This is a genomic window from Kribbella sp. NPDC026596 (assembly GCF_040638415.1).
Classification (GTDB): domain Bacteria; phylum Actinomycetota; class Actinomycetes; order Propionibacteriales; family Kribbellaceae; genus Kribbella.
Genome location: NZ_JBEZYF010000001.1, coordinates 167805 through 223878, shown reverse-complemented (window position 1 = coordinate 223878; position 56074 = coordinate 167805). Strand labels below are relative to the sequence as shown.

Genomic DNA, 56074 nt, shown 5'->3' with positions numbered 1-56074 from the left:
TGAAGCTGGCCCTCGAACCCGAGCCCTTCTGCTTCCTGGAGACGACCGAGGAGACCGTGCGGTACTTCGAGGAGCGGATCTACTCCCGGGCCGGCATCGCCGAGTTCGCGAAGCTGGCCTCGGTACCGGTGTCGGCCGCGGTGGGGCTGGTCCGGCGGCATCTCGGCGTGGTCTTCGACATCGGGCACCAGTCCGTGGAGTTCGAAGACATTCCGGCCGCGCTGGAGTCGCTGGTCGCGGCCGGCATCCCGATCTTCAAACTGCAGGAGGCCGCGGCGCTGTGGGTGCCCGAGGTCAGCGCGGACACAGTACGGGCGCTCGAGCAGTTCACCGACACGATCTACCTGAGTCAGACCACCGAGCGCCGCGACGGGCAGCTCACCCGTTTCCTCACCCTCGGCGACGCGATCGAGGCCTGGACCGAGTCGCCGGGTGGCCGGCGTGAGTGGCGGACGCACTTCCACGTACCGGTGTTCCTCGACGAGATCGGTGGTTTCCGGACCACCCGGTCGAGTATCGAGGCCGCGCTCGACCTGCATCGGCGTACGCCGCTCTCGGACCACCTGGAGATCGAGACCTACACCTGGGACGTGCTCCCGGAACACCTGAAGACCGGCGACATCGACGAGTACGTCAGCCGCGAGATCGACTGGGTCCGCAACACCCTCGGGGTGCGCGACCCGGTCTTCACACACTGAGAACGAGGGGTCAGCGGATGTCTGGACGAGTGGCCGGCAAGAGCATCATCATCACCGGCGCGGGCAGCGGCATGGGCCGGGTCTTCGCCCTGGGCCTGGCCGGCGAGGATGCGACCGTGGGAGTCCTCGACCGCAGCAAGGAGGCCGCGGAAGCGGTCGCCGCCGAACTGTCCGCGGCCGGGCTGCCGGGTATTCCGCTCACGGCCGACGTGAGCCAGCGGGACCAGGTAAGCGCGGCCTTCGACGCCTTCGTCGAACGGACCGGACGGCTGGACGTCCTGTTCAACAACGCCGGTTTCAACGAGCCGATGCACCTGCTCGATGTGACCGAGAGCAACTGGCACGCCATCATGGACGTCAACGCGCTCGGCACGCTGATCGGCATCCAGGAGGGGGCCCGCAGGATGATGCCCCTCGGGGAGGGCAAGATCGTCAACACGTCCTCCATCGCGGGCCGGCAGGGATTTCCCTCGTTCGCGCCGTACTGCGCGAGCAAGTTCGCGGTGAACGCGTTGACCCAGGCGGCCGCGCGGGCACTGGCCGAGCACAACATCACCTGCAACGCCTTCGCCCCGGGCGTGGTGGACACCCCGCTGTGGACGAGGCTGGACGAGGATCTGATGAACATCGGCGACGCGGACCGACCCGGTCAGGCGATGGCCGATTTCGCCGCGGACATCCTGCGCGGGCGGGTCGCCACCGGCGAAGACATCCTCGGCACCGCGCTGTACCTGGCCTCGGCCGACTCGGACTACCTGACCGGCCAGGTGATCATGATCGACGGAGGCATGGTGTTGGTGTGAGCCCTTCCGATCAAGGCCCCGTTGCCCGTTCCCACCCCGCCATGACCCCAGGAGTCGCCGTGACATCACCTATCGCACCGCAAAGCCCGGAGGATGCGACGGCCGTCAACCTCGGGCTCCAGCTGCGGACGGCCCGGAGGAAGTCCGGGATGACACTGCGCGAACTGGCCCGGAAGCTCGGCGTCTCCCCGTCCTTCCTGTCCCAGATCGAGAATGGCAAGTCGCAGCCGTCGGTGGCGACGCTGTACTCGATGGCGCAGACCCTCGGGGTGTCCATCGACCACCTCTTCGAGAGCGAGGATGCTCCGGACGAACCGGCTGAGGCTCCAGCGGACAAGCCGGTAGCCGACGAGGAACCCGGGACCGTCCGGCGCTCGGATCTGGGGTCTCTGGAACGGGTCTGGCAGGACACCGGAAGCACCGGCCGGCTGTCGGTCACGTCACCAGGCAACCGCACCCGCCTGGTGATGGACACCGGGGTCGTCTGGGAGCAACTGGCCACGAACACGGCCCACCAGCTGGACTTCATCGAGATCGTCTATCCCCCCGGCTCCAGCTCGACCAACGACGAACGCATGCTCCGCCACGACGGCTTCGAGTACGGCTACCTCCTCGAAGGCGAACTAGAGGTCACCTTCGGCTTCGAAACCTTCCTGCTCCACGCCGGCGAGGCCCTAGGCCTGAACTCCTCCGTCCCCCACCTCTTCCGCAACCTGACCACCGCCCCAGCCCGAGGCATCTGGTTCGTCCACCATGACCACAACTAACCAGCGTCATCTCATCGTGACGACGACTTTTCCTTGGGTGCGGCCGGTTTGGACGTAGGCCAGGGCGTCTTTGGTTGACTCGTAGGGGAAGACCTTGTCGACGACTGGGCGGATGGTGCCGGCGTCGACGAGTGTGGTGATTTTCCGCAGTTCGTTGCCGCTTGCCTTCATGAAGAGGAACGAATAGGTCACCTGCCGGCGGCGTGCCTGCTTCTTGATGCGGTAGCTCAGCAGGGTCATGGCGAGCCTCACGAACCACGACGCTCCGATCTCTTGCGCGAAGTCAGGATCGGGTGGACCTGCGATGCCGATGACGGTTCCGCCAGGTCGCAGTACTCGCAGAGACTTCTCGAGGGTCTCTCCGCCCAGCGGGTCGAGTACGACGTCGTAGTCGTGCAGGATCGTGGCGAAGTCTTCCTTCTTGTAGTCGACGACCACATCGGCTCCGAGGCCCTTCACCAACTCGACGTTGGCGGTGCTCGTCGTTGTGGCCACGGTCGCGCCGAGATGTTTGGCCAGCTGAATTGCCACCGTCCCCACGCCGCCCGAACCTGCGTGGATGAGTACCTTCTGGCCCGGGCGCACGTTCGCTCGTTCGACGAGCGCCTGCCAGGCGGTCAGCGCGACCATCGGAAGGGAAGCGGCCTGTTCCATGGTGAGTGATTGCGGCTTGGCCGCGAGGTCGTCTTCGCTAACTGCGATGAACTCCGCGAAGGTGCCGATCCGATCCTTGTCGGGTCTCGCATAGACCTCGTCGCCGGGCGTGAATCGGTGCACCTGAGGGCCGACCCGGACGACGACTCCGGCCAGGTCGTTGCCGAGGATCAACGGTAGGCGGTACGGCAGGATGCGCTTGAACTCACCGTCCTTGATCTTGCCGTCGATCGGGTTCACGCCGGCTGCATGGATCTGAACCAGTACGTCGTTGTCTCGCAGCTCCGGAACCGGCACTTCGGCGGCCCGGAGGCCGTCCGTGCTCTTGTACCGGTCGATGATGAAGGCCTTCACGATGTCTCCGGTTGCGGTCGCGGGCTCACAGGAACCGCAGGGCGCGCTGGACGAAGTCGTCGTGGAACTGGAACACCCCGCCGTGACCAGCGTCGGGGTAGATGACGAGCTGGCTGTTCGGCAGTCGCCGGTCGAGGTCGACTGTGTTCGAGGTGGGGACCATCTTGTCGTTGTCGCCGTTCGCGACGAGGACCGGCTGGTGGATGGTCGCGAGGTTCGCGGGCTTGTCCAGGCCCCAGCGGTGGATGGCCTTGAGCTGAGCGCGGAACGCGCGCACGGTGATGGCCTTGTCGCGGTCGTTGGTGCGCTCTTCCAGTCGGGCGAGGAACTCCTTGCCGGCGCGTATCCCGTTTGGGGTCCTGGTGAAGAACAGGAACTGTTTGGGGTCCTGACGGGTGAGCAGTCCGCGCGCGGTGTCGAGGTAGGAGATGCGGGTCACCTTGTCGATACCGACGCCGCCGGCCGGACCGGTTCCCGCGATGATCATTCTGCGCACGAGGTGCGGCTCTTCCTGGGCGATCACCTGCGCGATCATCCCGCCCATCGAGAACCCGAACAGGTCGACCTGATCGAAGCCGAGGGCGCGGATGAAGGTCACCGCATCCCTCGCCATCTCCTCGATGGTCCTCGGCGTGGACCCGCTGGACGCGCCGACACCACGGTTGTCGAACGTGACGACCCGATGCTCGGCAGCGATGCCGTCCACGACGCGGGGATCCCAGTTGTCGAGTACGGCGGCCAGGTGGGTGAGGAAGACCACCGGTACGCCGGTCGTCGGGCCGAGCTCCCGGTAGGCGAACCGGACTCCGTCCGCGGAGAGGGTCCGCGTGGGGGCGTCCCGCCAGGACGTCGTCAGGCTCCTGTGCACGGCTGGTGACTCGCTCATTGCTGCTCCTTCTGTGGTTGCTCAGCTGTCGATCTGTGGTTGCTCAGCTGTCGGTGTTTTAGATTATGATCATAATTCTATGGACTCTGCAAGCCTCTGCGGCAAGATTGGCGTATGGATGTAATATAATTACTGGGAGTGGCGAGGCGACTGGAGGAGCGGATGGCGCGGTACGGCAAGGAACACAAGGAGGCCACCCGGCAGCGGATCACCGAGACCGCCGGCCGCCGACTCAAGCGGGACGGGATCGACGGCTCGGGCGTCGCGACACTCATGGCGGACGCGGGCCTGACCAATGGCGCCTTCTACGCCCACTTCGACTCCAAGGACGATCTGGTGGCCACCGTTGTCGCCGACCAGCTCCGCGGACAGCGCGAGTGGCTCAGTTCCCTCGCGACGGATCGCGCCGGGGTCGAACGGATCGTCCGCGAGTACCTGTCCCCCGCACACCGCGACAACCCCGGGGAAGGGTGTCCGTCCGCCGCTCTCCTCGACGAGATCGGACGTTGCCCGGACGCGACGAAGCAGGCCTACACCGACGGCGTGCTGGCGTTCATCGACGACATCGCCGCCCAACTCGCGCCCCACGATCCGGAATCGGCGCGTATGACGGTGCTGAGCGCGTACGCCCTGATGGTCGGAACGATGCAACTCGCCCGCGCCCTGGCCGATCCCAAGCTCTCCGATCAGCTTCTCGAGCAGGGCATCCAGAACGCCCTCACCGTGCTCAACACATAGCAGCGGTCCGGGGCCGCTGCTGGTTTGAACGGGCCCGGACCTAAAGCCACTGAGCCCCCGAGAGCCCTGCCGCTTCTGCGCCTCCAGTACCCGATTTCGGTTGGTCGACTCGTCGTCGGCGGGGAGAGATGCTGCGAGGATGGCTGGGTGGACGTCTTGCGCAGGAACAGGGTCAGCGTCGTCGGGAATCCGGATGGCCGGACCGTCGTGCTCGCGCATGGATTCGGGTGTGACCAGAACATGTGGCGGTTGACTGTTCCTGCGTTGGTTCGGGATCACCGGGTCGTGCTGTTCGACTATGTCGGATCCGGTCGGTCCGATCTGTCGGCGTTCGACGAGGTGCGCTACTCCTCGCTCGGTGGGTACGCGGACGATGTGGTCGAGGTTTGTGCCGCGCTGGACCTGAGTGAGGCAGTGTTCGTCGGACACTCGGTCAGCGCGATGATCGGCGTACTGGCCGCGCGGAAGGCGCCGGAGCGCATCGGTGCGCTGGTGATGGTCGCGCCCTCCCCCTGCTACCTCGACGACGCCGGCTACCACGGCGGGTTCAGCGCTGAGGACATCGAGGAACTGCTGAGCTCACTGGAGTCGAACTACCTCGGGTGGTCGGCCGCGATGGCGCCGGCGATCATGGGTACTCCTGATCGACCCGAGCTCGGCGACGAGCTCACCAACAGCTTCTGCGCCACGGATCCCGCTATGGCTCGGGTCTTCGCGCGTACGACGTTCTTGACCGACTCCCGCCCGGATCTGGCCTCGGTCCGGGTGCCGACGTTGGTGCTGGAGTCGACCGAGGATGTGATCGCACCGCGTGAGGTCGGCGCTTACGTGCACGCCGCCGTCGAGGGATCGACGCTCGTCACCTTGGACGCGACCGGTCACTGCCCGCACCTCTCGGCGCCTGACGCCACCAACAAGGCGATCGTGGAATTCCTCGCGGGCCTGAAATGACCGACAGCACCGAGGAGGCGTACGAGACCGCCCCCTGTGGACTGCTGTCGACGTCGATCGACGGCACGATCGTCAAGGTCAACAGCACGTTGCTCGACTGGCTCGGTTCGACCCGTGATGCGGTGGTGGGGCGACTTCGGTTCGTCGACCTGTTGACCGTCGGCGGGAAGCTCTACCACGAGACCCACTTCGCTCCCCTGTTGCGCATGAAGGGCGAGGTCGACGGCGTCGCTCTCGAGCTCAAACGGGCCGGCGGCGACCGGATGCCCATCCTGGTGTCGTCCGTCGTGAAGTACGACGACAACGAGCGGCCGGCGCTGATCCGTACGACGATCTTCGACGCGCACATCCGGCGAGCGTACGAACAGGAACTGCTGCGGGAGCGCCAGGCAGCCGACCTCGCGCGACGCCAGTCGGAGACGGATCGAGCCAGGCTGCAGGACGCCCTGGCCGTCCTGCAACAGTCCTTGCTTCCGGCAACCATACCGGCGGTGCCGGGGGTGGAGACCGCGGCGTACTACCACACGGCCTCGCCCGACGAGCTCGGCGGCGACTTCTACGACGTGTTCGCCATCGACAGCGAGCGCTGGGGCTTCTTCCTCGGCGACGTCTGCGGCAAGGGTCCCGCGGCCGCCGCCGTGACCTCGGTGGCTCGCTACACCCTGCGGGCAGCCGCGATGCATGACCCGACCGCGGCGCTCGACACGCTGAACGGCGTACTGCACGAGCGGTACGCGGGCGGCGACGATCGCTACTGCACGGCCGTGTTCGGGACGCTGCGGAGTGACCTCGAGACGGGCCAGGTCGCGGTTGAGTTCGCGTCGGGCGGTCATCCGCCACCATTGCTGATTCGTGCCGACGGCAGCTGCGAGTACCTCGTCAGTCCTGACGGCACGCTGATCGGCATCCTGCCGTCGTCACGGTTCCCACAGACTCGCATCACGCTCGATCCGGGCGACATGCTGCTGCTCTACACCGACGGACTGACCGAAGCCCGGGTCAACGGCAAGCGAGATCTGTTCGGCCCCGCGGCCCTGCAAACTCTCGCCACCCAGTACGCCGGAATGTCACCGGATGCACTCGTCACAGCACTCTCCGACGTACTCGCGGGCTTCGGGCCTCGGCTCGCGGACGACACCGCGTTGCTCGCTCTCGGCGTACCCGCTCGCCGAAGCTGACGGTTTGCCCGCCGGTTGCGCGAACATCTGGGTCGGCGAGGCATCATATGGCCATGGATCAGGTCAGGCCGGCTCCCGATGCGCCGAGCTCAGTGGTAACGCCGCCGGTCGCGGCCGACCACCAGCAAGCGGTCGACGCGGATGTCTTCGCGCGCCTCGCGCTCGAGCTGCACGATGCGGGCGGGATGGACGAGACGGTCGAGGCAGTCGTGCTGTTCGCGCTGCAGGCGGAGGCCTGCTCGTACGCCGGAGTCGTGCTGACGTTGCGTGGCAGCCGGGAGATCGGGGCCGTCACCGACCCGCTGGTCGCGGAGATCTACCAACTGCAGTTCGACAGCGGTGAGGGACCGATCCTGATCGCGCTCAGCGAAGGGATCACCGTACATATCCCGGACGTCGTAGCCGAGACGCGCTGGCCTCAGTGGGCGGCGCGCCTGACGCACTACGGCGTCGGCTCGGTCCTGCACGTACCGATGTGGGCCGATGCGCAGCTCATCGGCGTCCTGTCGCTGTACAACACCGAAGCGAACGCGTTCACCGTCGATGATGAAGCGATCGCCCATATCCTGGCCCGGCATGCCTCGATCGCAGTCGCCTCGACTCGCAACGACGAGACTATGGCCGCGGCGGTCGACGCGCGGAAGCTGGTCGGACAGGCAATGGGCATTCTGATGGAACGCTTCGACCTCGACGACACCCGCGCCTTCGAGATCCTCAAGCGCTACTCGCAGGAGCACAACGTCAAGCTGCGCGACGTCGCCCAGGAGCTGATCGACACCCGGAAGCTGCGAGGCAGCGGCAATGGGTGACGATCAGCTGACGGTCGAGGTGGTGGACCGCGGCCCGGACATCCTGATCAGCGTCTCCGGAGAGATGGACTTCGGTACGAACGCCGACTTCCTGCGAGTCGTGCAGCCGTTGGCAGAGTCCGGACGCCCACTGGTCGTGGACCTGGCAGACCTGGCCTTCTGCGACTCGAGCGGCCTCGGCGCCCTCGTCCGCGTTCACAACATGACCGAGGCGGCCGGTGGCACCCTCTACCTGGCCCATCTGCGCCCCCAGCTCAAGTCCACCATCACCCTCACCATGCTCCACCGCCTCTTCCACATCCAAGACGACCTCCCCGACCCAGGCGCGGCCCCGAACTGACCCAGTTCATCAACGGCCCCCGCGTGGCGGTGACGCGGTGTTGGCAGCTTTGGCCGTTTGAATCTTGACAGAGTTAAGTAAAGGGCCCAATATCCTATCGGATCCTGGTTTCGGAGACCGGGGCGCTCGGCTGTCGGCATCATCAGAGAGGTCACCGCTCATGATCAGATCCCTTCGAAAGAAGGCGATGCAAGGCGTCATCACCGCTGTCACAGTCGGTGCGCTGCTCCCAGCCGCGACGTCGTCGGCCGCTCCAGGCGCGAGTGGGCCGCCGCAGGGGCCGCACCGAGACACCACGAAGTCGAGCGTCACCAGTGCGGCGACCATCAGCACTCCGGCGACCGTCACCTCGGGTACGAGTCTCGGACCGGCGGGTGCGGCGGCGCAGAAGCCCTACATGGGCTGGAGCAGCTACAGCATGCAGGTGTACAAGACCGGCAGCTGGATCACGGCGGACCAGATCATCGCCCAGTCGGACGCGATGCACAAAAAGCTCCAGCCGTTCGGATACAAGTACATCAACATCGACGCCGGCTGGAACGGCGGCATCGACGGGTACGGCCGGCCCGTGCCGAGCAAGACGCTGTTCCCGAACGGCCTGCAGGCCGTGATCGACCACATCCACGCCAACGGCCAGAAGGTCGGGCTCTACAGCATCCCGGGGATCTCCCAGGCGTTGCTGGACGCGAACCTTCCCGTGTACGGGCACCCCGGCTGCACCACCGGCGACCTGGCGGTGCAACCCCACCAGCAGGGCGACTACTGGGGCTTCGGCTACCGCATCGACATGACGAAGCCGTGCGCCCAGGCGTACATCGACTCGATCGCCGACGTGTTCGCCTCGTGGGGTGTCGACTTCCTGAAGTTCGACAGCGTGACGCCGGGCTCGGGTCACAACGATCTGTCCCTCGACGCCCGCGACGAGGTCAAGGGCTGGTCGCAGGCGCTCGCCACCCACAAGATCTGGCTCGAGCTGTCCTGGGCGCTCGATATCAACTACGCCGACTACTGGAGGTCGGTCGCGAACGGCTGGCGTCTGGACTGGGACGTCGAGTGCTACTGCCAGGGTGAGGCGCTGACGGCCTGGCCGAACATCGCGCGGCTCTTTCCGAAGGTGGCCGACTGGTGGCGCCACGGCGGACCGGGCGGCTGGAACGACCTCGACTCGCTCGACGTCGGCAACGGCACCATGGACGGTCTGACCAAGGACGAGCGCCGTACGGCGGCAACCCTGTGGGCAGTGTCCGCGGCTCCGTTCTACATCGGCAACGACATGACCAACCTGGACTCGTACGGCCTCGAACTGCTCACCAACCCCGAGGTGATCGCGGTCAACCAGGCCGGCCGTCCCGCGCAACCGGTGTCGACCAAGACCAACCGCCAGGTGTGGTACTCCCTCAACGCGGACAGCTCCTACACCGTTGCCCTGTTCAACCTCGGGACCACCGAGGCCAACATGACCGCGAACTGGGCGGACCTCGGACTCACCGGCTCCGCGAAGGTGCGCGACCTGTGGGCGAAGAAGGACCTCGGCACGTTCGCGTCCAGCTACACGGCGGCGACCGTACCTCCGCATGGCGTTCGGCTGTTCAAGGTCACGCCGCAGAAGGGCTCGACGATCCGCGTCAACGACGACGATCTGCGGGTTTCGTACCAGGGCGACTGGCAGCGCAACGGCAACCGTGAGGTCCCGGCGGTCTCGGAGCCGCTGACGGTGACCGTGACGGACACCGGCACTCCCCCGGCATCCAGCCCGGCGACTTCCGGCGTACGCACGGTTGAGCTGAACAACGATGACCCGGGGATCGTCTACACCGGTTCGTGGAGCCGCAGCACGGGCCGTGGACTCGGTGACTATCAGGACGACGTGCAGTACACCGAGACCAACGACGACGCCTTCAGCTACAGCTTCGTCGGCACCGGCGTCGACTACGTGACGGAGAAGGATCCGTCGCAGGGCCAGGTCGACATCTACATCGACGGCGCCCTCAAGCAGACCGTCGACACCCATGCCGACGGACGCTCCGCGCAGCAGACGGTGTTCAGCATCTCGGACCTGCCGAACGGCAGCCACACGATCCGCGGCGTCAAGAAGTCGGGTCAGTTCATGCTGGTCGACAAGCTGGTCGTCCGGCAGGAGAGCCTGCTGAACCCGGGTACGGCGTCCTTCGACAAGCAGCCGTCCGCCCAGGCCGATGTCACCACCCAGATCGGTCGCGACCCGGGCGAGCTGGCCGGGATCGCGAACGCCGGCACCGACCTGGTCAAGGGCACCGACTACACCGTCGACGGCCGGACCGTGACGATCAAGAAGGCGTACCTCGCGACCCAGCCGACCGGCACCACGAAGCTCGACTTCCGCTTCCGTGGTGACTACCGCGACGACGTCCACGCCACGACAGCCAACGGCGCGGCCTTCGAGTTCGCCTTCAAGGGCACCGGCGTCAGCTGGTCCACGGCACTGGCTCCGGACCAGGGCGAAGCCGACGTCTACCTCGACGGCAAGCTCGCGGGCCAGGTCAATCTCTCCAACCCCGCGCGTGTCACGACCCGCGAGGTCTTCACCCGCGCCGGCCTGAAAGATGCGGCCCACACGCTGCGCATCGTGAAGGTATCCGGCGACGTACTGCGCACCGACGTGGTCCAGTACACCGCGACCCCCTGACAGCCGCGGGCTGGGGGTCCGAGGGCTTTCGGATCCCCAGCCCAGCGGTGTTCTCAGTAGCGGGCGATCCCTTCCAGGGGTGCTGCTTGCCGTACCCCGGGCCACTCCCGCGCCTCGGGCTGGAAGACATCAGGAAGTTACGGATTCGAACTCGTCCCGGCGGCGCCCGGGTGGATGATTGGTCTATGGGTGGGCCGCGAGAATCGGACACGCTCGCCGCTGCGAAGCGCCGGACGTCGGCTGATCGCGCGGGCGCCGACGTGTTCGGACGCCTGGCGACGGAGTTGCATGACGCCGAGGGCGTGGAGAACACGGTCGAGGCCGTCGTGCAGTTCGCGCTGTCCGCGCTGCAGTGCAGCTATGCGGGGATCGCGCTGATCGGCAGCACCCGGCGGCCGGAGGTCGTGGCCCTCACCCATCCCCAGGTCGCGTCCTTCTACCAACTGCAGATCGACGCCGGCGAAGGCCCGGTGATCACCGCGATCCAAGAGGGCAGCGTGGTCGTGGTCACCGATGTAGCCGGTGACACGCGGTGGTCGTCCGCGTGGCGCACCCGGCTCCGGGATGCGGGGATCCGCAGCGTGGTCCACGTGCCCCTGCTGGCCGGCGGACGCGTCGCGGCAGTTCTCAGTCTGTTCAGCCAGCTCCCGGACGCATTCGACGCCGATGATCTGGCGGTGGCGCACATCCTGGCCGAGCATGCGTCGGTCGCGATCGCGACCGCGCGCCAGGAAGCCGCGCTGCTCCAGGCGATCGACGCGCGCAAGCTGATCGGACAGGCGATGGGCATCGTGATGGAGCGCTACGACCTGGACGCCGACCGGGCGTTCGAGGTCTTGAAGCGCTACTCCCAACAGTCCAACCGAAAGCTGCGCGACGTCGCCCAGGAACTGATCGACACCCGACGGCTTCCCGGGTGATGCCACCCGGCGCGGAGCAGTGTTCGGTTGTGATGACGGTGATGGCCAGGGGGCCGCGCCGATCAGGGTCGGTGAACCCTGATCGGTAAGGTGGAAGAAGGTCCTCGAGATGGCAACACCTGACAAGGGCGAGCTGCTGGCCCGGTTGGCACGGGCGATCGCCGATTCCACCGGTGCTTCGCTGGAGTCTCGCCTGTGCCGGGCGTACCTGGAGATCCTGGGAGGTGACGGGGTGTCCCTGACCTTGGCCGACGGACTTCCCGACCGGGTGATGCTGCACAGCACCGACGCCGCGGCCACTCGGCTGGACGAGCTGCACGAGGTTCTCGGCGAGGGTCCCAGCACGCAGGCCTACCGTTCGAGCACCATCACCACGCTCGATCTGCATGCCTCGGCCAGCGCCTGGTCGACCTTTGCCGCCGCCGCCCGCGCCTCGGTCGGCGAGCTCATCATCCACGCCGTGCCGATCAGCCCGGCCGGCCACGTCCTCGGCGTCCTGACAGCGCACCGGACGACGACGGTCGGCCTTCCGGACGCGGACATCGCGCAGTTCCTCGCCGACGCGATCGGTACGGCGCTGCTGCACAACCCGGACAGCTACCTCGAGGACCTCGGCAGCTGGGGCTGGTCCGAACGGGCCACCATTCACCAGGCCACCGGGATGGTGGTCATGCAACTGAAGCTCAGCACCACCGACGCCGCCGCGCTGTTACGGGCCCATGCGTTCGCTCATGCCAGCAGCCTCGGTGACGTCGCGCGGCTGGTGGTGAACCGCGAGTTGCGGTTCGCCGACCCTGATACCTCGACCTGGTCGTCGCCTCCGCGGCCGCCTCGCAACTCCGACACCGACACGGATGGGGGGACCTCTTCACAATGATTGCCGCGAATGCATCCCAGGCCTTTGCCAACGCCGCCGCCGCGATGGTCGGGCCTCACGACGTGGTCGGAACGTTGGCCGTCCTGCTCAACGACTGCAGATCCCTCACGGGAGCTACAGCGCTCGGCATCCTCGTGCGCACCGCCCGCGGGCCGCTCGAGCTCCTCGCCGCGACCTCGCACTCCGCCGCGGAACTCGAGCTGTTCCAGATCCAGGAGTCCACTGGGCCCTGCCTGGACACCTTGGCTACCGGGCAGGCGATCTACGTGTCGAGCACGCCCGAGATGATCCGGCGCTGGAGCGAGGTCGGCCAGGCGATCACAGCGGCCGGTTACACCCAGGTCCATGCCAGCCCGATGCACTGGCACGGCGAAACGATCGGCACCCTCAACGCCTTCCACCGTGACAATGATCCGCTCGACGACACAACGCTGGGCTTGTCCCAGGCGTTCGCCAACATGGCGACCGCGGCGATCGTCCAGACCACCGACTTGTCCGGACCGGAACTCGTGGCTCGGATCAGCGAGGCGCTCCAGGATCGCATCGTCATCGAACAGGCCAAGGGCGTCCTCGCCGAGAGATACGACCTCGACATGGCCGAGGCCTACCAGACGCTGATCGCATGGCCGCCGGCAAAGCCCGGCGATACCCTCACCAGAATCGCGACCCAAATCGTCGAGCTGGCCGAGCACGGCCGCCTGTAACCCGGCACGCGGCGGTCGCGATCACATCCGCGCGCCGGGAAGCCGACATGACCACTGCGGTCGATGCCCGCAAACTGCCCGGCTGACCTCAGGGCTTGGGCTTCTTCGGCCCCTTCGGCTTTTCCGGTTTGCCCTGCGAGGGGTGATCGCCGGAGGCCGGCTTGGTTTTGGCCGGACTCGATCGAGGTGGCGGTTGCGGGTGGTTGGTGATGGTCGTCTTCTGGGTGACCGTCGGGACCGTCGCGGTCGGCGCCGGCCTGGTGCGTGGAGTGACTGAGGGAGTCTCGGTCGGAGACAAATCGCTGGTCGCCGGGAGGTCTACACCTCGGGTGTCCAGGATGAGGCCGCCGGCGGCCGACAGGGCGAGCGCGAGCGCCGCCCCCACCCCGGCGAAAACGGTTCTCGAGGGCGTCCGGGGTCCGGGAAGGGCTGTGATCTCGGCCGTGTCGGCTTCGGGGTCGATGCCTTTCGGCGGCTTGGCGCCGGCGGCGAGCTGGGCCGCGGTCGGGCGGCGGGCCGGGTCCTTGGCGAGCATCCAGAACACCAGCGCTTCGAGGTCACCGGCCAGCTCCGGACGGAGCTCGCTCGGCGGGACCGGTGCACGCTCCACGTGCTGGAACAGAATCGCAGCGGGCTCATCGGCAACGAACGGGAGCTGTCCGGTCACCAACTGATACAGCACGCAACCCAGCGCGTAGATATCGGATGCCGGCCCGGCCGGCTGACCCAGCGCACGCTCCGGCGACAGAAAGTGACTCGTGCCGACAATGTGACCGGCCGAGGTCATCGTCGTCGTGGATTCGTCAAGGAAACGCACGATGCCGAAATCGGCGACCTTCACCGTCCCGTCCTCGGCCAGCAACAGGTTCCCCGGCTTGACGTCGCGATGCACGATCCCCTGCCGATGAGCCGCCGCCAGCCCGGCCGCTGCCTGCCGTACGACGTACTCGGCCCGCTCCGCCGGAAACGGCCCCGTCCGCTTCAGCTCGTCGCCCACCGTGCGACCGCTCACGAGCTCCATCGCAAGGTACGAGCAATCCTCGTGGGCACCGAAGTCGTACGCGACGACGACGTGTGGATCGCGGATCCGTGCCGCCGCCCGCGCCTCCCGCAGGAAACGCTCCGAGACCGCGAGTGTCTCGGGAACGGGCAGCATCAGCTTGACGGCCACCTCCCGCCCCAGAACCTCGTCCGTCGCGCGGTAGACCTCACCCATCCCACCGCGCCCGATCGCCGCGGCGACGCGGTACCGGCCCGCGATCAACTCCCCTGCTCGTGCCATTCGAAACCGGTACCCGCGACCACGCCGATCAGTCGCGGGAGGTCTCGATCAGGCGGCGGGCCACCTCGCGGAGCTTGATGTTGCCGTCCTGGGAGACGCGGGTGAGGAAGGCGAACGCGCGTTCGTCGGTCAGGTGGTAGCGCTCCATCACGATGCCGACCGCCGTACCGATCATCGTGCGGGTGCCGACCGCCTCGCGCAGGTTGTGGATCTCGCGGGCATAGTCGATCGCCATCGCGGCCTGATGGCGGAAGAGTTCGCCGATTGCACCGAGATCACGGAAGGCGCCGAGCTTGCGGGCGTACAGGTTGAGGGCACCCCGGGACTTCGGAGCGGTGAAGAGCGCAAGGCCTGCCTGCGCCTGGATACCGGCAGCCACCGCGCTGGCGGCGTACTTGGGAAATCGTTCATCGTGGGCAAGATCAGGTGACGCGATATGAACGGAATCAGCCGCCGCCTCGTAGCAAGGTCCTTCACGCAACTCGTACTGCGCGGCGTCGACGCCCCACAGCACGTCATCGGTGGGCGAGACTGTCTCCAGCCGGCCGTCGGAGTGCAGGACGGTGATACTCGCGTAGTCGGTTTCCGGCAGGGACTCGACCGCCGCCGCCGTGATGCGACTGAGCGTGTGATCGAGGTCGCCGGGAGTCAGCGTCCGCGCGAGCCGCTGAGCCAGGTCGAGGAGCCGGTCATCATTCACGGCATCCCCAGTACCCCTAAACCCCGAACGCTAGCCGCGGGAGCGCCGGCGAGCCGGGCCAACTGCTTGAACGTCTTCGAACTGGTCCGCACCCCTGTTCCCCACCCGGAAACCACGTGATTCTGCGTGAGATGCTGGCGCCATGAGCAAGCGGCGGGTGACGTCGGCGGATATCGCGAAGGCGTCCGGGGTGTCGCGGTCCGCGGTGTCGCTGGTGCTCAACGGGCGTGGCGACGGGATGGTCGACCCGGAGAAGCAGAAGCGGATCCGGGCCATCGCGCACGAGCTGGGCTACGTGCCGAACGCTTCCGCGGTGAACCTACGCCGCCAGCGGACCGCAACGCTCGGACTGGTCACCGACGCCATCGCGAGCGCACCCTTCGCCGGTCCCCTGTTGTCGGCGGCCAGTGATGTGGCGCTCGAGGCCGGCTACATGATCCTCACCATCGATACCTGGCAACATCCGTCGTACGTCGATGGCGCGCTCGCGACCCTGCGTGCCCGGGACGTGGACGGTCTGATCTACGCAGACGCCGGACTGCGGCAGCTGGACCAGATCGACGTACCACCGGACGTTCCGCTCGTGCTGGCCAACGCGTTCGTTGCCGACGGCTCCTTGCCGGCGTTCATTCCCGACGACGAAGGCGGCGGACGTGCGGCCGTCGAGCTGGTGATCGCGACCGGGCATCGTCGGATCGCCTTTATTACTGGGAACAGCGACGCACCGGCCACCGTGCAGCGCGTGCGCGGGTTCACCGCCGGGATGAAGGCCGCGGGCCTGTCGATCAACGGCACCATCGTCCCGGCGAGCTACAGCGTCAGCTCCAACCATGCGGCCGCGCTCGAACTGCTGCAGAGCCCCGACCGGCCGACCGCGATCCTCGCCGCCAACGATCGTGGCGCGACCGGGGTCATCCTGGCCGCGGCATCGCTCGGGCTGTCAGTGCCGAACGACCTGTCGGTGGTCGGGTACGACGACGAGCAGTTCCTCGCTGCCGAGGTCCCGCCCGGGCTCACCACCATCGCGCTGCCCCACCGCGAGATGGGGCAACGTGCCGTCGCGGAGCTGCTCGCCCGGATCGCCGGCAAGGGGTACGGCGAACCCCGCACGGAGCGCCTCCCCTGCGTCCCCGTGCTCCGCGGCACCGTCGCCACACCACCGCCCGGCTGACCCGGCTCGCCGAGCCCGCCCGGGTTCCGGATCGGACCTTGACACTGTGGACCTAACACCTGTTAGGTAGCGCACGGTCATCGATCGAATGAGGGACTCATGACGGATTGGTCTGCACTGACTCGATCGCCTGGTCGCCGCCGGAGCCGATCCATCAACGCGGAGAACCCGACCGGCGCACCCGGACAGGCAGCCATGACGGCCTCGGCGCTCGGCCCTTCCCGCAAAGGCCGGCCGGCGATCTCGCTGGAGTCGGGCGAGACGGCAACGCTGGCCGATATCACCGGTCCTGGCACGATCCGCCACCTCTGGATGACTGTGCCGGACAAGACCGCGGCCGGTCCTTGGGTACTGCGGGATCTCGTGCTGCGGATGTGGTGGGACGACGACGAGCAGCCGGCCGTCGAAGTACCGCTCGGCGACTTCTTCTGCAACGGGTTCGGCCAGCGCGCGCTCGTCACATCGGAGCCGATCGTGGTCGCGCCGACCGGCGGGCTGAACAGCTACTTCCCGATGCCGTTCCACCGCCACGCCCGGATCGAGCTGACCAACGAGCACCCGGGCACCGTCGGCGGGATCTATTACCAGATCGACTACACGGTCGACGACGAACTGGTCGACGACACTGCGCTGTTCCACGCGCACTGGAGACGCAGCAACGCGTCCACCGCTCCCGCTGAAGACCACGTCATCCTCGACGGGATCGTTGGCAGCGGCAACTATGTCGGCACGTACATCGGGCTGACCGCGCTCGAACGGTTCTGGTGGGGCGAGGGCGAGGTGAAGTTCTACCTCGACGACGACGAGGAGTACCCGAGTCAGTGCAGCACCGGACTCGAGGACTACGCCGGTGGCGCGTGGGCCTTCCAGGATGCGCTGCGGACCAATCCCCCACCCGTGCCGCTCACCTTCAGCGCGCCGTACTGCGGGTATCCGTTCTACTCGGCCGAGGACACCACGGGCCACTCGCCGTTCGTCACCAGCACGCTGCAGTCGCACGGCATGTACCGGTGGCACCTGCCCGATCCGGTGATCTTCCACCAGCGACTGCGGATCACGTTGCAGCAGATCGGTGCCTGGGATCACGGGCACTTCGAACGCAGCGACGACATCTCCAGCGTCGCCTACTGGTACCAGCTGCCGGGTGGTGCGAACGACCTGCCATCGCTTCCGTCCCGCGAGCACCGCCGTCCACGTTAGAAGGGCTTCCATGACCGACTATCAGGAATCCAACCGCGGTCAGTTCCACTTCAGCCCGCGGTCCGGGTGGATGAACGATCCCAACGGGCTGCTCCACTACCGCGGCACCTACCACTTCTACTTCCAGCACGCCCCGAACAGCCTGGTCTGGGACACGATGCACTGGGGTCACGCCACCAGCACCGACCTGGTCCACTGGCAGCAACAACCCAACGCTCTCGATCCCACTGTCCACGTGGGCGACCTGTGGTCCGGCGGCGGCGTGGTCGACGTACGGAACACGTCCGGACTGAAGGACGGAGACCACGATCCGATCTTCGTCTTCACCGGCACGCAGGGCGTCCGGACGTTCTACAGTCTCGACGGTGGCATGACGTTTACGGCGTACGACGAGGGCCGGGTGATCGCCCAGCCGAGCGGTCACGAGAGCCGGGACCCGAAGGTCGTCTGGCACGAGCCGACCCAGACCTGGGCGATGGTGGTGTGGTCGGACAACGACGGGAACGGGGCGGACTTCTTCGTGTCGCCCGACCTGCGGACGTGGGAACGGACCGGACGGTACGTCGCGGACTGGTTCTTCGAGTGCCCGGACTTCACGCCGATGGAGTTGGACGGCACGGTGCATTGGGTGCTCCGGGACGGACGGGGCACGTACGTCGTCGGCGACTTCGACGGGCGGGAGTTCCGGACGGACTGGACCGAGGCGCACACGGTCACCGTGAATCCGGGTGGTGCGGCCGGTCACTACTATGCGGCGCAGTCGTTCGACAACCTGCCGGACGGACGCGTGGTGACAATGGCGTGGCAGGGGCTCAACCACGGCTCGACCTGGACCGGCAACGCGAGCTTCCCGGTACAGCAGCGGTTGGTCGCGACGCCGGACGGGCCTCGGCTGTTCAGCATGCCGGTCGACGAGCTCGCCTCACTGCGTCGATCGACGAAGACCTGGGGCCCGGAACAGCTCACCGCGGAGTCACCCCTCCTGATCGACGACGCCTCCACCAGTTACGAGCTCGAGGCAACCATTGATCTCACCGCGACCCCGGCCGGTTCCTTCACCTTCCGGCTGCGCACGGGGTCCGACGGATCGGCCGCCCGTGAGGTCACCTACGACATCGGAGCCGGCATGCTGGACGGCGTACCGCTGGCTGCCGACGGCACCCTCACCATCCGCCTCCTGGTCGACCGCGGGCAGCTGGCGATCTTCGCGGCCGACGGCGCCTACTACGCGTGCTACAACGTCGACTTCGACACCGCCTCCACCGGCGACGGCCTTCAACTCACCACCATGGCTCCCCTCCGGTTGGAGTCCCTCACGCTGCACCAGCTGGCGTCCATCTGGCCTCTATAGATGCACGTTCGGACCCAGAAGTTGCGGCCGGCCGTGGATTGTTCGGCGATCGTTGCGCCCCGGCGAGATTTCGGGATTCCCCAACAAATAAAGGGATTCTGAGGCTAGCGCGACAAGGATCACCGTGCCACTCTGCGGACATGAGCATGAAGATCTGGGCGGCTGTAACCGTCGCGGTAGCGCTGGTGCTGGGGGCGGTGACGGCGCCGGTCGCGAGCGCCTTACCGGAGAAGACGAGTTTCGTTGATCCGAACCTGAAGGTCACGAGCGTCACGCTCGGGCGTACGTCGGTCGTCGTGTCCGGACTGAACACCGTGGCTGTGCCGGTCACTGTGGTCGGCGGGTACACCACGACCGGGTCGTACAAGATCTACCTCAACGTCTTCCTCGATCGCACCGGTGGCACCGGACCGGCGAGATACATGGTCGCGGCGCTCCTGACGCTGGCCTCCGGGACCAACCAAAGTGGCACCTGGACGGGCGTCCTGTACGTACCGTCGACGGCGAACGGGACCTTCAAGGTCAACGGCGTCATGCAGGGCCAGATCATCGACGGCTCCGACGGCGGCATGACGACCCCGACCCCGTTCGCCGGTCCGACGATCACCGTCACCGGCGTGCACCTGCCGAAGATCGGCGTCTCGATCATCCCGAAGGTGGTGCCGTTCGGTTCGGCGTACAAGGCCCGGGTCGCGATCACCGACGCCACCACCGGCAAGCCGTACGGCAGCCGGATCAACGTCCAGATCACCTTCGACAACCTCTGTGTCGAGTACGACGGGGACCGCTACCTCACCAATACCGCAGGCGTCGTCGAGCGGAGCTTCCCGGCCGGCGCCGCGGACGCGGTGAACTGTGTCCGGTTGCGCGGCCGGGCGTTCGACACCGCGGGGCTCCATTGGTGGGTCGCCCGGCCGGGGATCGTCGCCGCGGCTCCGTCCAAGACAAGCGTCAAGGTCGGTACGGTCGTCCCCGTCAACGGCTCGGTCGCCGGTGCACCCGCGCGCTGCCCGGTGATCCTGCAGCGCCTGTACGGCGCGACGGTTTGGCGCGGGGTGAGCCAGGCCGTGGTCCGGCAGAGCGGGCGATTCACGGTCCTCGCGCAACCGCCGTACGTCGGCAACGTGATCTACCGCGTGTACTTCCCGAGGTGCTGGCAATATCAGGCCGGCTACAGCAAACCGTTCACCATCCGCGGTCTGTGACCCACGGCCGCCCTCAGCCGAAGCTGAGGGCGGCCCGGAGGGTGTCAGCCGACGGAGGGGCCCAGACCGAGCGATTGCGGGGTGCTGGAGTCGGGTGACGGTTGGTGCAGGCCTTCGTCCAAGGCGCCGTACTCGGTCATCAGGGCAGCGCTGCCGCCCCACGGCGTCTGTTCCTCGGCGATCAGGGTGTTCGTGGTGAGCAGCAGACCGGCCACCGAGGCGCCGTTCTGGAGGGCCGAGCGAGCGACCCGGAGCGGATCGATGATGCCCATCTCGAGCATGTTGCCGTAGCGGCCTTCGAGCGCGTCGAAGCCGTCGTCGACACCGAGCTGGGAGGTCCGCTCCAGCACCTCCGCGCCGTTGTAGCCCGCGTTCGCCGCGATCAGGTACGCCGGCTCACGCAGCGCCCGCCGGACGATCTCGACCCCGGTCTGGTAGTCGCCCTTGACGTCGAGATCGTCGAGAGCCGACGCGGCATGCAGGAGTGCCATACCGCCACCGGCCACGATGCCCTCGGCCATCGCGGCCCGAGTCGCCGACAACGCGTCCTCGACCCGGTGTTGCAGTTCCTTGAGCTCGGCCGGGGTCGGCGCACCGACCCGGATGACCGCGACCTTGCCGGACAAGGCGCCGATCCGCTCGGTGAGGACGTCCTCGTCGACACCGAAGGTGGCACGCTCCAGCTCGGCCCGCAGCTGAGTGATCCGGAACGCGACGTCCTGCTCGTGACCGGTCCCGGCGACGATCGCCGTCCGGTCCGCCGTGACCCGGACCTGGTCCGCACGGCCGAGCTGGGCCAGCGTCATCGTCTCGAGCGTGAAACCGGAGTGCCGGCTGTAGACCGCGCCGCCGGTGATCGCCGCGATGTCCTCCAGCTTGTGCAGCCGCCGGTCACCGAAGCCCGGTGCCTTGACGGCGACACACTGGAACAGCCCGTTCACGTGGTTGTGCACCAGCATGCTGAGCGCGGTCCCCTCGAGGTTCTCCGCGATGATCACCAGCGGCCGCGGTTCGCGCATGATCTTGTCCAGCAGCGGCATGACCTCCTGGACCTTGGTGATCTTCTCGCTGCACAACAGGATGTAGGGATCGTCGAGGACCGCCTGCAGGCTGCCCGGGTCGGTCACCATATACGGCGACAGGTAGCCGTTGTCGAACTCGAATCCCTCCAGGAAGTCGACGCTCATCCCGTGCGCGGACGACTCCTCGACCGTCACGATCCCGCCGTCCCCGACGGTGTGCAGGGCCTTCGCGATCACCGCTCCGACCAGGTCGTCGTCGTTCGCCGAGATCGCCGCCACCCGGGCGAAGTCGAGCTCGGTGGCGACCGGGTGCGCGACCTCGCGGAGCCGCTCGACCAGCTTCGCGACGGCGACGTCGATCCCGCGCTTGACCAGCACCGGGTTGCCGCCGGTCCCGATCGCCTGCATGCCTTCGCGCACGATCGCGTGCGCGATCACGGTCGCCGTGGTGGTGCCGTCGCCGACGATGTCGTTGGTCTTGATCGCGGCTTCCTTGACCAGCTGGGCACCCATGTTCTCGAACTGGTCCTTGAGGAAGATCTCCCGGGCGATGGTGACGCCGTCGTTGGTGACCACCGGCGAGCCGGTGATCTTCTCCAGGATGACGTTGCGCCCCTTCGGGCCCAGAGTCGACTTCACCGCCTCGGCCAGCTGGTCGACACCGGACAGCATCAGCATCCGCGCCTGCTCACCGAATCGCAGTTCCTTGGCCATGAGTGCCCTCCCGGTCGTCTAGTACCTGTCAAGAAACCTACGGAACGAGGATCGCGCGGCCCCGGACCCGGCCGGCGTCGAGATCGGCGACCGCCTCGGCGGCCGCGTCGAGCGGATACGTGCGGGTGTGCAGGGTGACCTTGCCGGCCTGGGCGAGCGCCATCAGCTCGGTCAGTTCGTTGAACGTGCCGACGATGTTGCCGACGATGTTGCGTTCGGTGGAGATGATGTCGAGGGTCGGGATCTGGACCTGGCCGCCGTACCCGATGACGAAGTACGAACCGGCCGGCGCCGTCATCGCGAAGCCGTCCTGCTCGGCACCTTGCTCCGCGACGAAATCGAGTACGACGTTCGCCCCGGCGCCACCGGTGAGCTCGAGCACGGTGGCGACTTGCTTGCCATCAGCAACCACTGTCTGATCGGCACCGAGCTGCTCGGCCAGCTTCAGCGCCTCGGGGTTGCGGTCGACCACGATGATCCGGGTCGCGGTCAGTGCGGCGAGGCACTGGACCCCGATGTGGCCGAGCCCGCCCGCGCCGATCACCACACACGTCGTACCGGGCGGCAGCAGCGGAATCGCCTTGCGGACCGCGTGGTACGCCGTGATCCCGGCGTCGGCGAGTGCAGCGACATCCTCTGGCCGGGTCGTCGGGTCGAGCTTCACGCAGGCGCGTGCGGACGTGAGGAGGTACTCCGCCATCCCGCCGTCACTGTCGAGACCGGGGAACGTGCTGTTCGCGCAATGCATGTCGTTGCCGGCCCGGCAGGCCTGGCAGAGTCCGCAGGTCGGGGTCGGGTGCAGGATGACGGTGTCGCCGACCTGGACATTGGTCACGGCCGAGCCGACCTCGTGCACCCAGCCGGCGTTCTCGTGGCCGATCGTGTAGGGCAGGGTCGGGTGCATGGCCTCGGCCCACTGACCCTCGATGATGTGCAGATCGGTGCGGCACACGCCGGCGCCGCCGATCTTGACGATCACGTCCAGCGGACCCTTGACGACCGGTTCCGGTACGTCCTCGACCACTGGCTGCTGGTGGTACCCGTGCAGTCGAACCGCCTTCATCCCGATCCCTCCTCGCCGGCCCCGGTCTCGGCGTACCGGTGCCGCAGCATTCCCCTACAGATACCGGTGTTGGCCTCGATCCCGGTCCGGGTGAGGCGTGCCTTGCCCAGATACTTAGGCGCCCCGGCACCGGTGATCGCGTCACCGGTGCCGGGGTCCAGGAGCAGCGGCGCCGCCAGGTCTGCGCGCAGGCCGAGCTCGGCCCGCCGCCGGCGCAACCGCTCCAGCTCGTCCGACGGTGGTACGTCGCCCAGCGTCAGGCCGGCCAGCTCCGCGGGATCCATGCCCGAGGCAATCAACGGCCGGCACACCTGATCGGTGCCGGCCAGGACCGCCTTGGACACGAAGGTCCGGCGCAGCTCGTCCAGCTCGTCCTCGGCCTCACCCGCGAACGAGGCCACGAACCCGGCCCGGGCCGCGACGCCGGCGTTGATCTGGTCGGCGGCGAAGTGGTCCACCAGGGCGACATCGACGGCGCGTACGGCGGGCAGCGCGGAGACCACGTCGTACGCGTCGGCGACCATCAGGAAGGCGAAATTGGGTGCGCAGAAGTACGTCGGCAGGCGCAGCCGGACGACCACGTCACCCGCCGCCGACACCACACAGGTGGACACGAACCCCAGCGTCGTAATCGGCTCGTCCAGCTCCGGGTCCCGGACCGCGTCCAGGGCGGCGAGCACCACCCTGGACCGTTCCGTCACCACAGCTGTCATTACTGCGTGACCAGCTTGGCGTCGTCCTGCGCGGCGGGTTCTGCCTCCTTGAGCTGGTATTCGTCGGGCACCTTCAGGTCGTACAGCTTGGCCGCGTTCAGCCCGAGGATCTTCTTCTTGCCCTCGACCCCGAGCCGCGGGTAGTCGGAGAACTCGTCACCCTCGGGGAACTCCCAGTCGACGAACCCCTCGACCTGCCACTTCGGTTCCCAGATGCCATAGTCGCTGCCGAAGGTCATCTTGTCCTCGCCGACCCAGAACAGCAGCTCCCCCATCACCTTGGCGAAGAACCGCGGCCGGGCGTGCATCAGGCCGCCGATGACGACGGACAGACCGGCGTACACGTTGGGCTCCTGCGTCGCCATGAAGCAGAAGTCCTCGATCCGCGGCAGCCCGACGTGCTCGACGATGAAGTTGAGTTCGGGGAAGTCCGTCGCGGCGTGGTCGACATCGGAGACGTCGAACGCGTCCTTGTCCAGCGGCCAGATCGTGGGGCCCTTGTGGACGTGGATGTTCTTGATCCCGAGCTCCTGGGCCTTCGCCAGGTAGGTGTACGCCGCGGGGTCGGTGAGCTTGTAGCCACGCGACCCGGAGTTCCACTCGGCGGTGTAGAGCTTGACGCCGCGCGAGCCGTACCGGTCGACGTTGCGCTTCAGGTCCTCCAGCCCGGGGTCGCCGTCCCGCGGGTCGAACCGGGTGTTGTGGACGAACATGCCGGGGTGCTTCTCACCCAGTGCGGCGTTCCGCTCGGTGGTGTTGAAGCCCTCCTTGTACCACTCCTTCAGATAGGTCGGCTGGAACACTGCGACGTCCACGTAGCCGTCCTCGAAGACGTCCTTCATCAGGTCGTCCTCGGAGTACTTCATGAACTTCTCGATCGTCCAGTGGGTCTCTTTGGGCGCGAGACTCTGGTAGGCGTGGAAACACTCGATCCAGCCCTTCGCGTACTGCTCCGCACCCGGCACCCAGTTGTCGGGTGCCGCGTCCCAGAAGTGCATGTGGCTGTCGACCACGTAGTACTTCTCGCCGTTCTTCTCGTACACGTCCGGACCCCCTTACTTGGTAGCAGTCAGGTCGAAGCCGAGGTACTCGGCCGCGTCCTCGGGATTGGCGACCAGGATCGTCCGGTCGTCGGTGTGGATCATCCGGCCGTAGTGCGTCGACATGTTCTCCTCGAACTCGGCCTGGTCGAAGTAGCCGGGCTCCTCACCGAGAGCCTCGGAGATCTGGTCGTACACGACGTCCATCCGGCCGGTCGCGTCGACCCGGATCATCGACGGCAGCGGCGTCACGGTCACGTTGTCCTTGTGACTCATCACCTCGGCGACGACCGCGCCGACCTGGTTGTTCATCAGCGTGAAGCCGGCCCGGTTGGACGCGGTGCTGTCGGACTTGAAGGGGCTCTCGTGGACTGCCTTGAGCGTGGTCACAGTGCCAACTCCTTCGGTTCTTCGAGGCCCAGCGAGGTGACGATGCCGCTGAACCGGCTCTTAGCTCGGTCGAGGCCGTCCTCGAACCGTGGCGGTTTCGCATCCGGCAGGGACCACAGCGGCTGCATCGTGCGGGCCGCGGTCAGGGCGAGCGAGGTCCATTCCGAGGCCCAGTCCTGCATGATCGGCTTGTTGTGGTCGGCGAACTCGCGGTCGTTGGTGAGCAGCTCGAACATCGCCGTCGTGTAGCGCAGGTCGCGCTCGGCGAAGTCGTACTCGGCGGCGCCGATCACGGTCGGGGTGACGAAGTCGCCATTGCGCGGAGCGGCCTGCTGGACCAGCTGGCTGCGGAACAGTTCACCGACGAGCGGCTCGAACACGATGTTCGCGGCGAAGATCGCCTCGCACCAGTCGTCGATCGCGGTCAGCCGCTCGGCGACGTCGCGCACGCCCTGCCAGGTCGGGTCGGACTTCCACGTCTCCAGGTGGGCGCCGCCGTCGAAGCCGTCGATCTCCTCGGACAGGGTCAGGTTGTACAGCGCGAGGTCCTGGGCGGCGCGGATCCGGTGCATGCTGTTCACCGAGATCGCGTTGTTGTGCATGTTCGTCGGTGCACGGCGGTTCGCGTTCGCGTACAGGTAGAGGCCGAGGCCGTGGTCGACGTGCATCCAGGCGCCGATGTGCTGCTCGACGAAGCGGACCCAGTTGGTGTTCCACTGCTCGAAGGCCTTCGACTGCCGGGCGGCCTCGATGTTCTGGTTGACCTGACGGACGACGTTGGAGTTGTAGCGGTAGAGCGTGAGCTCCCACTCCTCGTTCGGGTCCCGGAACTCGTGCCAGCCGGTGGCCGGCCAGTCCTTGACGAGCATGCCGCCGGTGCCCGGTCCGCGCTCGGGCGAGGGCGTGTCCGAGCCCCACGCCTTCAGCACGGTCCAGTCCAGCGGATACCCGCCGCGCCCGTCGGCGAACCCGTAGAGCCAGCCCTGGGTGAGGTAGTGCCGCGGATCCGGCTGGACCTCGACGGTGACGTCTTCGTAGTGGCTCTGCTTGCGCTTCTGCGGCTGGTAGTAGTTGTACCGCCGCGACGTCGAGTCCGGGAACTCGCGGGCGCCGGCTTCGGCGTCGGTGAAGACCGGCTTCGGCACGCTGCGTTCGAACTTGCCCCCGGTCGTGGAGTCTTGTGTGGTGGTCATCGGCTCTCTGCCTCCAGCACCTTCGAGTCGCCGGCGTCGCCGGTCGTGGTGAACTTGTCGTAGTAGATGTGCTTCGTCACGACGCCCAGTCCTTCGAGCATCGGGATCGCGGCCTCGACCATCGGTGGTGGGCCACAGACGTAGGCGTCGGCTCCGGTCAGGTTCGGCTCGTTGCGGCGCACGACATCGGTGATCAGGCCGACCTCGCCGTCCCATTCGTCCTCGGACAGGGCCGGCACGAACCGGAATCGCGGCAGTGTCTGTTCGAGCCCGCGAAGCTCGTCTTCGAAACACAGGTCCCGCTGCGTGCGGGCACCGTAGTAGAACGTCGTCGGCCGGTCGATACCCCGCTCGGCCATCGACCGCAGCAGCGACAGGATCGGCGCCATGCCGGCCCCGCCGCCGAGGAAGACCAACCGGGCGTCCGGGTTGTCCCGGAGGGTGAACACCCCGAACGGTCCGGTCAGGTTCAACTGGTGGCCGACTTCCAGCCGCTGATCCAGGTGCTCCGAGAACAGGCCGCCCGGGTAGACCCTGATGACGAATTCCAGCCGGCCGGTCTCCCGGCTGGTGGTGTTCGCCATCGAGAACGAGCGGCTGGCCTCGGCTCCCGGTACCGCGATGTCGACGTACTGCCCGGGAAAGAACTTCAGCTCGCCAGGCTCGGAGAGCTCAAGCACCAGGTGGCGCAGGTCGTGGGTGACCGCCGTGATCGCGACGACCTCGGCGGTACGTTCCTGGATCGGCAGGCCGGAACGGATCATCTCCTCGTCGTAGTTGAGCAGCTCGATCGTGAGGTCCTCGTACGCGTGCGCACGGCAGAGCAGGGTGTAACCCTCGTCCAGCTCGTAGTCCGGCAGCGCGAAGGTCGAGTAGCGGTCCAGCTCGATGTCCTCACCGTCGAGGACGAACGACTTGCAGGACGCGCACTGTCCCTCCTTGCAGCCGTGCATGAGCATCACGCCCTGCTCGGCCGCGGCCCGCAGGATCGTCTGGTCCTCGTCGACCTCGATCTCGATGCCTACGGGCTCGAACCTCACAACATGCTTCTCAGCCATGACAGGACGCGATCAGGCGTCCACGGGGGCGCGGCCGGCAGGCCCGCCCTTGACGTAGCGGGCGGCGAACGCGGTCCGCTCGTCGTCGGTCATCTCGTTCAGCAACACGTTCGGGCTCGCCAGCGGCGGGCACTTACGCAGGTGGTCCAGCGTCCACATCTTGTCCGGGTTCAGATCCAGATGCGGCTGCGCGACCATCGTCTTGCCGTCGTCACGGACGAAGCCCATGTCCGAGACCACGTCGGCCCAGTTCCAGCCGTGGTAGAGGGTCTCCCACTCGCGGTGACCGATCAGCTTGCCCATGTTCGGCGTCTGCCGGCCCTGGTACGTCGGCCGGAAGGCCGTCTCGTCGGTCCACTTGCACATCTCGTGGCAGTACGTGCGCCACTGGCCGTCGACCTTGGCCATCACCATGTCCTCGCGGACCAGGCACGGGACCATGCAGGTCCAGCAGCGGTGCGGGTACTCGTAGTCGACGTCCTCGAAGACGATCGGCTTGTGCCCGTTCGGGGTTGCGAGCCGGTTGTAGTTCTCCCACCACTTGCCGTACTTGTCGTACCAGCCCGGGTACTTGTACTCGAACCACTCGAAGTCCTTGTCCGTCATCGGGTCGATCCGCCAGTAGTTGGCGAGCCAGCCGGTGGCGAAGAACTGGGCGACCTCGTGCACGTAGCCCTTGTTCCAGATCTGGTTCCAGGACTCCTCGATGAGGTCGTGCGGGATCTCCAGACCGTACTTCTCCAGCGGCACCAGGTAGCTGCGGTAGTAGTCGTCGTAGATCCAGCGACGCCACATCTCGGCGTAGCTCTCGCGGTCCTTGCGGCGGTCCTTGGTGCCGTACTCGATGAAGGTACCGATCGCGGCGTCGACGACCCGGTGGTTGTTCCACCACGCGTAGCGCAGGTCGCGGGCGAGCAGCTGGTGGTTGCCCTCGTCGGCGAGTGCCATCAGCAGGGTCGCGTACCCGTTGCTGATGTGCCGGGACTCGTCGGACTGCACCGAGTGGAACACCGTCGGTAGCAGGTAGTCGCCGTTCGCGGCCGCCTCGGCCGGCATCGCGACGAACAGGGTGTTGGTGAACGCCGTCTCGGCGACGATGGTCAGGTAGATACTGGCCGCCGTGATCGCGTCACCGGTGATGAACCCCTCGGCGAACTGCCGGCCGATGGTGCCGCAGTAGTCGCTCTGGAAGTTCCGTAGGCTGGAGTTGAAGCCCGCCGGGTCGATGTAGTTGTTCATGTAGAGGCGCTTGAGGTTCTGCTGGATCGTCGAGTGCCGTACCTCGTCGATCATCTGGATCGCCTGGCCGTTGTGGAGCTCGGGGTTCGGGACGGTCCGGAACAGCAGCGGCATCGCGCGGGCGGCCGAAATCTCCGGCAGCGGGATGATGCTCAGGAAGAGCTTCTGCCATTCCAGCCAGCGCTCCTGCACCTGGCGGAACATGTTTCCGCGGATCGCGCCGTCCGAGGCGCCGTACACCCGGTGGTCCTTCTCCTCCTGCATCGGGAAGTACGAGCGCAGAACCTGCTTCAGCGGGTCTTTCTTCTGCGCTTTCTGGAACGTGTAGTCGGTTCCGTACTGAGAGACCGGCTCGTGGTACGCCGGCTCCCAGGACAGCTCCTGGATCTTCTGGTGGGCCTTCGCCACACTCTGGCGACTCATGGCACTCCTCCCGCTCGACTGGCCGACTGTTCTTGCAGTACATCGCTGCTGCGATGTGACTGAGGTCTCAAATTGAGATGGCGGTCACGGCTCGCCGAACATCGCCTCCCGGAGCTCCGCGAGGCGGTCCTGTTTCTGCTGGACGAGGCGCTGGTCGCCTTGTGGATCGGGCTGAATACCCAGGCAGCGCAGGAGTTCCGCGGCCGGTTCGCCCGGGTGCCCGGTGGCCCCGAGGACGGGATGAAGTCCCACGTCGGCCAGATGTTCGAAGACGACATTCACGATGGTCCACGGGTTGTACGACTCCTGGCCCAAGACATCGTTGTCCATCGGAACCTCCACAGGTCACCACTTCAATCACACGCCCGTCAGCGGCCGCCGGTCGTCTCAATCTGAGACATCGCTTGCGTCTGGCTGTATTAGGCTCGAAGTGCGATGACCGGGTGGGGCCGCGCGAATCCCTGCCGTGCCGTGCCTGCCTGGCCTCAGGAGGCTCCGTGGACGAACTCGCTGCGACGGACGACAGCGTGCGGGCCGCCACGGCCCGGCTGAACTTCCTCACCCTCGATCCCGTGCGCCCGCAGGACGTCCGGCCGCCGATCCTTGCGTCCTGGGTGCGATCGCGGCGATGGAACCTGCCGGCCGACCGGATCACGCTGCCCTACGTCGCGGACCCGGATCTCGACCTGCCGTTGACTCGCAGCGCCCGTCCGGTGCTGCAGCAGTTGCACCAGAATCTGGACGGCCAGCCGATCAGCATCATCCTCACCGACCGGACGGGGATGGTACTCGAACGTTTGACCGCGGACGCCGAGCTGAGCCGGCACCTCGACAAGGTGTTCCTGGCGCCTGGCTTCAGCTACGCCGAGCAGTTCGCCGGGACGAACGGGATCGGGACCGCACTCGAAGGCGGCGGTCCGATGCACGTCTTCGGTCATGAGCACTACGCCGAGGATCTCGAGGACCTCGCGTGCGCCGGCGTACCGATCAAGCACCCGGTCACCGGCAAGACCGTCGGGGCCATCGACCTGACCTGCTGGCGCAAGGACGCCGGCTCGCTACTGATCGCGCTCGCGAAGATCACGGCCGACAACATTCGAGAGGCGATGCTGACCGACAGCTCCACGCGGGAGCTGGCGCTGTTGCGCGCGTACAAGCAGAGTGTCCGGCGGCTCGGCGACATGGTGCTCGCCGTCGACGACGACGTCCTGCTGATGAATGCCAACGCCCGGCAGTCGCTGGATGCCGCCGACCAGCGCGCGGTGCTCGGCCACGCCGCCGAGCTGCTGGAGCGCGGCGATTCCGAGGCGGTGGTGGTGGAGCTGCCCACCGGCGGCTGGGCCAGGATCACCTGCCGGCCGGTCATCGTCGGCCGGCACGACGAGGCAGCCGGGATCATCCAGGTCAGTGCGCTGAGTGCCCGATTGGACGGGCCGACGCCGGGCTCCGTGCACCGCCCGCCGTCCCGGCCGGTGCTGCCGGGGCTGGTCGGCCGGAGTGCCCCCTGGCTCGGCAGCAGCCGCGAGGTCGACAACGCGTGCCGGGCCGGGCAATGGGTCGTCCTCACCGGCGAGCGCGGCGTGGGCAAGGTCGCTCTCGCGCGCGCCGCACACCACCAGAACAACCCCGGCGGCCTGTTCCATGTGGTCGACGTCGCCATCTCGGGCGCCGGCTTCAGCGCGGAGCTGGAGGCCGAGCTGGCCGACGACTCCCTGCATGCGCTGGTCATCCGGCACGCCGAGCGACTCGATGCCGCCGGCGTGGACGCAGCCATCGGGTCCTTGTACGCCCTGCAGGAACGCCGGCCATCGGCGACGCCCTGGATCGCACTCACGGTCACCGGTGACGACGAGGAGGCCGCGGACCTCGCGGACCTGCTGGCGTTGTTCCCACTCACCGTCGAGGTGCCACCGCTGCGGCACCACATCGAGGACGTCCGGGACCTGGTGCCGCACTTCCTCAACCAGATGAGCCACGGTGAGCTGACCTGCTCGCCGGAGTCGATGCAGCAGCTGATGCGCTCGTCGTGGCCGGGGAACACCGCAGAGCTGTGTCACATCCTGAAGCAGGTCGTCCTGCGGCGACGTCGTACCGGCGTGATCACGCCGGCCGACCTGCCGGCTCGCGTCCAGTCGACGAGCCGGCGCAGCCTCAGTCAGCTCGAGGCGCTCGAACGCGACGCGATCGTCCGCAGCCTGATCACCAACGACGGCCACAAGGGCCGGGCGGCGAAATCGCTCGGGATGTCCCGGGCCACGATCTACCGCAAGATCCACGACTACGGCATCCAGCCGCCGTAAGAGTTGACCGCAGCTGCACAAGGAGCAGCTGCTGGCGACAACTTTGCTCACTTTCCTCTTGCCGTGCGTGGCCCGGTCAGGGTTCGATAAGGTCATGACGGAAATACGCGCGGCCGGCGCGACGGATGAGCAGAAGATGTCGTACCGGCCGTTGCTGTGGTTGGCGGTCGCGCTGTTCTCGACCGGAATCGACGGGTATGTCCTGGCGGGGCTACTGCCTGCGATCGCCGCGGACCTGCGCGTCAGCGCGGCGGCCGCCGGACAGTTGATGTCCGTGTTCGCGCTGACCGCGGCGCTCGCGGGGCCGGTGCTCGGAACGGTGACCTCGCGCTGGGAGCGCCGTACGACGATCGCCCTGTCGCTCGCCGTCTTCATCGCCGGGAACCTGATCGTCGGACTCGCGACGCTCTACTCGGTCGCGATCGCCGGCCGGGTCGTGGCGGCGCTGGGCGCCTGCCTGCTCAACGCCGCCGTCACCGGGTACGCGATCGCGCTCACGCCGGAGCGGCATCGCGGCAAGGCGTTGTCGTTCGTGCTCGGCGGGTGGATGGCCGCGACCGCGCTCGGGGTGCCCATCGGCCTGGTGATCGGGCAGTCCAGCTGGCGGTTCCCGATGATCATGGTCGCCGTGGTCGGGACCGTCGCCCTGGTGGGCATCCTGCTCAAGCTCCCGAAGCTGCATCTTCCTGGTGGAACCCTCGTCGACCGGCTGCGCCCGCTGCGTCAACCGCGGCTGCTCGCCGGCCTGCTGGTCACGACCGGCATCCTGTGCAGCAGCTACGCCTGCTTCACCTACGCCACCCTGATCCTCGGCCCGCACTTCCACGCCGAGTGGATGATGATCACGATCATGTTCGGGTACGGCGTCGCGAGCATGCTGGGGAACGCGGTCACGGGCCGCCTCACCGACCGCTTCTCCGCGATCCGCGTGCTGACGGTCGTCATCTCCGGACTGCTGCTGAACGCGATCGTCGGCATGGTCGCACTGTCACTCTTCCCGCTCACCCTCGCCGCGGTCTGCGGGCTGCTGTGGTTCTTCACCGCGGGCGTCGGCAACGGCGGCGCGGCCGTCCCGCAACAAGCCCGCCTCGCCTCGATGGCTCCGGACTCCGCGACGATCGTGATCGCCCTGAACGGCAGCGCGATCTCACTGGGCTCCGCGCTGGGTAGTGGTCTCGGTGGTGCCGCACTGGCCGCCGGCTCCGCGGCCGACAGCCTGCTCGGCGTCTCGGCCGTCATCCTCGCCATCACCGTCACCCTCCACCTGATCGTCTCCCGCTCCTCCACCGCCGCAAAAGTCGCCGCCGAGTGACGAACACGTGCGCCGCGGGGACCGTTGAGGAGCAGGAGTTCTCGTACCGGCCGCTGGTCTGGCTGGCGGTGGCGACGTTCTCGATGGGAATCGACGGGTACGTCCTGACCGGGTTGCTGCGGGCCGTCGCCGCGGACCTGCACGTGAGCGCGGCGGCCGCGGGCCAGTTGATGTCCGCCTTCGCGCTGACCGCGGCCTTCGCCGGGCCGGTGCTCGGGACGCTGACTTCGCGGTGGGAGCGCCGTACGACGATCGCCGCGGCGCTCGCCGTCTTCGCGCTCGGCAACCTGATCGTGGGGCTCGCCACGAACTACCCGATCGCGTTCGGCGGCCGGGTGGTGGCGGCGCTCGGCGGCTGCCTCCTGTACGCCGCCGTCAGTGGGTACGTGATCGCGGTGACTCCGGTCCGGCATCGTGGTAAGGCGTTGTCGTTCGTGCTCGGCGGGTTGCTGACCGCGACCGCACTCGGCGTACCGGTCGGCCTGCTGATCGGGCAGTCCAGCTGGCGCCTCCCGATGATCCTGGTCGCCGTGATGGGCACGATGGCCCTGGCCGGCATCCTGCGCGGCCTCCCCCGCCGGCATCTCCCGGCGAGCCGGCTTGCCGATCAGCTACGCCCGCTCGGGCGGCCCCGGCTGCTCGGCGCGCTGCTCGTCACCACCGGCATCCTCTGCGGCAGCTTCACCTGCTTCACGTACGCCGTCCTGATCCTCGGCCCGTCCTTCCCGGCCGGATGGATGATCATCGCGATGCTGTTCGGGTACGGCGTCGCGAGCGCGGTGGGCAATGCGATCACCGGCCGGCTGGCCGACCGCTTCTCGGCACCGCGGGTGCTCACCGTCGTCCTGAGTGTTCTGCTGCTGAACTCGATCCTCGGCATGGCCGGCCTGATGATCGCCTCGGCCACCGTCGTCGCGGTGACCGCCCTGATCTGGTTCTTCGCCCAGGGCGTCGGCAACGGCGGCGCCGCCGTACCGCAGCAGGTCCGCCTCGGCGGTCTCGCCCCGGAGTCCGCCGCGATCGTGATGGCCCTCAACGGCAGCGCGATCTCGCTCGGTTCGGCGCTCGGTAGTGGACTCGGCGGGGTCGCGCTGGCTGCCGGGACCGCACCGAGCGGCCTGCTCGGCGTCGCAGCCGTCGTCCTCGCCGTCACACTGGGCCTGCATCTGGTCGTCGTCAGATCCGGAGCGTCGTCCTGACGGAGCGCCTCACTCCCACCCGCGACGGCCGGCTTGGAGGCCGGCTTGGAAGCGGCTGGTGGCGCCGAGTTGCTCCTGGACCTGGGCGATCCGGCGGCGCAAGGTCCGGCCGCTGACGCCCAACTGGCGGGCGATCGCCTCGTCCTTCATGCCGCTGGCCAGCAGGTTGATCAGCGTCGCGTCGGGATGGGCGGTGGCCGGCTCGGCCAGTCGGAGCGGCGTGGCCTGGCCCCACAGCTGGTCGAACAAAGCCTGCAGCGCATTGGTCAGCGCGGAGTCTGTGACCACCACGGCACGCGCCTGACCCGGCGTCGACGGTCCGTCACCGGCCAGCGGGAGTATCGCGGTCCGGCCGTCGACGATCAGCAACTTCACCGGGACCTGCGGGAGCACGCGAGCCTGTTCGCCACGCTGGGCCATCGACCCCAGCCGCTCGACCCAGCCGGGATGGTCCAGCACCTCGGCCGCGTAGATCGCCCGGAACCGGACACCGCGATCCAGCAGGGCCAGCTCGGCGCCGGACACCTGGTGGCTGCCGTCGGCGACGTACGGCGGGGTGTCGGTGCCGACCGCCTGTTCGGTTGCCCCACGCAACATGTCGTCGATCCGCGCCTCGATCGCGTCCCGGCCGACCGCGATCTCGATCAAGCGGCTCGGCTCGGCCTGCAACTGGCCGGCACTGAACTCCCGGGCCAGCTGGTCGGTCATCGCGGCGACACCGTCCAGCGCCGCCCGCCGTTCGCGCACCAGCATGCCGAGCCCGGAGCGCGGGTCGACCGGCGCCGGCGCAGCCTCCGAGCCGCTGCGCACCAGTCCGACCGCGATCAGCCGCCCGACCGCGGCCTCGACCGTTGCCTCCGGCTCCTCCACCGCCTCGCTCAGCTGTGCCACCGGAACCCCCGGATCACGCAACAACTGCCGGTACACCTGCGAGTCCAGAGCAGACAGCCCCACCGCTTCCCAATCAGCCACGGATCGAGGGTAGTTGGCCGCAATCGGCGTTTGGCCGGATCCGGCGCCGCGCAGGCTCGGTCAGGGCTTAGCGTGTCCCGAGGAAACGTCGTTGTCCGAGGAGTGAACTGTGCGTTTACATGCTGGTCGTTCAGCGATTGCCTTGGTGGGCACCGTGGTCACCGCCATCCTGGTTGGCTCGGGCGCCGCGACCGCTCAACCCACTGAGCCGGCGTTCTCACCGCAGTCGATCGTCTGGCCCACGCAGACCGACGGCTACCTGCTCGGCGGCGTCGCCTGCGGTACGACGGCCTGTCCGGCCGAGGTCAAGGCCACCCACGACGGCGGCAAGACCTGGACCACCGCCGGCCGGACGCACAACGGGCTGGCCAAGAGCGGCGAGCCCGGGCTGACCAGCCTGCAGTTCGCGAACCAGAAGTTCGGCTGGGCCTACGACCCGTTCCTCGAGGTCACCCGGGACGGCGGCCGGACCTGGACCCAGGTTCCGGTGCCCGGCGGTGACGCCAAGATCCTCAACCTGCTGGCCGCCCCGGACGGTACCTACGTCGTCACGTCCGGCTGTGCGATCGGGACCGGCATCTGCGACGACCGCCCGCTGAAGGTCTGGCGCGCACCGGCCGGCAAGTCGACCGGCTGGAAGCAGCTCGACCTCGCCGTGGCGGCCGACGACCACGTCAGCATCGATGCCGAAGGGTCGACCGTCGACTTCCTGGCCGCACCGTTCATCGGTTCAGGTCGGCTTTCCACACTGCTCAACGGCACGATCCGGTCGACCAGCCCGGTGACCTGCGCCGACCCCGAGGACGCCACCATCACCGACCTCGCCACGAACGGCCCGGGCCGGGTCTTCGCCCTCTGCATGGCGAACTACGGCCGCGGCCACTCCGACAAAACGCTCCTCGTCTCCGGGGACGGCGGCAAGACCTTCCGGTACGACGCCATCCCCGGCGGACTCGGCCTGGCCAGCCAACTGGCGGTCGCCCCCGACGGTGCGGTCATGCTGACCACCGTCACCGCGAGCCTGGTCTACAACCGCCCGACGCTGTCGAAGTCGTGGCGCGTCGATCAGAACTGGCTGGAGAACAGCGAGCACATCCACGACCTGGTCTTCCAGTCCGGCACGACCGCGTGGCTCGTCGAGCGCGATGCGGCGTACACCCCGGATACGCAGCTCTGGGTGACCCACGATGCCGGCCAGAGCTGGCGGCAGACCACCGTCGTCCCGGCGTGACGCCGATCCACTCTCGAATCATCGGAGTACACCTGTGATCTCACTGCGCCGGTTGGCGATCCCGCTGGCCCTCGTCCTGGTCGGTGCCACCACCACGGTGGCGGCCGCGGACGTCCAGGAGTCCCCGAAGGTCGTGGCCAGCTGCGACCAGAAGGTCGAGCCGGGACACTTCACGTGCTTCGCGCAACGACGTGCCGATCTCGGCTTCCGGACCCGGGTCGCTGGTGCGCCCGCCGGGTACGGTCCGGCGGACCTCCAGTCGGCGTACAAGTTGCCTTCGGCATCGGCCGGTCAGGGTCAGCGTGTCTACATCGTCGACGCGTACGACGACCCGACCGCCGAGGCGGACCTGGCCGAGTACCGCAAGCAGTTCGGGCTGCCGGCCTGTACGACGGAGAACGGCTGCTTCCAGAAGCTCAACCAGGACGGCCTGTCCAGCCCGCTGCCAGCCCCCTCGCGCTCGTGGTCGGGCGAGATCTCGCTGGACCTCGACGCGGTGTCGGCGGTCTGCCCGCACTGCGGCATCACGCTGATCGAGGCGAACTCCGCCAGCGACGACCTGCTGAAGGCGGTCGAGACCGCCAACCGGCTCGGCGCCAAGTTCGTCTCGCTGAGCTGGGGTGGACCGGAGTCCGCCGACCTCGCAAAACTCGACAGCACCTACTTCAACCAGCGCGGTGTCGTCTACGCGGCCTCGACCGGCGACAGCGACTACGACGCCGGGGTCTCCTATCCCGCGAGCTCCGAAGCCACCACCGCGGTCGGCGGTACGACGCTGACCAAGGACGACTCGGCGCGCGGCTGGACCGAGACGGTCTGGAACAGCTTTCCGGGCAACGGCACCGGTTCGGGGTGCTCCAGCATGATGACCAAGCCGAGCTGGCAGTCGGTCGTCCCGGCCGCGGTCTGCCCGCAGCGCGCGGTCGCGGACGTGTCCGCGGTGGCCGACCCCGCGACCGGTATCGCCGTCTACCAGACCACCGGCGGCGACGGCTGGGCAGTGTACGGCGGAACCAGCGCGGCGGCTCCGATCGTCGCCGCGATCTACGCACTTGCCGGTGACCCGGACCCCGCCTCCCGTCCGGCGAGCTATCCGTACGGCGTCACCGGCAACCTCAACGATGTTGTCCAAGGCAACAACGGCGCCTGCACCCCCGCACCACTGTGTACGGCGCAGACCGGCTGGGACGGCCCGACCGGCCTCGGTACGCCGAACGGCACGCGCGATCTCACCTCGCCGACCACGGGCAACCACATCACGGTCACCGCGCCGGCGCAGCAATTCAGTGCGGTCGGTGATGTCGTCCTGCTCCGGGCCCGCGCGACGGACTCCGGACATCGCTCGCTCCGGTTCAGCGCGACCGGCCTGCCGACGGGTCTGCGGCTCGACGCGTCGAGCGACAGCATCTACGGCCGGCCGACTCAGCCAGGCACTTACTCGGTCACGGTGACCGCGACCGACTCGACCAAGGCTCGGGGCAACACCGTGATCAGCTGGGTCGTCAGCACCCGCCAGGGTGCGCGCGGCGTGGTCAACGGTGACTTCGAGGCCGGCGACGGTGGCTGGGCGCAGACCACCGACGTGATCCGTGCGGACGGTCAGTACAGCCACGACGGCCTCGGCTATGCCTGGCTCGGCGGCACCGGCACTGCGCACACCGACTCACTGAGCCAGCGCGTCACCGTCCCGTCGTTCGGCAAGCCCGCACTGCGGTTCGCGGTGCGAGTCGCCGGCGAGGACGTCAGCACCCCTGACGACCTCACGTTGACTGTCGACGGTCACGTGGTCCGCACCTACACGGCTGCCCAGAGCGGTCCGTCGTACCGCGATCAGGTTGTCGACCTCACGCCGTACCGGGGCCGGACCGTCACCCTGGCCTGGACGAGCACCGAGGATGACGGAACCCCGACGACCTTCCTGCTGGACGACATCAGCGTCTCGCGCTGAGTTGCTACCAGGCATCGCGACCGAAGGACCACAGCAACGACAGCAGGCCGGCGGCCGGCAGGAGCGCGAGCCAGCCGCCGGCTGCCACGCTCGGCGGACAACAGGCATTCGAGAGCGGTCGCGGCAGCGCCGATCACGACGGGCCTGACCACGGCAGATGTCACCATCAGCACCTCACGCTATGCGACGTCAGAGCGGCCCCTCAACGTCCGTAGGCCCGATGCGGTTCATAAGATCTTGCCGTGACTGAGAAGCTCCGCATGCTGCTGGTGGCAACGCCGTCGTTTCGGGAGATGGTGTTCTCGGCCGCGAGTATCGCGCGGCTCGAGGCACTCGGGGATCTCGCCGTCCTCGATGATCCGACGGACCCCGGCGCGCTGATGGCCGGCCTGCCGGGTTCCGACGTACTCATTACGTCGTGGGGCGCAACGCCGCTCACGGCCGAGGTGCTGGATCACGCGGATCGGCTGCGGCTGATCGCGCACAGCGCCTCATCGGTGAAGCATTTCGTCACTGACGAGGTGCTCCGTCGCGGCGTCCGGATCACACAGGCCGGTCAGGCGATGGCGCGTCCGGTGGCCGAGGTTTCGTTGGCGTTCACGCTGAACATGCTGCATCGGATCCACCGGTACGACCACGCGTTGCATCGCGGGGCGACCTGGCAGGAATCCATCGACGCGCCTGCCCAGCACGGCGTCACCGGCTCCCGGATCGGTGTGGTCGGCGCCTCCCGGACGGGCGTCGAGTACATCGCGATGATCGTTGCCCTCGGCGCCGAGGTCGTCGTCCACGACCCTTATCTGAGCGACGAGCGCGCGGCCGAGCTCGGCGTACGGCGGGTGGACCTGGACGACTTGCTCCGGACCAGCCGGGTGGTGGCTCTGCACGCGCCGACCCTGCCCGAGACACGGGAGATGATCGGCGCCCGCGAGCTGGCCCTGATGTCCGCCGGCACGGCCGTGGTCAACACCGCGCGCTCGTGGTTGGTCGACTCCGACGCGTTGCTCGCCGAGCTCCGTACCGGCCGGATCGACGCCGCGCTGGACGTCTTCGATGACGAACCACTGCCGACCGACAGTCCGCTTCGAGGCCTGCCCAACGTCCTGCTCACGCCGCACCGCGCCGCCGGCACGGTCGAGTGCTACCTCGAGATGGGCGACATCGTCGCCGCCGAGATCGAGCGCCACGCCGCCGGGTCCGCCTTGCAATACGAGCTCACCGAGACCGCCCTCACCCGCATGGCTTGACTCCTGTGTTCGGTCAGGACGGCCAGCCCGTGTACGACTCGGCGAGGAAGGCGGCGCCGTGTTCGGAGTCCACGACCGCGGATAGCTCGGCCAGTTGGCGGCGTACGTCGAAGTCCGAGGCACCCGGGAGCGTGTGGAGCAACGTGGTCAGCCAGGTGGAGAAGTACTGCGCCTTCCAGACCCGGGACAGCGCGCGCTCGGTGTAGGTGTCGAGTGCGGAGTCGTCCTTCTTGAGTACGGCGCGCTCCAGCAGCTCGGCGAGGACCCGGACGTCGGCGAGCGCCAGGTTGAGGCCCTTCGCGCCGGTGGGTGGCACGGTGTGGGCGGCGTCGCCGGCCAGGAACAGGTTGCCGTGGCGGATGGGTTCGCAGACGTAGGAACGGAAGGGGAGGACGGACTTGCTGAAGATGCGGCCCTCCTGCAGTGCGAAGCCGTCCGCGCCGGCTAGCCGGGACTGCAGCTCGGACCAGATCCGGTCCTCCGACCAGTCGTCGACGGACTCCTCCGGCGAGCACTGGAAGTACATCCGCTGCACGGACTCGGTGCGCTGGCTGATCAGCGCGAAGCCACGATCGGAGCGCGTGTAGATCAGTACGTCGTTACTCGGCGGCGCCTCGCACAGGATGCCGAACCAGGCGTACGGATACTGCCCGAAGTACTCCCGCCGACCGGCCACCGCGGACCGGGTCATGCTGTGCGAACCGTCGGCACCCACCAGGACGTCACACCGGATCTCGTGCTCGACTCCGTCCGCGTCACTGAACAACATCCCCGGCCGGTCCGTAGTGATGTCGACAATCTGCGTGTCGACAACGCTGTACCGGACATCGCCACCGTCGCGTGCGCGGGCGGCGGCGAGGTCGAGGAAGACGTCGGTCTGCGGATACAGCCAGGTCGACGCGCCGACCAGTCCCTGGAAGTCGATGCGATGACTGACTCCGCCGAAGCGCAGGTCGATCCCCTGGTGCTCATGTCCGTCGCGCAGGACGCGATCCGAGACACCCGAATCCACCAGCAGCCGGACACTGTCGCGCTCGAGGATGCCGGCACGAGGCGTCTGCTCGATCTCGTCATGACTGCGGATCTCGATCACCACCGACTCGATGCCGGCGACGTGCAGCAGATGCGAGAGCATCAGGCCGGCGGGACCACCACCCACGATGCCGACCTGCGTACGGCCGAGCCGGCGCGTCACCCCTCCTCCTCCTTCAGTACGGCGTCCGCCACTGCGAAGGCGTGGTTGGCGGCCGGGACCCCGCAGTAGATCGCGGTCTGCAGGATCACCTCGGCGATCTCCTCGCGCGTCAGACCGTTGCGGAGCGCCGCGCGCACGTGGAGCTCGAGCTCGGACCAATGGCCGTGAGCGATCAGCGCGGTCAGCGTGATCATGCTGCGCGCCCGCCGATCCAGTCCGGGGCGGGTCCAGATCTCGCCCCACGCATACCGCGTGATGAAGTCCTGGAAGTCCTTGCTGAAGTCGCTCCCGGCTCGATCGACATGCGCGTCGCCCAGCACCTCCCGCCGCACCGCCATGCCCTCGTCGTAGCTCATGACTTCCTCCACCGGGCGAGTGCGAGATCGATCAGGGCGTCAGTCGCACCGAGGTACGACGCGGGGTCGCTGGAGGTACCGCGCTCACTCACCAGATCAGCTGCCACCGACTCCACGCGACGACGCATCACTTCTGCATTCACTTCGAGACCCCCGACCAGATCGGCGGCCTGGCTCGACGCCGTGATCGTGAGTTCGAGCAACCGACGCAGAGCCGGCCACTCCGCATGCCAAGCACCCGGCGACCGTTCGTCCTGGCTATCGGCAGCACACAGATGCAATTGCGCGCCCAGCTGCGGCGCCTGCAAGGCGGCACTCCGAACCAGCACACTCAGCACAGGATTCTCCTTGTGCGGCATCGTCGACGACCCACCCGCCGAGGTGTCCCGCACTTCACCGACCTCAGGACGCCCGAGCAGCAGCACATCCCCCGCGAGATGCCCGAGCGCATCACACGTCTCGACGAGCGCATCACCCAACCGCGTGACCGGCGTACGACGCGTGTGCCAACTCAGCTCCGGCGCAACAAGATCCAGCTCCGCGGCCAACGCGCGTACGGCCGCGATCGGGTCCGGCAGCAGTTCGCCGACGAGAGCCAACGTCCCGGCAGCGCCTCCGCATTGGACCGGCAAGGTGACTGCCTGCAGGGCATCTCGGGCGTCGAGCACTCCGGTGAGCCACTGCGCGGCCTTGAGTCCGAAGGTCACCGGCACGGCGTACTGCGTCAGCGTCCGCCCGGCCATCACCGACGCACGGTGCTCAGAAGCCAACCCAGCAAGGGAATCCGCCACCCGATCAAGATCTCCGACAACGCGCGTCACAGCTTCGCGCGCTAGCAGCATGAGAGCCGTGTCGAGCACGTCCTGACTGGTCAGACCGCGGTGCACCCCCTCGGCCTGCAACGACTTCACCAACGGCAGCACAGGATTCCCAGCCGCCTCGACCTCGGCTGCCGGCGGCTCGACCGCCTTCAGCTCATCCGGAAGCCCAAGCACCCGCAGCCAGGCGGCCTCGACCCGAACGAGCGCCTCCACCAGCGCGTCATCGTCCACCACGCCCGCGGCGCGGTGTGAGCCTGGCTCGAGCAACGACGCCATCACGAATACCTCAGAAACACCGTCTCACGCGGCCCCTGCAGGTGGACGTCGAAGCGCAGACTCCCGTCCTCCTCGCGTACGGCGATCAGCGTCGACCGCTCGTCCGCAGCCAATCCGTCCAGCAGCACATCACTCGACCCCGGAAGATAGATCCGCGTGAACAGCCGGTTCAGCAGCCCGCGAGCGAAGAACGTGACCGCGAAGAACGCCGCCGCACCCGGCTGCACGGGACCCGGCTCGACCGTACTGAACCAGTAGTGACCCGTCGGGTCGGTGTTACTCCGCCCCCACCCCGTGAACCGAGCACCGTCCCGGCGCATCGACCCCTCGATCTCGGGCACCACTCCGGCAGCGTCCGCCTGGCGGATCTCGAGCAGCGCGTCCGGCATGCCGTTGCCGTCCCCGTCGTACACATAACCGTGCAACCACACCGAGCCCGGTGTCCCCCGGCGTACCAGCTCTCGATCGCCCGGGTACGGCAGGGCGTAGTGGAAGAAAGGCCCGACCGTCTGGCCGGGGGTCGCGGCGAGGTCAGTCATCCGCGCGCTCCATGAGGGTGGCGTGGCCGCCGGTCAGGACGATGTCCCAGCGGTAGCCGAGCAACCGTTCGTGCTCGGACAGGCTGTGGTCGTACGTCGCGACCAGCCGCTCGCGGACCCGGGGATCGGTGATGGACTGGTAGATCGGGTCGAGGGCGAACAGCGGGTCACCCGGGAAGTACATCTGGGTGATCAGGCGCTGCGTGAAGTCGGTGCCGAACAGCGAGAAGTGGATGTGCGCCGGGCGCCACGCGTTGCGATGGTTCCGCCACGGGTACGGTCCGGGCTTGATGGTGGTGAACGAGTACCAGCCGTCGTCATCGGTGAGGCACCGGCCCACTCCGGTGAAGTTCGGGTCCACCGGGGCCGGATGCTGGTCGCCCTTGTGCACGTACCGGCCCGCCGCGTTCGCCTGCCAGATCTCCACGAGTTGCCGCCGGACCGCGCGCCCCTCGCCGTCGACGAGCCGGCCGCGCACCAGGATGCGCTCGCCGATCGGCTCGCCGTCGCGCTGGATGGTCAGATCGGACTCCAGTACGCCGACGTCGGACTGCCCGAACACCGGCGCGACCAGCTCCGCCCCCTCCGGATCGGCGTGCCGGAGCTCCTTGGTCGGATGCCGCAGCAACGTGCTCCGGTACGGCGGGAAGTCGAGCCGCGGCTGTACATCGTCGGACCGAGCGTCCGCGTGGATCTTCTCGATCTCCTCGCTGATGACCCGCTGGCTGGCGAGCTCTGCTGTCACCCGCTCAGGCTAGGAGCCGGACCACCCGGCGGAGACCGCCAACTTCCACCCAACGGAAGCCCATCCGCAACCGCGACGGCACCGAAGTACACGTGTCAGCACCGTCGTCAGGAAGAGAACACGCCATGTCCAGGACCGCCAGCGCTACGGTGTACTTGATCGACCCTGTGTTGATGCCACCTGCGAACTGACCGTGAACGAGCACACCCCACTGCCCTGGCCGGGCGGGTCGCACCAGCGACCCGGCGAGGTCACGGACGGCGACCTGCTGGCCCTGACCGCCAGCGGTGACGTCGCCGCCTTCAGTGCGCTCTACGACCGGGTCACCCCCTGGGTATTCGGCCTGGTCCGGCGGATCCTGCGCAACCCCGCCCAGTCCGAGGAGGTGACCCAGGAAGTGATGATCGACGTCTGGCGCACGGCGACCAGGTTCGACGCCGACCGCGGCTCCGCGCACTCCTGGATCCTCACCATCGCCCATCGGCGGGCGGTCGACCGGGTCCGCTCCGAACAGGCCGCGGCCGATCGCACCGAGCTCGCCGGGATCCGCTCCGCGGAGGTCGACTTCGACGAGGTCTCCGACACCGTGACCACGCGACTCGAGGCCGAGCAGGTCCGGCGGTGCCTCGGCTCGCTGACCGAGCTCCAGCGCGAGTCGATCGAGCTGGCGTATTACAACGGTTACACCTACCCCGAGGTCGCCCAGCGCCTCGGGGCGAAACTGCCGACCATCAAGGCGAGAATGCGCGACGGCCTGATCCGTCTCCGCGACTGCCTAGGAACCACCCACGGGGGGCGGACGCCATGACAGAACCAGACGTGCACACGCTCACCGGCCCCTACGTCCTCGACGCCCTGCCGATCGACGAGCGGGACCGGTACGAGGCGCATCTCGCCGAGTGCACCTTCTGCACCACCGAAGTCGCCGAACTGCGTGGAGCCGCGGTCAAGCTCGCCACTCAGGTCGCGGCCCCGCCGCCGCCCGCGCTCAAGGCGAACGTGCTCGCCGCGATCGACCACGTCCGCCAGCTGCCGCCACTGGTCCCCGGCGAGACCGCTGTCGGACCGCCGGACCGCCGCCGCTACACCCGGCGATCCGTCCTGGCACTGGCCGCCGCCGCACTCGCGGTAGCGGGCACCGGTGGCATCGCGATCGACCAGTACCGCGACAAGACCGCCGCGGTCCAGGCCAACGAGCGGGTGGCCGCCGTACTCGCGCAGCCCGACGCACAGACCGTCCACGGGCCGGTCAACGGCGGCGGTCAGGCCACCGTCGTCTCGTCAGCGAGCGCGGACTCGGCAGTCGTCGTACTGCGGGATCTCCCGAAGCTCCCGAACGACCGCACGTGGCAGCTGTGGATGATCGACCCGGACAAGACCGCCCACTCCGTCGGCCTGGCCTCCGGCGACCTCACCCAGGTAGTCAACGGCTCCGTCACCGGCGCGATCGCCTTCGGCCTCACCATCGAACCCGACGGCGGCTCCCCCAAACCAACCCTCCCCACCGCAGCAACACTCCCCATGACCTGACCGCGAGTACTGTCGCCCGCATGGAAGAGGCGGCGCCCGAGGTCCAGACCAAAGTCAGGGAAAGCTTCGACCGGCAAGGACTGATGCACCACCTCGGCGCCCGCATCTCGCACATCGGGCCGGGCCGGGTCCACATCGTCCTGCCGAGCCGTCCCGAGGTCACCCAGCAGCACGGCTACTTCCACGCCGGTGCGACCAGTGCGATCGCCGACAGCGCCGGCGGCTACGCGGCCTTCACGGTCTTCCGCCCGGACAGTTCGGTACTCACGGTCGAGTACAAGATCAACCTGCTCGCGCCGGCCGAGGGCGATCACCTGGAAGCGGTCGGGACGGTCCTGAAGTCCGGCCGCACCCTGACCGTCTGCAACCTCGACGTCTACGCGATCCGCGGCACCGACCGGACCCACGTCGCCACCGGCCAGCAAACCCTGATCCAAATCAAAGCCCGCCCCGAACGCTGAGCCACCGACAGACCAAGGAGAGACATGCGGGCGATCGTCATTCAGGGCACGCTCCAGCTTGTCGAGACCGAGCTTGCCACTCCGGTTCCGGGGCCGGGCGAGGTTCGGCTGCGGATGGTGTACGGCGGGATCTGCGGTTCGGACCTGCACTACTACCACGACGGTGCCAATGGCTCGTACGTCGTGCGCGAGCCGCTGGTCCCCGGGCACGAGCTCTCGGGCACGGTCGACCTCGACCCGTCCGGCGAGCTCGCCCCCGGTACGCCGGTGACGATCCATCCGGCCACCTTCGGTACCCCGGAGCCGGGGATCGAGGATCGCCCGCACCTCTGGCCGGACGGCGCCTACCTCGGCAGTGCGTCCACCTGGCCGCATACCCAGGGCGGGATGAGCGAGTTCGTCGTCGTGGGCAGGCATATGGTCCGCGCCCTGCCCGCGACGCTGCCGTTGCGCCGCGCGGCCCTGGCTGAGCCGCTGGCCGTCGCCCTCCACGCCCTCCATATCGCCGGCGGTGTCGAAGGCCGGCGGGTACTCGTCTCCGGCTCGGGCGCGATCGGCCTGCTTACGGCCGCGGCCGCACTGGCCGCGGGCGCGACTGAAGTGGTGTCGACCGACGTCCTCCCGGGTCCGCTGCGGCGAGCCCGGGAGCTCGGGGTGCACGGCACCATCCAGGTCGATACCGAGGAGATCCCCTCGGCGTACTTCGACGTCGTCCTGGAGTGCACCGCGGTCCCGGTGGCGATCAGCGCCGCGCTCGAGGCCGCTCGCCGGGGCGGGATCGTGGTCCTCGTCGGTATCCCGGCCAACGAGCCGCGCGGCGTGAACCTCTCCCCCTTGGTCAACCGCGAGCTCCAGCTCCGCGGCACGCTCCGCTTCAACAACGAGATCGACCAGGCGGTCCGGCTCCTGGACGCCGACTCGCGACTCGAGCAGGTCATCACCCACGAGTTCCCGGCCGCACAAGCCGTCGAGGCCTTCGCCATCGCCACCGACTCCAACACCTCCGGCAAGGTCCTCATCTCCCTCTGGCCCTAGAAGACCGTCGTACACTCAGCGCATGCCGGGCCTGCGGCACACCATCACCATCGCGGCCCCGCCCGAGCGGGTGTGGGCCGTGATCGTCGATGTCGAGCGCTGGCCCGAGCGGATCCCGACTGTCGAAGCCGTGGAGCGTCTCGACGCCGGACCGCTGGCCGTCGGCTCCCGGACCCGGTTGCAGCAGCCTCGGCTGCCCACAGCGGTGTGGACGGTCACCGAGCTGGTCGACGGGTCGTCGTACACCTGGGAGTCGAGGTCGTCCGGCGTTACCGTCACCGCCACGCACGTCGTCGAGCCGCATCCCGACGGGAGCCGGCTCGCCCTCGCCCTGAGAGTGTCCGGTTGGCTGTCCGGGATCGGCTGGCTGATGTCGCGGTCGCTGACCAAGCAGTACGTCGAGACGGAGGCCACCTCGATCAAGAGGGCCGCCGAGACCACCTAGAAAAGCACTCATCGCAGCGATGAGTTCGGGGGTCGGCGCTGGTCTGTACAGGTGAAAGCAATCTCCTGGAGGACCTGTGCGGACGACGAACGAACAACGATGGGTTTTGGGGCTGGCCTCGCTGGGGTCGGTCATGGTGGCACTGGATGTGCTGGTGGTCGCGGCGGCGCTGACCACCATCCGGGCCGATCTCGGCGCCTCGGCCGAGCAGCTCGAGTGGACGGTGAACGCGTACGCCCTGAGTTTCGCGATGCTGATGATGACCGCCGCGGCGATCGGTGATCGCTGGGGGCGGCGGCGTACGTACGCCGGTGGCCTGGCGCTGTTCACCGTGGCGTCGGTTATCTGCGCGCTGGCCACCTCGCTGCCGTGGCTGATCGCCGCGCGCGCCTTGCAGGGCGTCGGTGCGGCGGTGGTGATGCCGCTGGCGATGGGGCTGCTGGGTGCGGCGTTCCCTCCGGAGCGGCGCGGGTGGGCGACCGGCGCCTTCAGCGCGGTGACCGGCCTGGCGGTCCTGGGTGGACCGATGATCGGCGGTGCGGTGACCGAAGGGCTGTCCTGGCAGTGGATCTTCTGGATCAACGTGCCGATCGGCGCGGCGGCGATCGTCCTGGTACTGCGGAAGATCCCGGAGAGCACCGGCCCAGTACGCCGGCTCGACCTGGTTGGTGCGGTTCTGATCAGTCTCGCCGTACTCGGTCTGGTCTGGGGAGTCGTGCAAGGTGAGACCGCCGGATGGTCGAGCGCCGAAGTCCTCGGTTCGTTCGCAGCAGGCGTCGTCCTGCTTGCCGCGTTCGGAGTCCGGGAGAGCCGATCGGCCGAGCCGATGATCCCGCTTGCCTACTTCCGCAACCGGACGTTCACGGCGGCCAACTCGGCCGGCTTCTTCCTCAGCGCCGCGCTCTTCAGCGCCGTCTTCTTCCTGTCCCAGTACATGCAGGTGGTCTTCGGATCTGCTCCGCTGAAGGCCGGTCTGCAGCTGTTGCCGTGGACGGCCACGCTCTTCGTCGTCGCTCCGATCTCCGGCCGGTTGATCGACCGGGTCGGCGAACGCCCGCTGGTGGTAATCGGGATGGTGCTCCAGACAGCCGGCATGTTCTGGGTCAGTCGAGGCACCAGCCAGTACGGCGACCTTGTACTGCCGCTCGTGATCACGGGCTGCGGGATCTCGCTGGCGATGCCGGCCGCGCAGAGTGCCGGCGTCGGAGCGCTGCCCCGGGACGCCGTGGGGATCGCGTCCGGTGTGTACAGCATGACCCGTCAACTGGGCGGCGTCGCCGGGGTCGCCGTACTGGGATCGGTGTTCGCCTCCGCCGGTGGGTACGCCGGTCACGGTTTCACGAGAGCCCTCGCGGGGTGCGGCGTACTGTCGTTGCTCGGGGCACTGTCGGGCCTCGGCATCGCCGCCCGGCGCCGTACCGACGAGCCGGTCGTCACCGAGGTGGTGGAGGGAGTGCGATGAACCTCGAGGAAGAGTTCGCGCTGCATCGGGGCGGGCTCGTCGCGCACTGCTACCGGATGCTCGGGTCGCTGCATGACGCCGAGGATGCGGTGCAGGAGACGTACCTGCGGGCCTGGCGTGGACACGCGGACTTCGAGCACCGGTCGACCGTCCGGACCTGGCTCTACCGGATCGCGACCAACGTGTGCCTCAACCTCCTGCAGCACAGCAGCCGCCGGGTGGTCCCGTCGGCGCTCGGTGCCCCCGGCAACGATCCGGACGAGCTCCATCCGCAGGCGCTCGAGGTGCCTTGGCTGGAGCCCTTCCCGGACCAGTTGCTCGGCGCCGATCCGGCCACGGTGGTGGGTGATCGGCAGAGCCTTCGTCTCGCGATGGTTGCCGCGATGCAACACCTTCCGCCGCGACAGCGCGCCGTACTGATCTTGCGCGAGGTGCTGACCTGGCCGGCGGCTGAGGTCGCGACGATGCTCGACACCACGACCGCCGCCGTGAACAGCTCGCTGCAGCGGGCCCGGGCCGAGTTGGCCCGGCTCCGGCCGATCGAAGAGGACCTGAGCGAGCCGGACGAACCGCTCCGTCGCGCCGTGCTCGATCAGTTCTCGGCGGCCATGGAGAGCAAGGATCTGGTCACGTTGGAGGGCTTGTTCACCGAGGACACCCGGTGGGAGATGCCGCCGATCCCGACGTGGTTCAGCGGGCGTCGCGACGTACTGCGGCTCCTGGACTCCAAGCTGCGGCCGGGTCCGGACCGGCGGATGCTGGTCGAGACCTCAGCGAACGGACAGCCCGCCTTCGCGCTCTACATCCGCGGCAACGACACCTCGTATCACGCGCATTCCGTCAAGGTCCTGACCCTGACCAAGGCCGGTATCGCGGCCGTTCTCGCCTTCCACCAGCCCGCGCTGTTCCCCGCGTTCGGGCTGCCCCTCATTCAATCCCGCTGAGACGGAGATCGTCATGTCACTCGCAACCACACTCCGGGCGCTGCACGTGCCTGGCGCACCCCTTGTCCTGCCGAACGCCTGGGACGCGGCCTCGGCCCGGATGGTCGAACAGGCCGGCTACCCCGCCGTCGCGACCAGCAGCTTCGCAACGTCCACGATCCTCGGGTACGACGACGGCGAGCAGGCACCGGTCGACGACGTACTGACCGCGACGGCCCGGATCGTCCGCGCGGTGTCCGTTCCCGTCACCATCGACTTCGAACGCGGGTACGGGCTCCCGCCGGCCGAACTCGTCGAGCGCTTCACCGCGACCGGAGCCGTCGGCCTCAACCTCGAGGACTCGGACCCGGCCACCGGCGCGATGATCGATCCGGCCGAACAGGCCGACTTCCTGGCCGCGGTCCGCGCCGCGGCCGGGACCGAACTCGTGATCAACGCCCGCACCGACGCGTTCATCCGCAACGCGGGCTCGCCCGAGGACCAACTTCGTACGTCGATCGACCGCGCCGAGCGCTATCTCGCCGCAGGTGCCGACTGCGTCTACCCGATCGCGGTCGGCGACCTCGACGTCGTCGGCATCCTGGTCAAGGAGATCCCCGGCCCGGTCAACGTCGCCTACGGCCAGGGCGCACACTCACTCGCCGACTACACAGCCCGCGGCGTCGCCCGGATCACCTTCGGCCCGATGTTCCAGCGCCACCTGTACAGCAAGCTGGCGAACTCCCTCCTGCCGGCCCTCCAGGCGGACGAGAATCCGTTCACCCGCTAGGCGACCGGATCACTGCATGAGATCGGGGACCTCATGGGCCAGGATGCGGCCACGGTCCGCGGTGGTGCGGAGCTTCGCCGCCGGTACGACGGGATCCGCGGGGCGACGGTGATGCCAGTCGGTGACAGCCTGGTAGGCGGCCGCGACGGCGAGGAGGCGGTCCTCACCGAACGGCTTGCCACCGAGGATGGTGCCGATCGGCAGGCCGGCGGCCGTGAAGCCGATCGGTAGTGCGAGCTCGGGCAAGCCCAGCGCGTCGAACGGAGTCGGTGAGGTCTGAACGACGACGTCGCACTGACCGAAGAGATCCTCGAGGACTCGTTCGAGCAGCAACATCTTGGCGCGCTGACCGATCAGGTACTCGTTGGCGCCGAGCAAGGCGCCCTGCAGCCAGCCCGTCAGCGAGACACCGAAGCCGCGCAGGTCCGACCGCAGCATCGGGAGGAACGGCTCGCTCCGCTCTGGCAGCCGCACGTTGTTGAAGGCCGCGTTCGTGAGCAGGTCCCACTCGTCCGGCATGGTCACATCAACGACCGAGAGACCGTCGATTCCCGCGAGTACGCCGAGGGCCGTCGTGCGCGCCACCGCGGTCGCCGAAGTACCGCTGGTGAAGCCGGGGATGACACCGATCCGGGTCCGCCAGCGGGCCTGGACACCCCGGCCGCGCACGACCGGCGTCGCCGCGGCCACCAGGTCCGGCACCGGCGGAAGCCCTTGTGTTCTGGGGTCTTCCGGGTCCGCGCCGGCCATCGCGGTCAGCATGATCGCGGCGTCCATCGCGTCGCGTGCCAGCGGACCGGGATGATCGCGGGTGTAGCTCAGCGGCACGATGCCGTGCAACGAGACCCGGCCCATCGTCGGCTTCAGCCCGGTCAGGTTCTGGGCGTTCGACGGCGCGGTGATCGAACCGCCGGTCTGCGTTCCCACCGCCGACAGCGCCATCCGGGACGCCACCGCGGTCGCGGACCCGGACGACGAACCGCCGGGATCCGTGCTCGGATCGGCCGGAGTCCAGGCGTTCACCGTCGTGATCCGTCCGTCCGGCGTCGTCGCGCGAGTAGTTGCCAACGGCCCCATCTGGGTCTTGCCCAGGACGATGCCACCGGCAGCGGTCAACCGCCGGACGGCGGTCGCGTCGTACGGCGGGACGAAGTCCGCGAACAGATACGAGTTCGCCGTCGTGGTTACGCCGCGCGTGTAGTAGTTGTCCTTGATCGCCAGCGGAATGCCGTGCAGCGCACCGCCGCGAGTGCGGCCGAGCGCCCGCGCCCGAGCGAGCGCCTCGTCCGCGAGCACCAGGTTGAACGCTTGGTACGTCGAATCGAACCGCTGGATCCGGTCCAGACATGCTTCCAGCAACTGTTCTGGCGTCAGCCGGCCCGTGCGGATCAGCGTGGCCGCCTCGGCGACGGTCAGCTCGCTCACGTCAACCGGCCGGACCGGGACATCGACAAGCGTCGCAGCACCGGTGGTCGTCGGTGCCGCGTGCGCGATCGACGGGAGCGCGAGAGTGCCGACGGTTGTTGCGGCAGCCAAGGCGCCCGCGCGGTAGAGGAACGATCGCCGGTCGACCTGGTCGTCCTGCGGCGTGCTCATCGCGCGTCCTCCCGAACGACATCGATCGACGGGTACAGCTTCGGCGGTGCGACCTGCTGGGCGAGTGCGGCGTCGGCAGCGAACGCGTAGGCGCTCAACGGCAGAACTGTCGTCCGCATGAACCCACGGAGACTCGCGAGCACCGAATCCAGGCCCGGACTCCCGGTGTCCGGATCCGGCGCGCTGCCCGTGGGCAGCTGATCGAGATCGATACCGATCGAGGCAAGACGCGCGCGGATCATCACATCCAGTTCGGCGTCCGTCGGCTGACTGAGACCCATGAGTCCCTCCCGGTCGTGGCGGCAACCTGTCAGCCTTTTTATGTCACCTTCAACTACTCCGAACATTTCACCGATGTCACGACGAGGTTGCGGTCCGCGGGGTTCCCTGGCCCGGCGCAGGAACTGGTGGGCTTGAACAGGTTATTGCTTGTCTAGGCACCCCAGCAGGGGTCTAGGCCCCCGAGATTAGGCGTCAGACCGAACCGTAGAGGTAGCCGATCTCTGGACGCCAGCGCTGCCCAGCGTGCCGGGCGAGAGCGGCGACCAGGTCGGCGTGTTGTTGCTCGGTCAGCGGGCCGAGGACACACAGCGGGACGCTGCCGTCCGTGCGACCGCCGGGGCGGGAGCGGACCGGAGTCGCGGACGTGCGCGGCGAGCGTCGTACCGTCGACTCGTTCCATCACCAGGAACAGGTAGTCCCGGTCGACGCCGCGGTCGTGCAGGGCCACGACGTTCGGATGGTTGATCTGTGCGGCGGCGACGGCCTCGCGTTCGAAGCGTTGCTGCAGATCGGGTGGTACGGCGTCGTCCGGCGCGAGGAACTTGACGGCGACCTCCCGGCGGAGCTCGCGGTCCCGGCAGGTCCAGACTTCGCCCATCCCACCGCGTCCGAGCCGCTCGATCAACTCGTACCGCCCGGCGATCAGCTCACCACTTCTCGCACATCACCCCAGCACGACGTGACAGACCGAGCGGCTCACACTACTGGCCGTCAGGGGCTCTAGCGCCAGATGACGGCTTCGATTTCGCGGCGGCGTTCGGAGAAACGGCCGTTGTCGGAGGTGTTCGTCAGGAGGGTGCGGAGGTCGGCTTCGAAGGCGGGGAGGTCTGAGCCGAAGAGGTGTGGGGTCGAGCTGGAGAGGGAGAAGACGGAGGCGGTGACGTCGTCGACCGTACGTTCCTCGACTTCGTTGCCGCCGACGACGATGCGGGTCGGGCCGCGGTAGCCGACGGCGCGCATGACTTCCTCTTCACCTGGGCGCGTGCCGGTCGGCAGCGTGCCCTGACCAGCGCGGCGGACCGGACCGAGATACCGGGCGACGAGCTTGTCGATGTGGTCCCAGGGCGGGCGTGGATATGGGAGAGCGTCCGTGCCTTCGACACCGCGATGCGTGGTGGCGCCGACGTGCACCCAAGCGCCGTCCGGCGTCAGCATGCCGCGAATTCGATCGGCGACGAGCGCCTGATCCATCCAGTGGAACGACTGCGCGAACGTGACCACCCGGAAGCTCCCGAGATCGGCCGGCAGCTCCTCCGCCCGTAACTGTCGCCAGGTCGTGTTCGTCAACCCGGCCTGGTTCGCACGCCCGGCGGCGGTGGCGAGCATGTCGCCGTCCGCGTCCACCCCCACCGCTTCCTCAACCAGCGGCGCGAGCAACAGCGTGAGCGACCCCGGACCACACCCCACGTCGAGCAACCGCCCGCGACCGTCCAGACCGAGTTCGTCGCGTACCGCATCCGCCAACGCCGCCGGGTACGCCATCCGCCCGACCGCGTAATGCTCGGCGCTCCCGGCGTACAGGCTTGGATCCCACTTCCAGTTCCACCCGGTCGAGTCCATCCCGCGATGCTATCGATGCCCCACACCCTCCCGTCGAACGAATATCCAGCGCACACTCGGCAGTGGGGAAGGGAGGGGGCATGTGGCAACCAGATGGCTGGGATGTACGAGCGCGGATCGGTGTACTCACCCCGCACGGTGACGTCGGTCCCGAGTCGGAACTCCAGGCAATGGCTCCGGAAGGTGTTCGCGTGCATGCGGCCCGCGTCCCGTTCGGGGCGATGGCAGCAGGTGGGACGATGGACCCGACGATCCCGCTGGCGCCCGTACGGGCGTTTGTCGAACCACCGGCCATCGACGAGGCCACGGCGTTCCTAGCAGCCGCACCGATCGCCGCGATCGGGATCGGGTTCACCAGTTCGTCGTACGTGGTCGGTGTCGAGGGCGAACGCAAGGTCGTCGAGCGGCTGATGCAGCGGAGCGCCGGCATCCCCGTCGTCGCCACCTGCGCCGCCGCGGTCGCCGGGCTCCAGGCGCTGAAGGTTCAGCGGATGGCACTCGTCGATCCACCCTGGTTCGATGCCGAGCTGGACCGGCTCGGCGCCGAGTACTTCGTCTCCCAGGGCCTGGACGTCGTACGCCACGGGTCTTGCAATCTGCCGAGCAGTCAGCGCAGCATCAACCCTGCCGAGCTGTTCAGCTGGGTCGTCGCCAACACTCCGAACAACGCCGAAGCGGTCTTCATCGGCGGGAACGGCTTCCGCACGGTCGGCGTCATCGCCGCGCTCGAGGAGGACCTCCAACGCCCCGTCCTCACAGCAAACGCCTGCCTCCTGTGGGGCCTCCTCCACGCCGCCCAGACCGCGGCCAGACCAACGGGCTACGGCACGCTCTTCCGCCTCTAGCCGAGGTCGGTCGACAGCTGGCGCAGGAAGATGTAGGCGACCCGACCGGCCTCGAGGGCGGCGCTGTCGACGCGATGGTCTCGGTCGCCGCGACGATCTCCGGCAGGCAGTCCCACGCCAACCCGGACCACGCCTTGCCGCGCCCCCGCGCGTCGCCGAACCACTCCTCCCAGTCCGTCCGCGGGCGTAGCGCCGACCTTCTCCAACCGCCAGGTGTTGGTGTCGCACGTACGTCGACCAGCTCGAGCGCCGCTGCTGATGATCCAAGGTCTCGCGGACACAAGTGTCTGGTCCACGCATGCGATCCGCCTTGTCTGGCTGAGAATTCGCTGTGAGCTCGCTGACGAGGCGAGCGTTCTTGCGGTGCGCGCCGGTGCTGATAGCGATGGTGTCGTCGCTGGTAGTCAGAAACGCCGACAGGGGTTCGATCTGACGAGATAGCGACGTAGGCTGCTTCTGCTGCGGGGGGACCGTTGGGGCTGCAGGGGGGAACTGCGTGATGCTCGACTTAGGCCTGCCCTTGGGCAGGTGGATGCGGTGATCGGGTTGGGGCGAATTCTGGTCTGGATCTCTGGTGCGTCGGCCGGACTGGGCGCCGCACTGGCAGCGACGATCCCGTTCGACGCGGAACTCGTGGACATCTCGCGCCGCGGTGGTACGCCGGGGGCCCACCACGTCGCCGCGGATCTCGCGGACCCGGCCTCGTGGCCCGTGGTCGAGAAGGATTTCCGGCAACGGATGGATGAATATGCCGCGGACATGGTGATCTTCGTCCACAACGCCGGCACGCTGACCCCGCTGGGACCGGCCGACCGGGTCGACACCGCGCAGTACACGCGCAACGTGCTGCTCAACTCGGCCGCGGCCCAGGTCCTCGGTCACGCGTTCCTGAGCGCGGTGTCCGGGCGGGACTGCGAGCAGCACCTGATCATGATGTCGTCGGGTGCCGCCCGACGTCCGCACGAAGGCGAATCCAGCTACTGCGCCGGCAAGGCCGCGATCGACCAGTGGGTCCGCACGACCGGCCTGGAGCAGAACCGGCGAGATCCGGGCTGCCGGGTGATCTCGGTATCGCCTGGCGCGGTCGACACCGACATGCAGGCCGAGTTGCGGGCGTGCAGCGACGATCAGGTCCCCGAGTCCAACCGCTTCCGCGAGATGGACGCCAAGGGCCTGCTGGCCAAGCCGGAGGACGTCGCCCGTACGGTCTGGTCGCTGCTCGACCGCGACCTCGACAACGGCAGCGTCCTACACATCCGCGATCTCACCTGAGCGTGCCAGCCGGTGGATCTGCGCACGAGTCGCCGGATACAGCTCCGTGTAGGTCTGGAAGAGCTCCGCGTACGTCGAAGCCGTCGACGGATCGGGCCGAACCACGTGATCAGGCTTCGCCCAGTCTGTGTCCGGCGGGACCAAGCCGATCCCGATCGCCGCCAGCAGCGCGTCGCCGTACGACGCTCCGATCGTCTGCTGGGGCAACTGCTGTTCGACTCCGCAGACATCGCTCACGATCTGCGTCCACAACCCGCCCTGCGTACCACCGCCGACCGCGACGATGCGCTCCGGCCGCCCGGCCGCCACCTCGAAGTTGTCGACAATCTGCCGCACCCCGCAGGCGATTCCTTCGTACGCCGCTCGCAGCAAATGACCACGTCCGTGCCGCAGGGTGAGTCCCGCGATCACGCCACGCGCCAGCGGATCGTAGATCGGCGTCCGTTCGCCACTGAAGTACGGCAACATCACCAGTCCCTCGCTGCCCGCGGGAACAGCGGCAGCCTCCGAAACCAGCGTCTCGAACGGCACTCCGCCGGTCAGGTCCTGCAGCCAGGTGGTGATCGTCCCGGACGTCGCCATGCCGGCAGCCAGCGTGTGGGATGACGGCTCGACGCCGGATGT

Annotated in this window: 57 protein-coding genes (2 of these 57 only partly in view); 32 read left to right on the top strand and 25 right to left on the bottom strand. The window is 68.1% G+C overall.

The window, feature by feature from the left end; translation table 11 throughout:
* The 3 genes in view from eboE to AB0E63_RS01120 are tightly spaced (at most 59 nt apart) and all read left to right on the top strand, a layout consistent with a single transcriptional unit that may run on beyond the window.
* Nucleotides 1–698: the 3' portion of a metabolite traffic protein EboE gene (gene eboE / locus AB0E63_RS01130; protein WP_360359398.1), read on the top strand. The gene continues 526 nt to the left of window position 1, outside the view; 698 of the gene's 1224 nt are visible here — the last part of the coding sequence; its start codon lies off the left edge, out of view; it ends in the stop codon at nt 696–698.
* Between the two features lie 17 nt (nt 699–715).
* Nucleotides 716–1501 carry an SDR family NAD(P)-dependent oxidoreductase gene (locus AB0E63_RS01125; RefSeq protein WP_360359395.1) on the top strand — a complete coding sequence of 262 codons (786 nt, stop codon included), beginning with the start codon at nt 716–718 and terminating at the stop codon, nt 1499–1501.
* 59 nt (nt 1502–1560) lie between these two features.
* Nucleotides 1561–2268 (top strand): helix-turn-helix domain-containing protein, encoded by a 708-nt coding sequence (locus tag AB0E63_RS01120; RefSeq protein ID WP_360359392.1) that lies wholly within the window; start codon nt 1561–1563, stop codon nt 2266–2268.
* A gap of 6 nt (nt 2269–2274) precedes the next feature.
* Here AB0E63_RS01120 and AB0E63_RS01115 read toward each other — a convergent pair whose 3' ends face one another.
* The gene (locus tag AB0E63_RS01115) at nt 2275–3276 is read right to left on the bottom strand and encodes an NADP-dependent oxidoreductase (protein WP_360359389.1); all 1002 of its coding nucleotides are present in this window, start codon (nt 3274–3276) and stop codon (nt 2275–2277) included.
* Nucleotides 3277–3301: 25 nt separating this feature from the next.
* Nucleotides 3302–4162 (bottom strand): alpha/beta hydrolase, encoded by an 861-nt coding sequence (locus AB0E63_RS01110; RefSeq protein WP_360359386.1) that lies wholly within the window; start codon nt 4160–4162, stop codon nt 3302–3304.
* Between the two features lie 138 nt (nt 4163–4300).
* Here AB0E63_RS01110 and AB0E63_RS01105 point away from each other — a divergent pair, with 138 nt between their 5' ends.
* From AB0E63_RS01105 to AB0E63_RS01065, 9 genes are all read left to right on the top strand, one after another.
* The gene (locus tag AB0E63_RS01105; protein WP_360359383.1) at nt 4301–4900 is read left to right on the top strand and encodes a TetR/AcrR family transcriptional regulator; all 600 of its coding nucleotides are present in this window, start codon (nt 4301–4303) and stop codon (nt 4898–4900) included.
* 147 nt (nt 4901–5047) lie between these two features.
* Nucleotides 5048–5851, top strand: a complete 804-nt coding sequence (locus AB0E63_RS01100) for an alpha/beta hydrolase (RefSeq protein WP_360359380.1) — start codon at nt 5048–5050, stop codon at nt 5849–5851.
* On the top strand, nt 5848–7029 hold the full coding sequence (locus tag AB0E63_RS01095; RefSeq protein WP_360359377.1) for a SpoIIE family protein phosphatase: 1182 nt from the start codon (nt 5848–5850) through the stop codon (nt 7027–7029). Before AB0E63_RS01100 ends, AB0E63_RS01095 begins: the two co-directional genes overlap by 4 nt.
* A gap of 53 nt (nt 7030–7082) precedes the next feature.
* On the top strand, nt 7083–7838 hold the full coding sequence (locus tag AB0E63_RS01090) for a GAF and ANTAR domain-containing protein (RefSeq protein ID WP_360359374.1): 756 nt from the start codon (nt 7083–7085) through the stop codon (nt 7836–7838).
* Nucleotides 7831–8178 carry an STAS domain-containing protein gene (locus tag AB0E63_RS01085; RefSeq protein WP_360359372.1) on the top strand — a complete coding sequence of 116 codons (348 nt, stop codon included), beginning with the start codon at nt 7831–7833 and terminating at the stop codon, nt 8176–8178. Before AB0E63_RS01090 ends, AB0E63_RS01085 begins: the two co-directional genes overlap by 8 nt.
* Nucleotides 8179–8338: 160 nt before the next feature.
* Complete coding sequence (locus tag AB0E63_RS01080) at nt 8339–10843, top strand: X2-like carbohydrate binding domain-containing protein (RefSeq protein WP_360359370.1); 2505 nt, start codon at nt 8339–8341, stop codon at nt 10841–10843.
* Nucleotides 10844–11028: 185 nt separating this feature from the next.
* Complete coding sequence (locus AB0E63_RS01075; protein ID WP_360359367.1) at nt 11029–11763, top strand: GAF and ANTAR domain-containing protein; 735 nt, start codon at nt 11029–11031, stop codon at nt 11761–11763.
* A gap of 109 nt (nt 11764–11872) precedes the next feature.
* Nucleotides 11873–12640 carry a GAF and ANTAR domain-containing protein gene (locus AB0E63_RS01070; protein WP_360359364.1) on the top strand — a complete coding sequence of 256 codons (768 nt, stop codon included), beginning with the start codon at nt 11873–11875 and terminating at the stop codon, nt 12638–12640.
* A gap of 74 nt (nt 12641–12714) precedes the next feature.
* Entirely contained in the window at nt 12715–13344 is a 630-nt protein-coding gene (locus tag AB0E63_RS01065) for a GAF and ANTAR domain-containing protein (RefSeq protein ID WP_360359361.1), read from the top strand.
* A gap of 88 nt (nt 13345–13432) precedes the next feature.
* Here AB0E63_RS01065 and AB0E63_RS01060 read toward each other — a convergent pair whose 3' ends face one another.
* Nucleotides 13433–14626 (bottom strand): serine/threonine-protein kinase, encoded by a 1194-nt coding sequence (locus AB0E63_RS01060; protein WP_360359358.1) that lies wholly within the window; start codon nt 14624–14626, stop codon nt 13433–13435.
* 28 nt (nt 14627–14654) lie between these two features.
* Nucleotides 14655–15326, bottom strand: coding sequence for a GAF and ANTAR domain-containing protein (locus tag AB0E63_RS01055; protein WP_360359355.1), 672 nt, complete (start codon nt 15324–15326; stop codon nt 14655–14657).
* Between the two features lie 142 nt (nt 15327–15468).
* Between AB0E63_RS01055 and AB0E63_RS01050 the strand changes: the two genes are divergently transcribed.
* The 4 genes from AB0E63_RS01050 (at nt 15469) to AB0E63_RS01035 (ending at nt 20253) form a co-directional block, all read left to right on the top strand.
* Complete coding sequence (locus AB0E63_RS01050; protein ID WP_360359353.1) at nt 15469–16497, top strand: LacI family DNA-binding transcriptional regulator; 1029 nt, start codon at nt 15469–15471, stop codon at nt 16495–16497.
* A 99-nt stretch (nt 16498–16596) separates the two neighbouring features.
* On the top strand, nt 16597–17697 hold the full coding sequence (locus AB0E63_RS01045) for a glycoside hydrolase family 172 protein (RefSeq protein WP_360359350.1): 1101 nt from the start codon (nt 16597–16599) through the stop codon (nt 17695–17697).
* A gap of 10 nt (nt 17698–17707) precedes the next feature.
* The gene (locus tag AB0E63_RS01040) at nt 17708–19048 is read left to right on the top strand and encodes a glycoside hydrolase family 32 protein (protein ID WP_360359347.1); all 1341 of its coding nucleotides are present in this window, start codon (nt 17708–17710) and stop codon (nt 19046–19048) included.
* A 140-nt stretch (nt 19049–19188) separates the two neighbouring features.
* Nucleotides 19189–20253 (top strand): hypothetical protein, encoded by a 1065-nt coding sequence (locus AB0E63_RS01035; RefSeq protein WP_360359344.1) that lies wholly within the window; start codon nt 19189–19191, stop codon nt 20251–20253.
* A gap of 44 nt (nt 20254–20297) precedes the next feature.
* On the opposite strand, the gene groL is transcribed toward AB0E63_RS01035, so the two are convergent.
* The 9 genes from groL to AB0E63_RS00990 all read right to left on the bottom strand — a co-directional run bounded on the left by groL (nt 20298) and on the right by AB0E63_RS00990 (nt 29438).
* On the bottom strand, nt 20298–21989 hold the full coding sequence (gene groL / locus AB0E63_RS01030; RefSeq protein ID WP_360359341.1) for a chaperonin GroEL: 1692 nt from the start codon (nt 21987–21989) through the stop codon (nt 20298–20300).
* A 37-nt stretch (nt 21990–22026) separates the two neighbouring features.
* Entirely contained in the window at nt 22027–23052 is a 1026-nt protein-coding gene (locus tag AB0E63_RS01025) for an NAD(P)-dependent alcohol dehydrogenase (protein ID WP_360359338.1), read from the bottom strand.
* Nucleotides 23049–23753, bottom strand: coding sequence for an iron-sulfur cluster assembly protein (locus AB0E63_RS01020; protein WP_360359335.1), 705 nt, complete (start codon nt 23751–23753; stop codon nt 23049–23051). Before AB0E63_RS01020 ends, AB0E63_RS01025 begins: the two co-directional genes overlap by 4 nt.
* 11 nt (nt 23754–23764) lie before the next feature.
* Nucleotides 23765–24808 (bottom strand): amidohydrolase family protein, encoded by a 1044-nt coding sequence (locus AB0E63_RS01015; RefSeq protein WP_360359332.1) that lies wholly within the window; start codon nt 24806–24808, stop codon nt 23765–23767.
* 12 nt (nt 24809–24820) lie between these two features.
* Nucleotides 24821–25195, bottom strand: a complete 375-nt coding sequence (gene mimD, locus AB0E63_RS01010) for a propane 2-monooxygenase effector subunit MimD (RefSeq protein ID WP_360359330.1) — start codon at nt 25193–25195, stop codon at nt 24821–24823.
* The gene (locus AB0E63_RS01005) at nt 25192–26388 is read right to left on the bottom strand and encodes a hypothetical protein (protein WP_360359327.1); all 1197 of its coding nucleotides are present in this window, start codon (nt 26386–26388) and stop codon (nt 25192–25194) included. The genes mimD and AB0E63_RS01005 overlap by 4 nt, the downstream gene beginning before the upstream one ends.
* Nucleotides 26385–27446, bottom strand: coding sequence for a 2Fe-2S iron-sulfur cluster binding domain-containing protein (locus tag AB0E63_RS01000; protein ID WP_360359325.1), 1062 nt, complete (start codon nt 27444–27446; stop codon nt 26385–26387). Before AB0E63_RS01000 ends, AB0E63_RS01005 begins: the two co-directional genes overlap by 4 nt.
* A 12-nt stretch (nt 27447–27458) precedes the next feature.
* A complete protein-coding gene (locus tag AB0E63_RS00995) occupies nt 27459–29108 on the bottom strand; it encodes a hypothetical protein (RefSeq protein ID WP_360359322.1) in 1650 nt (549 codons plus the stop codon).
* An 84-nt stretch (nt 29109–29192) separates the two neighbouring features.
* On the bottom strand, nt 29193–29438 hold the full coding sequence (locus AB0E63_RS00990) for a hypothetical protein (RefSeq protein ID WP_360359319.1): 246 nt from the start codon (nt 29436–29438) through the stop codon (nt 29193–29195).
* 167 nt (nt 29439–29605) lie between these two features.
* Here AB0E63_RS00990 and AB0E63_RS00985 point away from each other — a divergent pair, with 167 nt between their 5' ends.
* The 3 genes from AB0E63_RS00985 (at nt 29606) to AB0E63_RS00975 (ending at nt 33919) form a co-directional block, all read left to right on the top strand.
* The gene (locus tag AB0E63_RS00985) at nt 29606–31408 is read left to right on the top strand and encodes a GAF domain-containing protein (RefSeq protein ID WP_360359316.1); all 1803 of its coding nucleotides are present in this window, start codon (nt 29606–29608) and stop codon (nt 31406–31408) included.
* Nucleotides 31409–31502: 94 nt separating this feature from the next.
* On the top strand, nt 31503–32720 hold the full coding sequence (locus tag AB0E63_RS00980; RefSeq protein ID WP_360359313.1) for an MFS transporter: 1218 nt from the start codon (nt 31503–31505) through the stop codon (nt 32718–32720).
* Nucleotides 32717–33919 carry an MFS transporter gene (locus tag AB0E63_RS00975; RefSeq protein WP_360359310.1) on the top strand — a complete coding sequence of 401 codons (1203 nt, stop codon included), beginning with the start codon at nt 32717–32719 and terminating at the stop codon, nt 33917–33919. Before AB0E63_RS00980 ends, AB0E63_RS00975 begins: the two co-directional genes overlap by 4 nt.
* A gap of 9 nt (nt 33920–33928) precedes the next feature.
* On the opposite strand, the gene AB0E63_RS00970 is transcribed toward AB0E63_RS00975, so the two are convergent.
* A complete protein-coding gene (locus AB0E63_RS00970; protein WP_360359307.1) occupies nt 33929–34891 on the bottom strand; it encodes a helix-turn-helix domain-containing protein in 963 nt (320 codons plus the stop codon).
* 154 nt (nt 34892–35045) lie between these two features.
* Here AB0E63_RS00970 and AB0E63_RS00965 point away from each other — a divergent pair, with 154 nt between their 5' ends.
* From AB0E63_RS00965 to AB0E63_RS00955, 3 genes are all read left to right on the top strand, one after another.
* Nucleotides 35046–36122: a hypothetical protein gene (locus AB0E63_RS00965; protein WP_360359305.1), complete on the top strand. Its 1077-nt coding sequence runs from the start codon at nt 35046–35048 to the stop codon at nt 36120–36122.
* Between the two features lie 34 nt (nt 36123–36156).
* Nucleotides 36157–38070 carry a putative Ig domain-containing protein gene (locus AB0E63_RS00960; protein WP_360359302.1) on the top strand — a complete coding sequence of 638 codons (1914 nt, stop codon included), beginning with the start codon at nt 36157–36159 and terminating at the stop codon, nt 38068–38070.
* Between the two features lie 242 nt (nt 38071–38312).
* On the top strand, nt 38313–39317 hold the full coding sequence (locus AB0E63_RS00955) for a hydroxyacid dehydrogenase (RefSeq protein ID WP_360359299.1): 1005 nt from the start codon (nt 38313–38315) through the stop codon (nt 39315–39317).
* A 13-nt stretch (nt 39318–39330) separates the two neighbouring features.
* On the opposite strand, the gene AB0E63_RS00950 is transcribed toward AB0E63_RS00955, so the two are convergent.
* From AB0E63_RS00950 to pcaH, 5 genes are read right to left on the bottom strand one after another with little or no spacing between them, the layout of a single operon-like run.
* Nucleotides 39331–40512 (bottom strand): 4-hydroxybenzoate 3-monooxygenase, encoded by a 1182-nt coding sequence (locus AB0E63_RS00950; RefSeq protein ID WP_360359296.1) that lies wholly within the window; start codon nt 40510–40512, stop codon nt 39331–39333.
* Complete coding sequence (gene pcaC / locus AB0E63_RS00945) at nt 40509–40880, bottom strand: 4-carboxymuconolactone decarboxylase (protein ID WP_360359293.1); 372 nt, start codon at nt 40878–40880, stop codon at nt 40509–40511. The genes AB0E63_RS00950 and pcaC overlap by 4 nt, the downstream gene beginning before the upstream one ends.
* On the bottom strand, nt 40865–41965 hold the full coding sequence (locus AB0E63_RS00940) for a lyase family protein (protein ID WP_360359290.1): 1101 nt from the start codon (nt 41963–41965) through the stop codon (nt 40865–40867). The genes pcaC and AB0E63_RS00940 overlap by 16 nt, the downstream gene beginning before the upstream one ends.
* On the bottom strand, nt 41965–42504 hold the full coding sequence (gene pcaG / locus AB0E63_RS00935) for a protocatechuate 3,4-dioxygenase subunit alpha (RefSeq protein WP_360359287.1): 540 nt from the start codon (nt 42502–42504) through the stop codon (nt 41965–41967). Before pcaG ends, AB0E63_RS00940 begins: the two co-directional genes overlap by 1 nt.
* The gene (gene pcaH / locus AB0E63_RS00930) at nt 42497–43249 is read right to left on the bottom strand and encodes a protocatechuate 3,4-dioxygenase subunit beta (protein ID WP_360359284.1); all 753 of its coding nucleotides are present in this window, start codon (nt 43247–43249) and stop codon (nt 42497–42499) included. Before pcaH ends, pcaG begins: the two co-directional genes overlap by 8 nt.
* 193 nt (nt 43250–43442) lie before the next feature.
* On the opposite strand from pcaH, the gene sigK reads away from it, so the two are divergent.
* The 8 genes from sigK (at nt 43443) to AB0E63_RS00890 (ending at nt 49895) form a co-directional block, all read left to right on the top strand.
* On the top strand, nt 43443–44057 hold the full coding sequence (gene sigK, locus AB0E63_RS00925) for an ECF RNA polymerase sigma factor SigK (protein ID WP_360359281.1): 615 nt from the start codon (nt 43443–43445) through the stop codon (nt 44055–44057).
* The gene (locus AB0E63_RS00920) at nt 44054–44779 is read left to right on the top strand and encodes an anti-sigma factor (RefSeq protein ID WP_360359278.1); all 726 of its coding nucleotides are present in this window, start codon (nt 44054–44056) and stop codon (nt 44777–44779) included. Before sigK ends, AB0E63_RS00920 begins: the two co-directional genes overlap by 4 nt.
* 20 nt (nt 44780–44799) lie before the next feature.
* Nucleotides 44800–45240 (top strand): PaaI family thioesterase, encoded by a 441-nt coding sequence (locus AB0E63_RS00915; RefSeq protein ID WP_360359275.1) that lies wholly within the window; start codon nt 44800–44802, stop codon nt 45238–45240.
* Between the two features lie 24 nt (nt 45241–45264).
* Nucleotides 45265–46275 (top strand): zinc-binding dehydrogenase, encoded by a 1011-nt coding sequence (locus tag AB0E63_RS00910; protein WP_360359272.1) that lies wholly within the window; start codon nt 45265–45267, stop codon nt 46273–46275.
* Nucleotides 46276–46297: 22 nt separating this feature from the next.
* Nucleotides 46298–46720: an SRPBCC family protein gene (locus AB0E63_RS00905; RefSeq protein ID WP_360359269.1), complete on the top strand. Its 423-nt coding sequence runs from the start codon at nt 46298–46300 to the stop codon at nt 46718–46720.
* A 76-nt stretch (nt 46721–46796) separates the two neighbouring features.
* Nucleotides 46797–48182, top strand: a complete 1386-nt coding sequence (locus AB0E63_RS00900) for a DHA2 family efflux MFS transporter permease subunit (protein WP_360359266.1) — start codon at nt 46797–46799, stop codon at nt 48180–48182.
* Entirely contained in the window at nt 48179–49126 is a 948-nt protein-coding gene (locus tag AB0E63_RS00895; protein WP_360359264.1) for a sigma-70 family RNA polymerase sigma factor, read from the top strand. Before AB0E63_RS00900 ends, AB0E63_RS00895 begins: the two co-directional genes overlap by 4 nt.
* A 13-nt stretch (nt 49127–49139) precedes the next feature.
* Entirely contained in the window at nt 49140–49895 is a 756-nt protein-coding gene (locus AB0E63_RS00890) for an isocitrate lyase/phosphoenolpyruvate mutase family protein (protein ID WP_360359261.1), read from the top strand.
* Between the two features lie 9 nt (nt 49896–49904).
* Here the strand turns inward: AB0E63_RS00890 and AB0E63_RS00885 are convergent, their stop codons facing one another.
* The 4 genes from AB0E63_RS00885 to AB0E63_RS00870 all read right to left on the bottom strand — a co-directional run bounded on the left by AB0E63_RS00885 (nt 49905) and on the right by AB0E63_RS00870 (nt 53333).
* Nucleotides 49905–51491 carry an amidase gene (locus AB0E63_RS00885; protein WP_360359258.1) on the bottom strand — a complete coding sequence of 529 codons (1587 nt, stop codon included), beginning with the start codon at nt 51489–51491 and terminating at the stop codon, nt 49905–49907.
* Complete coding sequence (locus AB0E63_RS00880; RefSeq protein WP_360359255.1) at nt 51488–51772, bottom strand: hypothetical protein; 285 nt, start codon at nt 51770–51772, stop codon at nt 51488–51490. Before AB0E63_RS00880 ends, AB0E63_RS00885 begins: the two co-directional genes overlap by 4 nt.
* A 152-nt stretch (nt 51773–51924) precedes the next feature.
* Nucleotides 51925–52371 carry a protein kinase gene (locus tag AB0E63_RS00875; RefSeq protein WP_360359252.1) on the bottom strand — a complete coding sequence of 149 codons (447 nt, stop codon included), beginning with the start codon at nt 52369–52371 and terminating at the stop codon, nt 51925–51927.
* Nucleotides 52372–52493: 122 nt separating this feature from the next.
* Complete coding sequence (locus AB0E63_RS00870) at nt 52494–53333, bottom strand: class I SAM-dependent methyltransferase (protein WP_360359249.1); 840 nt, start codon at nt 53331–53333, stop codon at nt 52494–52496.
* A gap of 80 nt (nt 53334–53413) precedes the next feature.
* Between AB0E63_RS00870 and AB0E63_RS00865 the strand changes: the two genes are divergently transcribed.
* Nucleotides 53414–54178, top strand: coding sequence for a maleate cis-trans isomerase (locus AB0E63_RS00865; RefSeq protein WP_360359246.1), 765 nt, complete (start codon nt 53414–53416; stop codon nt 54176–54178).
* On the opposite strand, the gene AB0E63_RS00860 is transcribed toward AB0E63_RS00865, so the two are convergent.
* Nucleotides 54175–54474 (bottom strand): hypothetical protein, encoded by a 300-nt coding sequence (locus AB0E63_RS00860; protein WP_360359244.1) that lies wholly within the window; start codon nt 54472–54474, stop codon nt 54175–54177. The genes AB0E63_RS00865 and AB0E63_RS00860 overlap by 4 nt on opposite strands.
* 241 nt (nt 54475–54715) lie before the next feature.
* Here AB0E63_RS00860 and AB0E63_RS00855 point away from each other — a divergent pair, with 241 nt between their 5' ends.
* Complete coding sequence (locus AB0E63_RS00855; RefSeq protein ID WP_360359241.1) at nt 54716–55450, top strand: SDR family NAD(P)-dependent oxidoreductase; 735 nt, start codon at nt 54716–54718, stop codon at nt 55448–55450.
* Here the strand turns inward: AB0E63_RS00855 and AB0E63_RS00850 are convergent.
* Nucleotides 55427–56074, bottom strand: partial view of an FGGY-family carbohydrate kinase gene (locus tag AB0E63_RS00850; RefSeq protein ID WP_360359238.1) — the final stretch only. It continues 837 nt past the right edge of the window; the window shows 648 of its 1485 coding nt (coding positions 838–1485); its start codon lies off the right edge, out of view; it ends in the stop codon at nt 55427–55429. The two genes, AB0E63_RS00855 and AB0E63_RS00850, sit on opposite strands and share 24 nt — an antisense overlap.

Excerpts from the sequence above, each read along its gene's own strand:
- AB0E63_RS01095 (WP_360359377.1), top strand. The coding sequence starts at position 5,848 with ATGACCGACAGCACCGAGGAGGCGTACGAGACCGCCCCCTGTGGACTG.
- AB0E63_RS00870 (WP_360359249.1), bottom strand. The coding sequence starts at position 53,333 with ATGGACTCGACCGGGTGGAACTGGAAGTGGGATCCAAGCCTGTACGCC.
- AB0E63_RS01000 (WP_360359325.1), bottom strand. The coding sequence starts at position 27,446 with ATGGCTGAGAAGCATGTTGTGAGGTTCGAGCCCGTAGGCATCGAGATC.
- groL (WP_360359341.1), bottom strand. The coding sequence starts at position 21,989 with ATGGCCAAGGAACTGCGATTCGGTGAGCAGGCGCGGATGCTGATGCTG.
- AB0E63_RS01060 (WP_360359358.1), bottom strand. The coding sequence starts at position 14,626 with ATGGCACGAGCAGGGGAGTTGATCGCGGGCCGGTACCGCGTCGCCGCG.
- AB0E63_RS01070 (WP_360359364.1), top strand. The coding sequence starts at position 11,873 with ATGGCAACACCTGACAAGGGCGAGCTGCTGGCCCGGTTGGCACGGGCG.
- AB0E63_RS00995 (WP_360359322.1), bottom strand. The coding sequence starts at position 29,108 with ATGAGTCGCCAGAGTGTGGCGAAGGCCCACCAGAAGATCCAGGAGCTG.
- AB0E63_RS01080 (WP_360359370.1), top strand. The coding sequence starts at position 8,339 with ATGATCAGATCCCTTCGAAAGAAGGCGATGCAAGGCGTCATCACCGCT.
- AB0E63_RS00980 (WP_360359313.1), top strand. The coding sequence starts at position 31,503 with ATGACGGAAATACGCGCGGCCGGCGCGACGGATGAGCAGAAGATGTCG.
- AB0E63_RS01025 (WP_360359338.1), bottom strand. The coding sequence starts at position 23,052 with ATGAAGGCGGTTCGACTGCACGGGTACCACCAGCAGCCAGTGGTCGAG.
- AB0E63_RS00895 (WP_360359264.1), top strand. The coding sequence starts at position 48,179 with ATGAACCTCGAGGAAGAGTTCGCGCTGCATCGGGGCGGGCTCGTCGCG.
- AB0E63_RS00890 (WP_360359261.1), top strand. The coding sequence starts at position 49,140 with ATGTCACTCGCAACCACACTCCGGGCGCTGCACGTGCCTGGCGCACCC.
- AB0E63_RS00940 (WP_360359290.1), bottom strand. The coding sequence starts at position 41,965 with ATGGCGTCGTTGCTCGAGCCAGGCTCACACCGCGCCGCGGGCGTGGTG.
- AB0E63_RS00865 (WP_360359246.1), top strand. The coding sequence starts at position 53,414 with ATGTGGCAACCAGATGGCTGGGATGTACGAGCGCGGATCGGTGTACTC.
- AB0E63_RS01125 (WP_360359395.1), top strand. The coding sequence starts at position 716 with ATGTCTGGACGAGTGGCCGGCAAGAGCATCATCATCACCGGCGCGGGC.
- AB0E63_RS01035 (WP_360359344.1), top strand. The coding sequence starts at position 19,189 with ATGAGCATGAAGATCTGGGCGGCTGTAACCGTCGCGGTAGCGCTGGTG.
- AB0E63_RS00885 (WP_360359258.1), bottom strand. The coding sequence starts at position 51,491 with ATGAGCACGCCGCAGGACGACCAGGTCGACCGGCGATCGTTCCTCTAC.
- AB0E63_RS00910 (WP_360359272.1), top strand. The coding sequence starts at position 45,265 with ATGCGGGCGATCGTCATTCAGGGCACGCTCCAGCTTGTCGAGACCGAG.
- AB0E63_RS01040 (WP_360359347.1), top strand. The coding sequence starts at position 17,708 with ATGACCGACTATCAGGAATCCAACCGCGGTCAGTTCCACTTCAGCCCG.
- AB0E63_RS01090 (WP_360359374.1), top strand. The coding sequence starts at position 7,083 with ATGGATCAGGTCAGGCCGGCTCCCGATGCGCCGAGCTCAGTGGTAACG.
- AB0E63_RS00880 (WP_360359255.1), bottom strand. The coding sequence starts at position 51,772 with ATGGGTCTCAGTCAGCCGACGGACGCCGAACTGGATGTGATGATCCGC.
- AB0E63_RS00920 (WP_360359278.1), top strand. The coding sequence starts at position 44,054 with ATGACAGAACCAGACGTGCACACGCTCACCGGCCCCTACGTCCTCGAC.
- AB0E63_RS00915 (WP_360359275.1), top strand. The coding sequence starts at position 44,800 with ATGGAAGAGGCGGCGCCCGAGGTCCAGACCAAAGTCAGGGAAAGCTTC.
- AB0E63_RS00905 (WP_360359269.1), top strand. The coding sequence starts at position 46,298 with ATGCCGGGCCTGCGGCACACCATCACCATCGCGGCCCCGCCCGAGCGG.
- pcaG (WP_360359287.1), bottom strand. The coding sequence starts at position 42,504 with ATGACTGACCTCGCCGCGACCCCCGGCCAGACGGTCGGGCCTTTCTTC.
- AB0E63_RS01085 (WP_360359372.1), top strand. The coding sequence starts at position 7,831 with ATGGGTGACGATCAGCTGACGGTCGAGGTGGTGGACCGCGGCCCGGAC.
- AB0E63_RS01045 (WP_360359350.1), top strand. The coding sequence starts at position 16,597 with ATGACGGATTGGTCTGCACTGACTCGATCGCCTGGTCGCCGCCGGAGC.
- AB0E63_RS01050 (WP_360359353.1), top strand. The coding sequence starts at position 15,469 with ATGAGCAAGCGGCGGGTGACGTCGGCGGATATCGCGAAGGCGTCCGGG.
- AB0E63_RS01075 (WP_360359367.1), top strand. The coding sequence starts at position 11,029 with ATGGGTGGGCCGCGAGAATCGGACACGCTCGCCGCTGCGAAGCGCCGG.
- AB0E63_RS00990 (WP_360359319.1), bottom strand. The coding sequence starts at position 29,438 with ATGGACAACGATGTCTTGGGCCAGGAGTCGTACAACCCGTGGACCATC.
- AB0E63_RS00875 (WP_360359252.1), bottom strand. The coding sequence starts at position 52,371 with ATGGGCGAAGTCTGGACCTGCCGGGACCGCGAGCTCCGCCGGGAGGTC.
- AB0E63_RS01110 (WP_360359386.1), bottom strand. The coding sequence starts at position 4,162 with ATGAGCGAGTCACCAGCCGTGCACAGGAGCCTGACGACGTCCTGGCGG.
- AB0E63_RS01005 (WP_360359327.1), bottom strand. The coding sequence starts at position 26,388 with ATGACCACCACACAAGACTCCACGACCGGGGGCAAGTTCGAACGCAGC.